Here is a 56,127-nt window from a genome sequence, read left to right on the forward strand (position 1 = left end):
CCCTTCGCCGCCGGTGAGCAGCGTACCGCCAAGCACCACCGCCGAAATCGCGAACAGCTCCCAGCCGACGCCTTCGTTCGGCTGTCCCGCGCCGAACTGCGCGGCGAGAATCACGCCGGCGAGTCCTGCGAGCAACCCGCTGACCGCGTAAGCAACCACCAGCGTGCGGTCCACGTTCAGGCCCATCAATCGCGCGGCTTCCTCGCTGCCGCCGATCGCGAGCGAATGCCGTCCGAAGCGCGTGCTGCGCAGCGCGAGCCAGCCGAGCACGGCAGCGGCGAGCGCGACGAGTCCGGGGATCGGCAGGCCGAACAGATCGCCCTGACCGAAGGCGCCGAAGTTCGTATCGCTGGAGATCGACACCGCGTCGTTCTTGCCGAGCAGCAGCGCGACGCCGTGTGCGCCGAGGCTCGTCGCGAGCGTCGTGATGAACGGCAGGATTTTCAGTCGCGTGATCACGACGCCGTTCAGCACGCCGACCGCCGCGCCTGCCGCCGCGCCCGCGAGCACCGCGACCCAGCCGCCCAGCGGGCTCGCCAGCGCGGCGACGACGCTCGACAGCGCCGCGACCGTGCCGACCGACAGATCGATGCCGCCGGTGATGATCACGAACGCCATGCCGATCGAGATCAGCGCGAACATCGAGTTGTAGCGCCAGAAAGACGTGATGTTGTACGCCGACGCGAAGTGGTCGTAACGCACGACGCCGAGCAGCACGAGGGCTGCAAGCGCGATCAGGATGGGCAGGTTCTTTTTCATCGGACGAGGTTCCGGAGCATCGAGGAGCGCCGCATCAGCGCGCGCGCCGTTGCACGTAGACGGCCGCGATAATGATCGCCGCCTTGACGACCAGCGCCGCCGCATCGGGGATGCCGTGCGCGAGCAGCGTGTAGCGCAGCAACTGGATGATCAGCGCGCCGATCAGCGTGCCGCCGATATACGCCTTGCCGCCCGTCAGCGCTGTGCCGCCGACGGCCACCGCAGCGATCGCGTCGAGTTCGATACCGAGCCCGACGACGTTCGCATCGGACGACGAATTCACCGAGATCGAGATCAGTCCCGCGAGACCCGACAGCGCTGCGCAGATCGTGTACGCGATCAGCTTCGTGCGCGCGGTCGGAATGCCGCACAGGTACGCGGCTTTCTCGTTGCCGCCGGTGACGAGCAGGTACTGGCCGAACAGCGTCTTGCGCACGATCCACGCGAACAGCGCGACGAGCGCGAACATCAGCAGCACCTGGAACGGTATGCCGGCGACCTTGCCGAGCGCGATCCACTGGAAGGCGGGATTGTTGAACGCCTGCAGGCTGCCGTCGGTGACGACCTGCGCGATGCCGCGTCCGGCGATGAACAGCACCAGCGTCGCGACGATCGGCTGCACGGCGAGCCGCGTGACGAGCAGTCCGTTGAACACGCCGCACAGCGCAGCGGCGAGCACCGGCAGCACGAACGCGAGCGCGATGCCGAGCGCGCCGTCGACATGCATGAAGAGCATCGGCGCAAGCGCGCCGGCAATCGCCATCGATGCGCCTACCGACAGATCGATGCCGCCCGTCGCGACCACCAGCGTCATACCGATGCCGACGATCACGATCGTGACCACCTGCGTCAGGTTCACGTTGAAGGTCTGCAGCGACCAGAAGTGCTGCGTGAACAGCAGATTGAACACGAGCATCGCGAGCAGCACGACGATCTCGCGCTGGATCGCGACACGCCGACGCTTTTTCACCGTCGTCGCCGGTGCGGGCGCGGGCGCGGGCGCGGCGGTGGTCAACGGCGCGGCTTCATTGCGCAACGAATCATGAGCCATGCCGGTTGCCCTCCTTCTGTGCGACCTGCGCCGTCGTGTCGACGGCGACCGCTGCTTCCGCGAGCGCCGAGTGGCCGTCGCTGCCCCACGCGATCGCATCCATGATCGCGGTTTCGCTCATTGCCGCGCCGTCGAGTTGCGCGACCGTGCGGCCGTCGCGGATCACGACCGCGCGATCGGCTACCGCAGTCAGCTCTTCGAGTTCCGATGCCGATAGCAGCACCGCGAGTCCTGCGTCGCGCAGTTCGCGCACGATCTTCGCGACGTCGGCTTTCGCGCCGACGTCGATGCCGCGTGTCGGTTCGTCGAGCAGCAGCAGCGTCGGCTCTGCGGCGAGCCAGCGCGCGAGCAGTACCTTCTGCTGGTTGCCGCCTGAGAGTTCGCGGATCGGTTGATCGGGGCTGCGCAGTTTGATGCCGAGCGACGCGACGAAGCGCTCGACGATCGCCTGCTGCTGTTTTCTGTCGACGATGCCGTGTTGCGCGAGCGTGCGCAGACACACGAGCGTGAGGTTGTCGCGCACCGACAGCTCGGGCACGATGCCGTCGCCCTTGCGGTCTTCGGTGAGGTACGCGAGGCCGCGCGCGATCGCATCCTGCGGCGATTTCAGCGCGACCGTCTTGCCGTCGATCGACACGCTGCCGCGCTCGAGCGGATCGGCGCCGAACATCAGACGCATCGTCTCCGTGCGCCCCGAGCCGAGCAGCCCTGCGAGGCCAACGGCTTCGCCGCGATGCACGGCGAGCGACACGTCGTTGACGAGCGGTCGCGAACCGATGCCCTGCACGGCGATCGCCTGCTTGCCGCGTTGCGCGAGATGCGTGTCGCGCGCGGTGGTATCGTCGTCGACGACCGCCGCGAGCGTGCGGCCGAGCATCGTCGTGACGAGCTGACGCTTGTCCATGTCGGCCATCGTGCTCTGAGCGACGGTCTGGCCGTCGCGCATCACCGTGACGCGATCGCACAGCGCATACAGTTCGTCGAGCCGGTGCGATACGAAGATCACTGCGCGGCCGTCGTCGCGCAGCTTGCGCACGACGGAAAACAGCAGCTCCACTTCGCGCTCATCGAGCGATGACGTCGACTCGTCCATGATGACCATCTTCGCGTCGGCCGACACGGCGCGCGCGAGCGCGACCATCTGCTGGATTGCAGTCGAATAGCTGCCTGCGGGTTTCTTTACGTCGATCTGCAAGCCGAATGATTCGAGCAGCGCGGCCGCGCGCTGCTGCACCGTGCGCCAGTCGATCAACCCGAAGCGGCGCGGCTCGCGGCCCAGAAAAATGTTTTCCGCGACGGAGCGGAACGGCACCAGATTGATCTCCTGATAGATCGTGCTGATGCCGGCTTCGCGCGCTTCCTTCGGGGTGCGGAAATCGATCTCGCGACCCTCGAAACGCACGCTGCCGCCGGCGCGCCGGTAGGCGCCCGTCAGGATCTTGATCATCGTGGATTTGCCGGCGCCGTTCTGGCCGATCAGCGCGTGCACTTCGCCTGCGGCGACGCTGAGTTGCGCGCTGTGCAGCGCGGGGACGCCGCCGAAGCTGATCTGGATGTCCTGCATGTCCAGCAACGGCGCGGGCGCCGTGTCTCGGGACTGCGGCGTCTGACTGACGGATGCCGTCACGAAGCCCTCCGGATGCAATCGATTCGTGCGGCCGTGCCGCTGGTTGATGTTACGCCGGGTACGCCGGACAAAGCGAAGCGGCGACCCGCGAGACGCCGTGCGCAACGCGGGTGCGCCGCTTCGAACCTTCCCGTCAGCGGAGTTCCTGGGCTCCACTTACGCACTGCCCGGGCGGCGTCTTCCGGCGCCGCCCGCCATCACTACTCTTTAACGCTCAGTGGCCGCTCAGTAGCCGTACTGCATGTTCTGCTGCACGTTGCTCTTGTCGTAGAAGCGGTCCGACACCTTGACCCACGTCGGAATCTTCTCGCCCTTCGCATAGCGTTGCGCGACGTCACACGCGAGCGGGCCGAAGAACGGACTCGACTGCACGCTCGCGCCCAGTTCGCCGGCCGCGATTGCATCCATGCCGCCCTTCGTGCCGTCGATCGTCACGATCTGGATGTCCTTGCCCGGCTGCTTGCCGGCGGCCTTGATCGCGGCGATCGCGCCGAGCGCCATTTCGTCGTTGTGCGCGTACACGGCGGTCACGTCCGGATGCGCCTGCAGCAGCGTCTCCATGACCTGACGTCCCTTGTCGCGTGCGAAGTCGCCGCTTTGCGACGCGATGATCGACATGCCCGGGTTCTTCGCGATCACTTCGTCGAAGCCCTTCTTGCGATCGTTCGCGGCGGAGGCGCCGGTCGTGCCTTCGAGTTCGATGATCTTCGCCTTGCCGCCCGTCGCCTTGACGAGCCAGTCGGCGGCGCGGTGGCCTTGATCGATGAAGTCCGAACCGATGAACGTGATGTAGTCGCGGCCCGCTTTCGCAACCGACTGATCGACGTCGCGGTCGACGAGAATCACCGGAATGCCGGCCTTCTTCGCCTGCAGCACGATCGGTGCGAGCGGCTTTTCTTCGCGCGGCGGGAAGACCAGCAGATCGACGTGCTGCGCGATCATGCTCTGGATGTCGGAGACCTGTTTCGCGTTCGAGCTGTTCGCGTCGGTCAACACGAGCTGCCAGCCGCACTTCGCGGCGACGTCCTTGAAGCTCTTCGTTTCGGCGAGCCGCCACGGGTTGTTGCTTTCGGTCTGTGCGAAGCCGACCTTCAGCGGCGTCTTGTTGGGCAGCTTGGGCAGCCCGTCGTCGGCGTGTGCTGCGACCGCGCCGAGACCGAATGTCAATGCGAATGTCAGAACCTGAAGCGACGCGGCCAGCGGACGAACCCGCGGCCGGCGCGATTGCCGATTGTGCGACGCCATGTCTTCCTCCAGTACCTGGTGGTGGATTGCTTATGCTTTTTTCGTGACCCTGTCGTCCCGCGAAGATCGCCGGACGTGCCGATTATTCCATCGGGAATTATTATTGGTCAATCACTAATAATATTAATTGCAGTGGTTTTTGCCTCGGTAATTACCCTCACCGACGCGCGTTCGACCAGCGGACCGTCGAGCTTCACCATCCGGTGCCGCACCGGCGCGCCGGCCGCGCGGTTGTGTTCTTCCTGCAGCAGCGTCTCGACGGCCCAGCGGCCCAGCTCGTAGTTCGGCAACACGACGGTCGACAGCGGCGGGTGCGTGTGGCGCGCGATTTCCTGGTCGTCGTAGCCGAGCACCGACACGTCTTCCGGCACGCGATGGCCGAGCTGCTTCAGCGCTTCGATCGCGCCGAGCGCCATCAGGTCGTTCGCGCAGAAGATCGCGGTGGGCGGATTCGCCTCGCGCATCAGCGACAGCGTGTGCTCGAAGCCGGCACCCGAACTCCAGTCGCCGTCGCGCACGAGTTCCTGTGCGAACGGCAGGTCGGCGGTGGCGAGCGCGGTGCGATAGCCCTTCAGGCGATCCTTCGCGGCGTCCTGCCACGGTTCGCCGTTGACGTAGCCGATCCGCCGATGACCCGAGCGCAGCAGATACTCGGTCGCCAGATGGCCGCCCGCGACCTCGGCCGGCACCACCGACGACTGGCCGCCGTCGCTCGTGTAGCAGTTCAGCAGCACGGTCGGCACGCGCAGCAGCGCGGCCGGCAACGTGACCTTGCGGGTGTAGACGGTGGCGTAGATCACGCCGAATACGTTCGGGCTCGACAGCGCGGCATCGAGCACCTGCTGCTCGATGTCCGCGTTGCCGTGCGTCGAGTAGACCGCGAGCATCTTGCCGCTCGCGTAGGCCGCATCGCGTGCGCCGTCGACGTTCACGACCGGATGCGGGCTGGTCGAGATTTCGTCGGCGAGATAGACGATCAGGTTGCGCTCGTCCTTCGACGGCGCGACCGCTTCGCGCGCCGACAACCGGTAGCCGAGGTCGTGCGCGGCCTTCAGCACCTTGTTGCGGGTGGCTTCGGAAAACTTCGCGCCCGTCGCGTTGTTCAGCACCAGCGAAACGGTGGATTGCGACACGCCGGTGAGCTTGGCGATATCGGTCATCGTGGGGCGGCGTTGCGTCGATTTCTTCATGGGCAGGCCGCATCGCGCGGCAGGAACGGAACACGCCGGAAGGTCCGGCTGCCGGGGCTCCGGCTGGTCTCGACGGTACCACTAATAATATCCGCGCAGCAACGCGCGCAAACCCGTTTGGGCAGGCCTCCGCGAAATCCGCGGGCACCGCTTCGCGATAAATTTATTACTAATAATATTGACCGACAAGCCTTGCTCGTGCGATTCTCGGTCGCGCCGGGCCGTCCTGGCTCTCTCACTGCCGTTCGCTACGACCATGCACGATCTTTCCCCGAGTTCACTGCCGTCCGATCTGTCTTCTGAGCGCCTCGACGCTGTGCCGTTCGTGGCCATGCCGGCCGCGCCTGCGGGTCTGACGTTGATCGAGCTGAGGAGCGGCGACACGAGGGTGACGGTCGCGCCGCAGATCGGCGGTGCGATCGCGGCGTACTGCGACGTAGCCGATTCCGCTAACGGCGAGCCGCTGCACTGGTTCCGTCCCGCGACGCAGGCTGCGCTTGCAGAACGCGATCCGCTGAAGATGGGCAGCTTCCCGCTGTTTCCGTATTGCAACCGCATTCGCGATGCGCGCTTTGTCTTCGAAGGCCACACGATCGATTTGTCCGGCGACGGCAACCGTTTCGCGCACGCACTGCACGGTCACGCGTGGCGACGCGAATGGCGCGTCGGCGAGCGCACGGCGAATGCCGTCGAACTGCATTTCGATCACGAGCCCGATGCGCATCTTCCCGGTGACTGGCCGTTTCGCTACGTCGCGCAGCAGCGGATCGAACTGATCGGCAACGCGCTGCACGTGACGATGCGTGCGCGCAATCTGTCGGATCGCGCGATGCCGTTCGGCATGGGACATCACCCGTACCATCCGCGCACGCCGCATACGCAGGTGCATGCGCAGGTGCGCGCGATGTGGCACGCGGACGGCGACGTGCTGCCGACGCATCTCGGCGCGCATCCGTCCGTCGATGCATTGAGCTGCGGCATGTCCGCCGATGCATTCGAGCTCGACAACAACTTCGCGGGCTGGTCGCGCGAGGCGACCGTGACGTGGACCGACGAGCGGCGCAGCGTGACGCTGCGCGCTGAAGCGCCGTTTAACCATCTGGTGGTGTTCGCGCCGGCCAACGATCCGCAACTGTGCGTCGAGCCGGTGACCAACACGACCGACTGCTTCAACGCCGGCATCGCGCCGGATCGTACCGGCGGGCAGGTGCTGGCGCCGGATGAAGAGGTGGTCGCGCGACTCGTGTGGACGCCGCAGCGGTTCTGAAATCCTCGTAGCCTTGTTCAGCCGACCTGCAACCGAGGCATAGGTAGTCGCGGCTCGCGTGGACGCCGCAGCAGGGCGAGACGCAGCGTCGTTCAGCCGACCTGCAACCGCGCCATATACGGAAGATGATCCGACAGCCACGCGGTTTCCTGCGTCGGCTGGATCCATTCGATCGGCTTCATGTCGCGCACGAACATCTTGTCGAGCGCGAGCGCCGGCGAAAAAGCGGGGAACGTGCGCGCCGGTTCGCCGAGCAGCGTCGCGACCTCGTGCAGCCCATGCTCGCCGAAGAGCGGCACCGAATCGTTACGCCAGTCGTTGAAGTCGCCGGCCAGCACGAGCGGACCGCTCGGCGCTTCTTTCGCGATCCAGTGCGCGATCCAGTTCATCTGCCGCAGCCGCGCCGAGCGCGTGAGCGCGAGATGCGCGCACAGCAGCGTCACCGAGTGACCCGCGAACGTCGCGCGCGCCACCAGCAGACCGCGCCGTTCGAAGCGATGCGCGGAGATGTCCCAACGTCCGCCGAGATCCAGCGGATGCGGCGACAGGATCGCATTGCCGTGCCGCCATGAAGGCTTGAAGACATTCGGCCCGAGCGCGATTTCGAGTTCGAGCGCGCGGGCGATTTCGGTCGCCTGGCAATGCCAGACGTCGTCGGCGGGGTCGCCGAGCGGCGCGCCGAAATTGCTCGACAACACCGGCGCCGGCATCCGCCGCGCCATCGCTTCCTGCAGGAAATATGCGTCGGCATGCGTCGACTGCACCCAGCGCTGCATCGCTTGCCAGGCCTGAAAGCCGAGCGGCGTGCGACCCTTGTGCAGGTTCCAGCTGACCGCGATGAAGTCTTTCGACTGCACGTCGGTGTGAATCAGTTCCTCGGGGTTTCGCATGCCGCGTCGTCCCTATTTTTTGTCGATGTCATGGGTTGGTCGCGAGGCTCGCACGCACCCGGTACACGAGCGTCGGATTCTGGTCGACGATCTTCCATGTGGTCCATTCGCCCGGCTTCAGTTGCAGCCCGGGATGACTCGCGCTGACAAGCCGCGGTTGCGGTGGCAGCTTGCAGCCCTGGGCGGTTTGCGGCGTGTCGTTTTCCTCGAGTGTTTCCTGTGCGTCGATCGCGAGCGTCACGGTGTTCGCGTCGGCCTGCGTCGGCGAAATGGTCAGCGTGCGCGACAGGTCGATGCTGCCCGCCGGTTGATCCTTGCAGCCGACGTTGCGCTGCACGACGTGATGATGCGTGTCCGTGCGCGCCTGGCCGACGGTCGTCGTGCCGTCGAAGGTGTCGATCTGCTGGCCATCGCGCATCACCTGCAACTGCCATTGCACGACAGGCTGTACCGAACGCGTGTCCTGCGCGTGCGCGAGCAGCGAGGTGCCGAGCAGCACGGCGACGAGACTGGTTTTCCACATGAGAACGATCTCCGGCGCAGCGTGCGGCGGTGGAATGGAACAGCCGCCCATCTTACGCCTGCTGACGATAACGGTTTCTGACACCCGATCGCCGGCCGGGTTCAGCAACACTACATTTCACTTGGTGACGGCAATCGGTTCATTCAAGGTCTTGCGCGTCTGTGCGGGGCGTTCCGGACAGGTCCGACGAAAGATGATTGATGTGTTAGCAGCAGACGTGCCGCGCTGCTCGCTTGCGTCGTATTCGCGCGTCGCTACACTGGATTGAAGCGGTGCGAGAAAACACAGAAGCGCCGCATCGACGGTTTCAGTCCGACGGGGTGTGCGATGACGACAGCCATGGTCAAGCAGGAAATCGCGGTGGCGTCGTTCAGCAAGGTCTACGAACTCGACAGGGTCGAGTCCGCGCTGAACGAACTCGGCGATGGGGCGAACGACGCGCTGCGAACGACGTACGAGAAGATGCTGAAAATCGGCAATCTGCGCTTCTGCGTGAAGCCGAACCGGATGCCGTCGATCGACGATCTGATTGACGTGCTGCCGAACTTCGAAGCGCCGCTCGACGATGTCCGCAAGCAGGTCGCGCTGTGCATCGAAACCGACGACCGTCTCGAGCTGATGCCGATCCTGCTGCTCGGCGATCCCGGCATCGGCAAGACGCACTTTGCGAAGCATCTCGCGAGGCTGCTCGGCACCGCGTATCACTACGTCGCGATGAGTTCGCTGACCGCGGGCTGGATTCTGTCCGGCGCGTCGTCGCAATGGAAGAACGCGAAGCCCGGCAAGGTGTTCGACGCGCTCGTGCACGGCAGCTACGCGAACCCGGTCATCGCAGTCGACGAGATCGACAAGGCCACCGGCGATTCGCAATACGATCCGCTCGGCGCGCTGTACGCGCTGCTCGAACACGACACCGCGCAGACTTTCATCGACGAGTTCGCCGAAGTGCCGATCAACGCCGGCCACGTGATCTGGATCGCCACCGCGAACGACGAGCGCTCGATTCCCGAGCCGATCCTGAACCGGATGAACGTCTACGAGATTGCGCCACCCGATCGCGAGGGCGCGCGTCGGATTGCGCAGTCGATCTACGACGAGATCCGTTCGGCGCACAGCTGGGGCGTTCGTTTTCCCACGCAGCTCGCCGATCGCACGCTCGATGCGCTGATGCAGGCATCGCCACGCGAAATGCGACGCGCGCTCCTGAACGGATTCGGCGCGGCGCGGATCGCGAACCACGAGGAGATGGAGCCTGACGACATTCGCCTCGACTACGGCGCACGTCGCAAGCCGATCGGGTTTTGATTCCTGAAAACGAAATGAATCGGTCGCGCGTTGTTTCGCATTTTGCAACTAAGAGTTGTAGCTAATCGGGCTGGAGAATCGATAGTAGGTGGATACACTGAGCCGTACCGAATGACGCTGCACACAACCAGCGGCATTCAGCTAAACGACTCATCAAACGACTAAAGGTGTCCACCATGAAAAAGACCTCGATTGCTGCTCTGTTGATCTCCGCTGTTGTTGCCGTGCCTGCTTTTGCGAGCGGCGTCGGTCCTGCGCCGTTCTATCGTCCGCAGGTTGAGACGAGCACGCAGACCAGCACGGTGACCCGTGCCGAGGTACGCGCCGACGTCGCACAGGCACGTGCCGCCGGTGAACTGAACGCGAATGCGAATGCACCCGCATGGCCGGTGCGGATGGCCGCGGTATCGACGAATGCGCCGAAGACCCGCAGCGAAGTGAAGGCGGAAGTCGCACAAGCCCGCGCGAACGGCGAGCTCAGCCTGAATCCGAATGCGCCTGCGTACCCGCGACAGTTCGCGACCGGTGGCTATACCGTGCCGCGCGCGCAGATCCACACGCAACTGAGCCAGGGATCGGTCGACGGCGCGAGCGTCGAAGACTGATCGACCTCGCGCCTGACGGTCAGGCGCCGATGTCATGAATGTGTCCGAAAGTGCCCGTAGTCGATCCGACTACGGGCACTTTGCTTTGAATCGGCGACGTACAATCGATGTGAACAGACATCGCGGATGACGGCCGCGCGTCGTTGCGGCGCACGGCGGCATCCCGTTCCCATCGGGCAGTTGAGCGAGACGAAGCGTGGCGCGGTGCGCCGGCGCGAGACACATGGATCAGATCGAATGTGTAGTGATCGGCGCGGGCGTGGTCGGCCTCGCCGTGGCCCGCGCGCTCGCCGCGCGCGGACGCGAAGTGATCGTGCTCGAAGCAGCCGAGGCGATCGGTGTCGGCACCAGTTCGCGTAACAGCGAGGTGATCCACGCGGGCCTCTACTATCCGCGCGGTTCGCTGAAGGCATCGCTGTGCGTGCGCGGCCGCGAACTCCTCTACGAATACTGCGCGGCACGCGGCGTTCCGCATCAGCGCTGCGGCAAGCTGCTCGTCGCGACGGCGGCGAACCAGATTCCTCAGCTCGAAAGCATCATGATGCGTGGCCGCGAAAACGGCGTGCTCGATCTCGTGCGGATCGGCGGCGCGGATGCGCAGGCGCTCGAACCCGCGCTCGAATGTGTCGCTGCGGTGTTCTCGCCACAGACGGGTATCGTCGACAGCCATCAACTGATGCTCGCGTTGCAGGGCGATGCGGAAAACGACGGCGCCGTGTGCGCGTTCCATGCGCCGGTCGAAGCGATCGAGGCGATCAACGGACGCTTTGTCGTGAAGGTCGGCGGCGCCGCACCGACAACACTCAACGCCGCATGTGTGATCAACAGCGCGGGGCTGCAGGCGAATGCAATCGCGCGTCGCATCCGCGGACTCGATGCGCGTCACGTGCCGCCGTTGTATCTCGCGCGCGGCAACTACTTCAGCGTGTCGGGTCGCGCACCGTTCAGCCGGCTGATCTATCCGATGCCGAACGAAGCAGGGCTCGGCGTGCATCTGACGATCGATCTCGGCGGCCAGGCGCGTTTCGGTCCGGACGTCGAATGGGTCGATGCGATCGGCTATGACGTCGATCCGCGCCGCGCAGATTCGTTCTATGCGGCGATCCGCGCGTACTGGCCGGCGTTGCCCGACGGCGCGCTGCAACCGGCGTACGCAGGCATTCGTCCGAAGCTGTCGGGCCCAGGCGAACCCGCCGCCGACTTCGTGATTCAAGGCCCCGCCGCGCACGGTGTACGCGGACTCGTGAACCTGTTCGGTATCGAATCGCCGGGCCTGACCGCGTCGCTTGCGATTGCCGCGCGCGTCTGCGAACTGGCCGGCGTTGCATAGCGCATATAACGAATCTCGCGCAGATCGCGTGCGTAGTGGCGATTTGCTTATGCCTGTCATTTGACTGCTCACGCGCGGGTACTTCGTTGCTATCCTGTGGGGACCGCCGTCGCTAGAACGGCGTCAGTTCCATAAAATGGAGTGAGTCCCCATGAAGTCATCCCGTCGTACGTTTTTGATTACGAGCCTTGGTGTTGCCGGCGTTGCTTCGACGCTCGCGCTGTCCCGCCAGGCTTTCGCCGATGCACCGAAGGTCACCGAAGCCGATCCGACCGCCCAGGCGCTCGGCTACAAACAGGACGCAACGAAGGTCGATAAGGCGAAGTACGCGAAGTACGCCGCCGGTCAGGATTGCGGCAACTGCAGCTTCTTCCAGGGCAAGGCCGGCGATGCATTTGGCGGCTGCCCGATGTTCGGCGGCAAGCAGGTGTCGAGCAAGGGCTGGTGCAGCGCGTATAACAAGAAGGCTTGAACCTCGCGCGGCCTCACGGTTCGCATGCACGACAACAAGCGCGTTGAACTGCATGCACGGTCTGAACCGTCGATGTGCCGCGACGAACCGGATCGACGATACATGTCCCGCATCTCGCAGCGGGTGCATTCGTCGATCCGCATCTGCATCCGCATCTAGATATGCGCGATCGCCTGAAAAAACCTCACGCCATCACATCCGCGCCGGCATCAACGGCGGACGACGATCGAACCACGGACGCGCCACCTCAAGTTGCGCGGCGAGCTGCAGCAGCGTCGCTTCGGCGCCGTCGCGTGCCGCGAACTGCACGCCGACCGGCAAGCCGCGCGCATTCCAGTAGAGCGGCACCGACATCGCCGGATGCCCGGTCAGATTGAACAGCTCCGTGCAACCCGCCCATGCGAACGCCTTGTTCGATGCCTCCGCCAGCAGACGCTTCATCAGCGGTTCGATCGGCATCGCGGTGACGGCGCGCATCTGGATGCGCTCCATCTGTGTCGGTTGCATCTCGCCGATCTTGATCGGCGCGCTCGCGAGCGTCGCACACAGGATCACGTCGTAGCGACTCAGCAGATCGGTGAGCTTCGCGGTGATCACGCGCTGCGCGTCGAGCGCGGCGGGCAATGCGCGTTCGCCGAACTTGCGGCCGATGTGCGCCATCGCCCACGTCGCGATTTCGAATTCCGAACGCTGCGGCTTGCGGCCCGATATGCGTTCGGCGTTCAGCACGAGGTCTTCCGCCATCACCGACCACAGCGTGAGGAACGCATCGCGTGCCGCTTCGAAATCGATGCCCGCCGATACCGGTTCGATGCGATGTCCGAGCGATGCAGCGAGTTGCGCGGCGTCGTCGAGTGCGTCACGCACGTCGGTGGACAGCGCGGGCGCGAGCATCGATTCGGTCACGTACGCAATGTGCAGAGGTTTGAACGGCGCGTTGAGCGCGGCAGTGAATGTGCCCGCCGAACCGGTCGGCAGATGTGCGTTGCCCGCAGTCAGATCGAGCAGCAGCGCACTGTCGCGCACGCTGCGCGATACCGCGTGATCGACGGCGAGTTCGCCCGGCGACGGACGCCCCGACGGCGGCTGTCGACTGCGCGACGGCTTCAGTCCAAACAACCCGCAGCATGATGCCGGGATGCGGATCGAGCCGCCGCCGTCGGCGGCATGCGCGAGCGGCACGATGCCCGCTGCAACTGCCGCAGCCGCGCCGCCGCTTGAACCACCGGGCGTGTGATCGAGACTCCACGGATTGCGGCACGGCCCGAACAGATCGGGCTCCGTGTACGGCATCTGGCCGATCTCCGGCGTGTTCGTCTTCGCAAAGATGTTGAGCCCGGCCGCTTTCGTCAGCGCAACGATCGGTGCGTCTTCGGTCGGCACGAAATGGCGATAGTGTCGACTGCCCATCGACATCCGCAACCCGGCCACCGCCGCGCCGAGATCCTTGATCAGATACGGCACGCCTGCGAGCGGGCCTTGCGCGGTGCCGTTGCTGCTGGCGCTGTCGTGTTGCGATGCACGTCGGCGTGCCGCGTCGTAGTCCTTCAACACGATCGCGTTGATCGCCGGATTCGCGGCTTCCGCACGCGCGATCGCGGTATCGAGCAGTTCGCGCGCGCTGACCTCGCGTTGGCGGATCAGCGCGGCGAGACCGGTGGCGTCGTGCGCGAGGTAGTCGGCCTGCACGTCGACGGCGCGCTTACAGGCGTTCGCCGAGGAACGTCAGCGTGCGGCCGTGCGCGAGCGCCGACGCATGCTGGTTGTACGACGCGCGGTCGCTGCAGTTGAAGCCGTGCTCGGCACCCGTGTACAGATGGAACTCCGCTTCGTCGCGGCCGGCGAAGCGCTCCTTCACTTCACCCACCGCCGACAGCGGAATGCCGTGATCGAGTTCGGCGTAGTGGAACTGCATCGGCACCTTGATCTTCGCGGCTTCGTCCGGATAGTTCTGGATGCCGCCGCCGTAGTACGCGACCGCTGCGTCGAGCGTACCTTGCGCCGCCGCGAGGTAGGCGAGCCGGCCGCCGAAGCAGTAGCCGATCGCCGCGACCTTGCCGGTCACTTCCGGCATCTTGCGCAGCGCCGCAGCGCTCGCGCCGATGTCGTCGACCGCGAGACCCACGTCGGTTTTCTGCATCAGCCCGATGCCCTTGTCGCGGTCCGCGCCCGCATACGTCAGTTCGACGCGCGGTGCCGTGCGCCAGAAAATGTCCGGAGCAAACGCGACGTAACCGTCGGCTGCATATTGATCCGCGACCGAGCGGATGTGGCTGTTCACGCCGAAGATTTCCTGAATGATGATGACCGCTGGTCCCTTGCCGCTTTGCGGCAGCGCGAGGTAGCCCTCGAAGCGGTCGTCGCCGGCCGGGATGTCGATCCATCGGGAAGTTGTGCTCACGTCGTTCTCCTCGCGCGAAATCTTGATGATGCGGTGCGTGCAGTGGCTGCACGAACGGGCGGTCAGTGTGCCATCAAAAGAATGCGCGTGCAGCGCGAACGCGCGGGTTCTCGTAAGCGGATTGAAACGATCTCGATTATTCATTTTTCGGCGCGGGACGGGTCCGGTAGAGTCGGTGGCATGGCTGCGGCATGCGCGGCCGCGACTGCAAGGAAGCCATCATGAATGCCCAGCGTTTTGTGTCGCCGTTCGCGGAGCGGTTCGATCTGCGTGTTCCCGTCGTGCAGGCGCCGATGGCCGGTGGCCCGACAACGCCTGCGATGGTCGCGGCCGTGTCGAATGCGGGCGCGCTCGGCACGCTCGCCGCGTCGCCGTTCGCACCCGACCGGATCGCGAGCGAAGTCGCGGCGGTCCGCGCGCTGACGCAGCGGCCGTTCGGCGTGAACCTGTTCGTACTCGATCCCGCGTCGCCCGACGAAGCCACCGTGCGCCGCGCGCTCGACGCAATCGATCCGCTGCGCGCCGATCTCGGTCTGCCGCCAGGCAAGCCGCTCGAACGCTACGCGCCGGACTTCCGCGCGCAGCTCGACATGCTGATCGAACTGCGCGTGCCGATCGCGAGCTTCACGTTCAACGTGCTGTCGAAAGAAGACGTTGCGCGACTGCATGCGGCGGGCTGCTATGTGATTGGCACCGCGACGCACGTCGCCGAAGGCATCGCGTGGCGCGATGCGGGCGCGGACGCGATCGCCGCGCAGGGTGCCGAAGCGGGTGCGCATCGCGGCACGTTCATCGGCTCGTTCGAAGACGCGCTCGTCGGAACGATGGCGCTCGTGCCGCAGCTCGTCGATGCGACCGGTTTGCCGGTGCTGGCGGCGGGCGGCATCATGGACGGTCGCGGCATCGTCGCGGCGCTCGCGCTCGGCGCGCAGGCCGCGCAGATGGGCACCGCGTTCCTGACCTGCGAAGAAAGTGCGATTCCGCCGACATGGAAAGCGCACCTGCGCGCGAGCGCGGACACGTCGACCGAAGTGACGCGTGCGATCACCGGCCGTCATGCTCGCGGCATACGCAATCCGATCATGCAGCGGCTGACCGAACAGCTGGATCGCGTCGCACCCTACCCGGTGCAGAACGCATTGACTCAGGAGTTGCGGCAGACCGCGGGCCGCGCCGGCAATGGCGACTATCTGTCGTTGTGGTCCGGGCAGGGCGCGCCGCTCGTCCGCGCGCGTCCCGAAGGACTGACGGCGGCCGCGCTCGTCGCACAGCTCGATGAAGAGTGGCGCGCGGCAGCCGCCGGCATCGCCGCATTCGACGAATGATTCAGTGAATCAGCGAGCAAATGCATGGACGAATGAGCGCCGTCGCACGGACGGCGCAATCGATCGTTCCTCTGCTCGCAATGCTTATTCGAACCATTAACGGAATTGAGCTGCTAATTCTTTAGATTCCCGCGTAAAAAGATGCACCGGGGTTTCCGCTTACCTGGCGGAAACCCGCATGAACAGGTGCTTTCCGGCTAGCGATGAAATGCTCTGGTAAGGGCTCTCCGAATAAACACCATTGGTAGTCTCACCAGTTTCCCAAAAAAATCCCACAATTTAATTTGATCGCCTACACTTGCGCGCAAGCACGGGTGGGTACCTGTCAAAAACAGGCTCTGCATGCGTGCTGGCCAAGTGCATGAACGATGCATCCGGCGTGATCGTCCACGGGACAGCAGCAGGGTGGAGCGGGGCACAGGCGATTACGTTGTTTTTGGGACCGAAACTGGAGACTTACATGAATACCAAGCTTCAAAAGCTGTTGCCGATCAGCGCCGCGGCTATGCTGTTCGCTACGTTGGCAACGACCGCGGCAGCGGACCAGGTCGTCAAGATCGGTCACGTCGCACCGCTGACCGGCGGTATTGCCCACCTGGGTAAAGATAACGAAAACGGCGCGCGTCTCGCGGTGGAAGAAATCAACGCGAAGGGCCTGACGATCGGCGGACAGAAAATCACGCTGCAGCTCGACGCACAGGATGACGCGGCTGACCCGCGTACGGCTACCCAGGTTGCGCAGAAGCTCGTCGACGACAAGGTCGTCGCCGTGGTCGGCCACCTGAACTCCGGCACGTCGATCCCCGCTTCGAAGATCTACAGCGATGCAGGCATCGTGCAGATCTCGCCGTCGGCAACGAACCCGGTTTACACGCAACAGGGCTTCAAGACGACGTACCGCGTCGTCGCGACCGATGCGCAGCAAGGTCCGGCTCTCGCGAACTACGCGTCGAAGGGTTTGAAGCTGAAGAGCGTCGCGATCGTCGACGACTCGACCGCTTACGGCCAGGGTCTCGCGAACGAATTCGAGAAGACCGCCAAGTCGCTCGGCATGAACGTGATGTCGCATGACGCGACGAACGACAAGGCTGTCGACTTCCGCGCGATTCTGACGAAGATCAAGGGCGAAAACCCGGACGCGATCATGTACGGCGGCATGGACGCCACCGGCGGCCCGTTCGCGAAGCAGGCGAAGCAGCTCGGCCTGCGCGCACGCGTGCTGGCAGGCGACGGCGTGTGTACCGACAAGCTGTCCGATCTGGCCGGCGACGCAACCGACAACATCGTCTGCTCGGAAGCCGGTATGGCGCTCGAGAAGATGGATGGCGGCAAGGCGTTCGAAGCGAAATACGAAAAGCGTTTCGGTCAACCGATCCAGATCTACGCTCCGTTCACGTATGACGCGGTGTACATCATCGTCGACGCGATGAAGCGCGCTAACTCGACCGATCCGGCGAAGATCCTGGCAGCGATGCCGGCGACGGACTACAAGGGCGTGATCGGCGAAACGACGTTCGATTCGCACGGCGACCTGAAGCACGGCGTGATCTCGCTGTACAACTACAAGGGCGGCAAGAAGACGCTGCTCGACGTCGTGAAGATGTAAATCGACGACGGTTGTCCGCGGCGGGTGCGAACCTGCCGCGCGACAGCGCAGCACACGAAAAAGGCACGCGGGCCGAACCCCGCGTGCCTTTTCTTTTAGCGGTCGTCGTGAGACGCTATCGTCAGAACAACAACCTGACTGGGAGATTGCGATGACACGTCCGATCGACGACGAGTGGCGTCGCTGGATTGCCGAAAACCTGATGCTCGAGATCCCGCCCGACGCGCTCGCGGGGGCGCTCGTGTCGAACGGCTTCGACACCGACGATGCAGCACGCGAAGTGCAGGCCGCACTCGCGAGTCCGTATCTGCAGGGCAGCACGCGGCTGCGCAACCGTTTGCGAAAACGCGAGTGGATGCTGTCGGTGTACGGCACGCTGAACCGGCTGCGCGCGAACGGCGCGACGGTCGAGCGCCGCGAACGGCTCACGCACGACGAATTCTTCGAGCAGTACTACTTCCAGAACCGGCCCGTGATCATCACCGGCATGTTCGATTCGTGGCCCGCGCGTCAGAAGTGGAGCTTCGATTATTTTCGCGAGCGCTGCGGCGACTGCGAAGTGGAAGTGCAGTTCGGCCGCGAGTCCGATGCGAACTACGAAGTCAATCAGCCGAAGCTGAAGCGCACGATGCGCTTTCGCGATTACGTCGATCTGATCGAGCGCAGCGGCAAGACCAACGATTTCTACATGACGGCGAACAACACGTCGCATAACCGCGAGTCGCTGAAGGCGCTATGGTCCGACGTCGAGCCGATCCGCGCGTACCTCGATGCGGAGTCGCCGGACACCGGCTTTTTCTGGTTCGGACCGGCCGGCACGAAGACGCCGTTTCACCACGATCTGACGAACAACTTCATGGCGCAGGTGATCGGCCGCAAGCTGATCCGGCTCGTGCCGCTCCACGACACCACGCACATGTACAACGACCTGCATTGCTATTCGCAGGTGGACGGCAGTGCGCCGGATGTCGATCGCTTCCCGGCGCTGCGCAACGCGCAGGTGATCGAATGCACGCTCGCGCCGGGCGAGCTGCTGTTTCTGCCGATCGGCTGGTGGCACTACGTCGAAGGGCTCGAAGCGTCCGTCACGATGACGTTCACGAACTTCCTCGAACGTAATGACTTCGGCAGCACGTACGACACGTATCACGAGCTGTGAGTTGAGCGCTCGACGCGTCGGCACGCACGTGTCCGGCGCACGATAAAAAACGGCGGACCGGAAATTTTCCGGCCCGCCGTTTTACTCCCTGGCGCTTTCGCGCTGTCGTTTATTTCTTCGCTTGTCCCGTCAGCGAACCGAGGCCGCCGAGCAGGCCGCCTGACTGGCCGGTGCCCGAGCCTGCAGCGCCGGTCAATCCGCCGGTCAGCGACGTGACGAGCCCGGTGACCGGAGCCAGCAGATTGGCGAGGCCGCCGGCCGCACCTGATCCGCCGGTGCCTCCGGTGCCGCCGCTACCCGATCCTCCGCTGCCGCCCGTCGCACCACCGAGCGCACCGGTTACCGTGCCGAGCAAGCCGGTGATCGGCGCGAGCGGATTGCCCGCGCCTGTTCCACCGGTGCCTCCCGTTCCGCCGGCTGCGCCGCCGATACCGTTGAGCGCGCCGGTCAGCGTGCCGGTGACGTTGGTCAGCAGGCTGGTGACAGGAGCGAGCGGTCCGGTCGTTCCGCCGAGTCCGCTGGTGAGCGAACTGGTCAGCGACGTGACGAGCCCGGTGACCGGCGCGAGCGGGCCGCCAGCGCCGGAACCTGTACCGCCGCCGAGTCCACCACCCAGGCCGCCGCCGAGTCCGCCGAGCACGCCGGTCAGCGTGCCGGGCAGCGACGTGAGCAGGCCGGTGATCGGCGCGAGCGGATTGCCCGAGCCGGTGCCGCCCGAGGTCAGCAGACCACCGGCCGAGGTCACGGTGTCGCCGAGCTTGGTGACCACGTTGCCCAGGTTCTGGCCGATCGGGTTGTCGGTGGCGCCGCTGATCTTCATGCCGGCGGCGTCGAGTCCGTGTCCGATCGTCGAGAGCAGGCCGTCGAGCGGCTTGCCGAGACCCGTCGCGTCGCCGATCGTCTGAGTGGTCTGCGAGACCGTCGACGTGATCGGCGTGATCACCGTGCTGACCGTCTGCGTGACCTGCTGGATCGGTCCGTTGGTGAGCTGGTTGCCAAGCTGCGTGCCGATGCCGCTGACCGCATTGCCCACACCGGAGACCAGACCACCGAGCGGCGCGGTCAGCGGATTCAGCGGAGAGAGCGGCCCGGTACCCAGGCTGCTGACGAGCTGGCCGACATTATTGACGGACTGCCCTGCGTCAAAGACGAGGTTGCCCGAGCTGGCCAGCGTGACGCCGAGCGGGTCCTTCACGGCGCTGTTGCCGAGCTGACCGAGACCGTTCTGCAGACCCGTCCCGAGTGCCGTCACACCGTTGCCGAGATTCGACACGGTGTTGCCGAGCGCAGCAGTGGTCGCCGGGTTCGCGCCGGGGATCGCCGTCATGCCGATCTGACCACCGATTGCAGAGACGGTCTGTCCGGTGGCGGTTACTACGTTGCCGCCGTTCTGGACGACTACGCCGATGGGGTTGGCGCTTGTGGGCGTCGGCGTCGGCGTCGGAGTAGGCGTCGGCGTCGGGGTGGGCGTCGGCGTCGGGGTAGGCGTCGGGGTAGGCGTCGGCGTCGGGGTAGGCGTCGGGGTGGGCGTCGGCGTCGGGGTGGGCGTCGGCGTCGGGGTGGGCGTCGGCGTCGGGGTGGGCGTCGGCGTCGGGGTGGGCGTCGGCGTCGGGGTGGGCGTCGGCGTCGGGGTAGGCGTCGGCGTCGGGGTAGGCGTCGGCGTCGGGGTGGGCGTCGGCGTCGGGGTAGGCGTCGGCGTCGGGGTGGGCGTCGGCGTCGGGGTAGGCGTCGGCGTCGGGGTGGGTGTCGGCGTCGGGGTGGGTGTCGGCGTCGGGGTAGGCGTCGGCGTCGGCGTCGGAGTCGGCGTCGGCGTCGGTGTCGGCGTCGGAGTCGGGGTAGGCGTCGGTGTCGGCGTCGGCGTCGGGGTMGGCGTCGGCGTCGGGGTAGGCGTCGGCGTCGGCGTCGGAGTCGGTGTCGGTGTCGGTGTCGGAGTCGGAGTCGGAGTCGGAGTCGGAGTCGGAGTCGGAGTCGGAGTCGGAGTCGGCGTCGGAGTAGGCGTCGGTGTCGGCGTCCCGCCGCCGCCCGCGCCCGTTCCACCGCCACCACCTGCGCCAATGCCTCCGCCACCGGAGCCGCTGCCGCTCGGAAGGGTTGGCTTGGGTCCGTTAACGGTTGTCCCGCAGCCCGTCAGTGCGATCAGCGATGAGATGCACATCGCGATCGTCGTTTTTTTGAATTGGTGGTTCATGCTGGTTTCCCCTCGGAAAAAGACTTATGACGAGGAAACTGCAAGCCCTATGCCAATTCGTTCGCTAGCCGAAGCAATCGTGCGAAGCCCGCCGTTTCAAGGGCGAGACGCGGACGCGTTGTATCGAGCGTTCATGTTGCCGTCGATGTGTCGGGGAACAGGCCCCTTGCGTGCGTGTCGCGTAACGTAACGCGTTGCGCGCGAAGCGCAGTGCGGCTCTCGCGAGTTGCCGCAGGTGTGAGCGCCGAAGCATTTCCTCCGACGCTCATAAAAAAACGGCGGACCGGAAACCGGTCCGCCGCTACCCCCTGGCGCGTTTGCGCTGTCGTTTATTTCTTCTGTCCAGTGAGCGAGCCGAGGCCGCCGAGCAGACCGCCGGATTGTCCGGTGCCCGAGCCCGCAGCTCCGGTCAACCCGCCGGTCAGCGAGTTGACGAGCCCGGTCACCGGCGCAAGCAGACCGGAGAGGCCGCCGGCCGCACCCGATCCACCGCTACCGCCCGTGCCGCTGCTACCCGATCCACTGCCGGTTGCTCCACCGAGCGCGCCGGTCACCGAACCGAGCAGGCCCGTGACAGGTGCGAGCGGTCCGCTGGTGCCGCCGAGTCCGCTGGTGAGCGTCGTCGTCAGTGAAGTGACGAGTCCGGTGACGGGCGCGAGCGGGTTACCCGAGCCGGAGCCCGAACCACCTACTCCACCGAGCGCACCGGTGAGCGTGCCGGGCAGCGACGTCAGCAGACCGGTGATCGGTGCGAGCGGATTGCCCGACGAACCGGAACCGCCGAGACCACCAGTCAGTCCGCCGAGTATCCCGCCGAGCGGATTGCTGCTGCCCGAGCCGCCAGCGGTGAGCAGACCGCCTGCCGACGTGACCGTATCGCCGAGCTTGGTCACTACGTTGCCCAGGTTCTGGCCGATCGGATTGCTGGTCGCGCCGCTGATCTTGCTGCCGGCAGAGTCGAGTCCGTGTCCGATCGTCGACAGCAGTCCGTTGAGCGGTGCGCCCAGGCCGGTTGCATCGCCGACGGTCTGAGTGGTCTGCGAGACGACTGACGTGATCGGCGTAATGGCCGTGCTGACCGCCTGCGTGACTTGCTGGATCGGTCCGTTGGTGAGCTGGTTGCCGAGCTGCGTGCCGATACCGCTGACCGTGTTGCCCACACCCGAGACCAGTCCGCCGAGCGGCGTGGTCAACGGGGCGAGCGGCGCGGTCGGGCCAGTGCCGAGACTGGTGACGAGCTGACCGACATTGTTGACGGCCTGACCCGCGTCGTAGACGAGGTTGCCCGAACTGGCCAGCGTGATACCGAGCGGATCCTTCACGTTCGCGTTGCCAAGCTGACCGAGGCCGCCTTGCAGACCCGTCCCGAGCGCGGTGACGCCGTTGCCGAGATTCGACACGGTGTTGCCGAGCGCAGCGGTCGTCGCAGGGTTGGCGCCAGGGATCGGCGTCGTGCCGATCTGGCTGCCGATCGCCGAGACGGTCTGTCCGGTCGCGGTCACGACGTTGCCGCCGTTTTGCACGACTACGCCGAGCGGGTTGGCGCTGGTGGGCGTCGGTGTCGGAGTAGGCGTCGGAGTGGGTGTCGGCGTCGGAGTGGGCGTCGGCGTCGGAGTGGGCGTCGGCGTCGGAGTGGGCGTCGGTGTCGGAGTGGGCGTCGGAGTAGGCGTCGGTGTCGGAGTAGGCGTCGGCGTCGGAGTAGGCGTCGGAGTAGGCGTCGGCGTCGGAGTGGGCGTCGGAGTGGGCGTCGGAGTAGGCGTCGGTGTGGGCGTCGGTGTGGGCGTACCGCCGCCACCGCCCGAACCCGACCCAGCGCCGGCACCACCACCCAGGCTACCCGACGGCCGGTTGACCGTTGATCCGCAACCCGTCAATGCGATCAGTGACGAAATGCACATCGCGATCGCTGTCATTTTAAATTGGCGTTTCATTTTGAATCTCCCCGTAAGAAACTGGTGGGAGATCATCTGCAAGCCTTATGCCAATCGTTTCAGGTCGCCTGGTTCGGCCGGAAAGCCCCGTCCGGCAAGGCGGAGCGGGATCGTGTCAAACGTGAGATGGGCCGAATGCCGTCGATGTGTCGGGGAACAGCTCGCCGCGCGCGAGCTGCGTAACGTAACGCAGCGCGTTTACTTCGACGGTGTAGGGCCGAGCGAGAAGTACCGCGATCCGACCATCGGAAAGCGGGATCGCCGAGCCGGTCACACTCAGATTTTCAGGCGACGCAGCACCCTCGGACCCGCCACGGCAATCAACGCCGCGCACAGCGCGACGACCGACAGCCCGATCGTCAGATTGGTCGCCTGCGCGACGCCGCCGATGATCACCGGCCCGAGCAGCATCCCGAAATAGGCGAGTCCCGCGACGTGCGCGAGCCCCTCCGCTGCGTGAATACCTTTGACGCGCGCGGCAGCCGCGAACAGCACCGGCATCATGTTCGCGAGGCCGATGCCCATCATCGTGAAGCCGGCGAGCGCGACGACGGGATTCGGCAGCACCAGCGCGGCGATCATCCCGGCGCACGCGAGCGACGCGCTCGCCATGATCAGCTGCGGCGCGCCGAAGCGCGCACGGATTGCGTCGCCGCCGAAGCGCGCCGCCGCCATGCCGCCCGAGAACGCGGCATAGGCCGCGCTCGCGACAGCCGGCGTCGCCACGACGACGTCGCGCATGTAGACCGTCGCCCAGTCGTACATGGCGCCTTCGGCGATCAGCGCGATCAACGCGAAGATGCCGAGTGCCCACAGCGCGGGCGAGCGCCAGCGGTTCGCCCGCGGCGTGTGCGCGTCCGGATGCTCGGCGTGCGGCACGTGCGGCAGCACCGAAGGACACGACGCGAACAGCACGAGCGCGCTGACCGCGGACGCCAGCGCGAGATGAACCGCAGGCGCCATCCCACGCGACAGCAGCGCGCCGCCGATCGCCGCGCCCGCCATCCCGCCGACACTGAACATCCCGTGCAGCGACGACATGATCGGACGTCCCAACGCGATCTCGACGGCGCTGGCCTCGGCGTTCATCGCGACGTCGAGCGTCGCCATGCCGGCGCCGAAGATCATGAGCACGATGAGCAGCAGCCAGTACGACGGGACGATCAGGATCAGCGCGCCGCAAACGGACATCGTCAGTCCGCCTGCAAGGCACGCTCGACGGCTGCCGACGCGCGCGATCCACGATCCGTTCGTCGCCATCGCCGTAATCGATCCGACGGCTACCGCGAGCAGCGCGAACGACAGTAACGCTGCATTGAGGTGGAAGCGATCGCGCACGGTCGGCACGTGAACGCCCCACGACGCGTACATCATCCCGGCGATGAAGAAGAGCGCCATCGTTGCGGTGCGGGCGCGATTGCGGGTAGCGACGGGCAGACTGCGGTGGGCGGCGGGGAGTGCCGCCAGATCGGGGGAATGCTCGGACACGGAGATCTCGTCGAGGAAAGCGGCCGGCGCGCGAACACCATTCGAAGAAAGCGCGCTGAAAGTAAACGTCAGATTCTATCTGGCCGACCGGTCTTATGCCGAGCCAGGCTGAACTAATATCTACCGATAATCCACTGATACGTTTGCCCCAACGAGGAAAGCCGTTTGAAGATTCCCGCACACGCACCGCTGCATCTGCTCCATCAGGTTGCTGTCGGTACGCTCGCCACGCACTGCCGCGATCCGCAGGGGTTTCCATACCCGTCCGTGCTGCCGTTCGCACCCGATGAACGGCACCGGCCGATGCTGCTCGTCAGTGGGCTCGCCGAGCACACGCGCAACCTGCATGCGGATTCGCGCGCAGGTTTTCTCGTCGCGCACGCACCGGATGGCGACGTGCTCAACGGGCCGCGCGTGACGCTGATCGGAACGTTCGAGCGGATCGAGCCGGAGCCGGCCGTCGTGCGGCGTTATCTGCGTTACCACCCGGACGCCGAACGCTATCTCGCGCTCGGCGATTTCGCGTTCTGGACGATGCAGGTCGACCGGCTGCGCTATATAGGCGGTTTCGGTGCGATGGGCTGGCTCGACGCCGACGATCTCGATCCGCTCGAACCGCTCGCGCCCGACGACGAAGCCGCGCTCGTCGAACGCTTCGACGATCATCCGCGCCGCCCGGCGACGCTGGAACTTGCCGGCGTCGATCGCTACGGCGCCGACCTGAAAATCGCCGGCGCGCGCACGCGATTCATGTTCGATGCGCCGAAAACCGATCCGCAGGCGTTGCTCGCCGCGATCGAGGATTGCATCGAGCGACACATTGACTGATATCGATCGCCGTTAAGACGCGTTGTTTATTTCGTCGGACATGAAGCAATTTCCGATTTTGTTGCAGCGGGCTCTCCAAAGTTCTCATGCGATGAAAAGTTCGGTCGTAAACGGACTTTTTATTTTCATGATTTGAGAGTTAATCCGGCATTTATCTGAAATATGCAATGCCCTTTCAGGTGAACATAAATTTGAGAGAAATGAAAAGTTTCTCGTCGAAACACGCGGGAACTATTCGTCTGAAACAAACGTTAATTATTTTCTGTTATCGATCTTTTCCCGGCTTTGGATTTTGTGTTAATCTCGCGTTCAAATTCCGAGGCACGATCCTTCAAACGGCAAACCTGCTTAAGACTGGTAGCCATTTATCCAAACCACAAAGGAAACTATGTCTTCCTACAAAGACCTTCTCGCGCAGCGAGAAAAGCTGGAAAAGCAGATCGAAGAAGCGAAGGCACGTGAATACGCCGAAGTGCTGAACGAGATCAAGCAGAAAATGTCCGACTACGGTATTACGCTCGCCGAACTCGGCGGCGGCCGTGGCAAGGGTGCCAAGGCAGGCCGGCCGCGCGCAGGCGTTGCGCCGAAATATCGCGATCCTGATAGCGGCAGCACATGGTCCGGCCGCGGCAAACCGCCGCGCTGGATCGCCGGTCTCGACCGTGAAAAATTTCTGATTCAGAAATAAACGCTTCCGGTGCTTGCGCCGGGAGATAGTAATAAAAGCCGCGTTATCCGCAAGGAGCGCGGTTTTTTATCGACTGGAGAATGGTTGAGTATCGGGAAAATCCGGATTCGCCGATCGGAATACGAATGCTTCACGTTCCCGTAACCGGCTGATTTAAAAGAATTTTCCTCGATAATTGAGAGTTTTCAACGAGGGAAAGGGTAGAATCGGAACGTCCGGTTTCACCTTCTTCATATGTCCTCGACCGTAGCCGCTCAATCCGGCGAGAAACAGCGGGTTGCGCGAAAAACCACTTTCGTCAGTATCGTGCTCAATGCTGTGTTGAGCGCGTTGCAGATCGTCGTCGGTATATTTGCCCACTCTCAGGCGCTCATTGCGGATGGCGTGCATTCGCTGTCCGATCTCGTATCCGATTTTGTCGTGCTGCTTGCCAACCGGCATAGCGGTGCCGAGCCCGACGCCGATCACAATTATGGTCACAGCCGGTATGAGACCGTCGCGTCGTTGTTTCTCGGCGCGCTGCTGATTGCCGTCGGCGTCGGGATGCTGTGGCGCGCGGGCACCCGGCTCGCCGATCTCGATTCGATTCCGGCAGTTCATCTGAGCGCACTGGCCGTTGCCGTGCTCGTGCTGGTTTCGAAGGAAAGCCTGTTTCGCTACATGCTGCGCGAGGCGCAGCGGGTGCGTTCCGCGATGCTGATCGCGAACGCGTGGCATGCGCGTTCGGATGCGGCGTCGTCGCTGGTCGTGGCGCTTGGCATCGTCGGCAGCCTGGCTGGCGTGCGGCTGCTCGATCCGATCGCGGCGGCGATCGTCGGGTTTATGGTCGCGCGGATGGGGTGGGTGTTCGGTTGGGACGCGTTGCAGGATCTGTCCGACCGCGCGCTCGACGAAACCGCATCCGCCGATATCCGCGCGCTGCTGGTCGCGACGCCCGGCGTGCGCGGCGTGCACGAACTACGCACACGCAAGACCGGCGATTTCGCGCTGGTCGACGCGCACATCCTCGTCGATCCGCTGATTTCGGTTTCGGAGGGGCACTACATCGCTGAGTCGGCGCGGGCGCGGCTGCTTGCCGATGCGCGCGTGCTCGACGCGCTGATCCACGTCGACCCGGAAAACGATGCGCTCGCGCGACCGCCCATCGGCCTGCCGTCGCGCGACGTGGTGATCGTCGAGGTCGACAGCGCGCTCGCCGGTAGTGGCATCGTTGCCGACGACGTCAATCTTCACTATCTAAGTACCGGCCTCGACGTCGAGCTGACTTTGCGGCCTGCGATTGAAGACGGGCACGACGAAGCGTGGCTTGCGCGTGTCGATCTCGAGGATTTACGGCGCCGGCTCGGCGCACGTCGTCTGAACGTGCTGCGCCCGGTACCGCAGCGAATGATGCCCGCGAGCGTGGAGCGCAACGTCACCTGATCAGGTAGTTACAGCGGCAACTGCGTATCGAACTTGATTTCGCGCAGCACGACGCTCGTACGGACCTGCGCGACGGCGGGAATCTTAAAGATGCGTTCGTGCAGGAACGAGTCGTACGCCTTGATGTCCGGCGCGACGATCTTGAGGATGTAGTCGGACTCGCCGGTCGTGCTGTAGCACTCGGTGACTTCGGGACAGGTGGCGATTTCGCGTTCGAACTGTTCGACGCCGCCTTCGGTGTGCCGTGTGAGATGGATGTGCGCGAGCGCGCAGACGTGCAGGCCGAGCTTCTCGCGATCGAGCAACGCCGTGTAGCGCTGGATCACGCCGGACTGCTCCATGTCCTTGATCCGCCGCCAGCAGGGTGTGCTCGACAGCCCGACCTGATCGGAGATTTCCTGGACCGAACGGCGGGCGTCAAGCTGCAAAAGACGCAGGATCTTTTGAGAGAACGTATCGAGTGTCAACTGCGCCTCCGTTGCGTCGCCGTATCCCTAATGGTAGAGGCCGCAAAAACGAAACGCAATGTATACCGTCCCTTACGAGGGAGATTACCTAATTTGCTCCGCTGTCGGCGGCTTTTTGTGCTGAGCCGTCCCCATCAGTTCCGGTCGCATCGGGCGCTGCGTCATTGGCGGCAATAGTGCCCGCAGCCTGCGACGCGCGCAGCTCGGCGAGCATGTTGCAGAAGAGCGCGCCTTGCTCGATCGCGTCGTCGAGCGCGACGTGGGTGTGCGGGTGATCGTCGAACCAGTGCTTCGGCAGACGCGGCTTGATGCACTTGCGATAAGGCAGCCCGGTCATCGCGAAGGCGAGCGTCTTGATGTCGAGCGCCGACCACGAGAACGGACAGCGTCCGACGAAACGCATCATGTACCAGAACATGAACGTGAAATCGAAACCCGCCGGCATCGCGACGAACACCGGCTTGCCGGGCAACGCCTCGACCCAGTCGACGTAGGCGATCAGCGCGGCCTCGGGCTGCTGCAGGTCGAGCCGGCACGCGGCCCATGCTTCGGGCTGGGTCTTCCACCACGCGGCCTGCACCGGATGCGGCGCCGCGCCTTCGAGCAACTCCAGATTCGCCGAGAACGTGGCGACGAGGCGCTTGTCCTCGGTGTACGCGGCCGACGCGAAACTCAGCATCGAATGCGGGCCGGGGATCGGACCATCCGCTTCGACATCGGTGCTGACGTAGATCTCCGAGCTCATGCGCTGACTCCGTCCGCGACATACGGGTTGCTGCGGCGTTCTACACCGAACGTCGACGTCGGGCCGTGACCGGGCACGAACGTCACGTCGTCGCCGAGCGGCCAGAGTTTTTCGCGGATCGAACGGATCAGGTCGCCGTGATTGCCGCGCGGAAAATCGGTGCGCCCGATCGAGCCGGCGAACAGCACGTCGCCGACCAGTGCCAGCCGATGCTCGCGACTGAAAAACACGATGTGTCCGGGCGTGTGACCGGGGCAGTGATAGACCTCGAGCAGCGTGTCGCCGAACTGCGCGGTGTCGCCGTCGTCGAGCCAGCGGTCCGGTGCGAATGCCTCGGCAGCAGGAAAGCCGAAGCGCGTGCTCTGTGCCGGCAACTGGTCGAGCCAGAAGCGCTCGTCCGGATGCGGGCCTTCGATCGGCACGCCGTAATGCGCGGCGAGCGTTTTCGCGCCCGCGCAGTGATCGATGTGACCGTGCGTCAGCAACACCTTTTCGACTTCGACCGATTGCCGCGCGACCTCGTTCTGGATGCGATCGAGATCGCCGCCTGGATCGACGACGGCTGCGCGGCCGGTCGCCTCGCAAACGAGCAACGAGCAGTTCTGCTGGAACGGAGTGACCGGGATCAATGTGACTTTCATCGGGGCGGGCGCGGCTGCAAAAACTGCGATTGTACCGGCCGTATCGCGCGGCCGCCGGTTGGCCGAAAGGTCGATGGCCAATGCTCATTTCTTCAGCAATAGCAAGAATTCATCAACCGGATCAGGCGTTTGGGAGCCGGGGAATGTGTTTTGGGTATAATGGCGACCATTGTGCGCGGAAGCCGCGCCATCAACCAGGTGATCGCCACCGGTCCGAAAGGGCGCGGCGGGCACCGTCAAGCAAGTGCCGTCGGTTAGTCGACGGCAAACTCAGCATCGATCCGTTCGATGCACACGTCTTGTCCAGCCAGGCGCCACGCGCCTGCTACGGCCTCGCTGCCGTGACGCTGGATGGGGCCTACGCCGCCGTTCCTGCGTACCGGTTGTTTCGGTGCCCAAGAACGTGTTTGCCACGTTCGATGGCGGCATGTGGGGTCTGGTCAGGCTGCCGGGGACAGGTTGCGCCAGACGTGAAAACTAACCGTGCGGTAGCGGCTGAATGTGCCGCATCCGGGCTTCGACGCGCTGCGCTTTGCACAGCCGTTGGTTTCGCCTTGCCGCCGGAGTCGCATGCAACACGCAGCTATCGCGTGATGCGGCTCGACAATGTGATGCACGTCTTATGAAAACTCGGTTGTCCCGACGTATCGGGAGTCTTTTTGCCTTTTTTGTGCTGAGCGGTTGCGCGATGCCTCCAGGCCCCGCCGATCAGGCCGCCAACCCGGCGCTCAGCACGAAGAGCGCCCGCTCGACGGCCGCGCCGGTCGCTTACGGCGGCGCGTTCGCGGTGCCGACGCCCGACGTCTCCGCAAACGACAAGTCCGACAAATCGCTGTCCGATGCCGAACCGCTGACGGATGGCCCGAACGTGGCCGACTTCCGTCAGACCGGTCGCGCGTCGTGGTACGGCGGCCGCTTCCATGGCCGGCGCACCGCGAACGGCGAGCGCTACGACATGCACGCGCTGACCGCTGCGCACCGCACGCTGCCGATGGGCTCGTACGTGCGCGTGACCAATCCGGCGACGTCGCGCTCGGTGGTCGTGCGGATCAACGATCGCGGACCGTACGCACGCGGCCGCATAATCGATTTGTCCTTGGCGGCTGCGCGCGAACTCGATCTGCAGCATGCCGGCACGGCGCGCGTGAAGATTGAAGGATTGAGTCAGCAGGAAGCGCGAGCTGCGCGTAATGAGACGCTCGCGGCGAATTCCGAGAAGTAAGCGGTGGCGGGTTCCGTCCCGCGCTGTGTCTTGAAATACCTCTGAAGGGCCGCTTTTGCGGCCCTTCAGTTTTTTCCGAGCGCGAGCGCGCGTGCGTACAGTACGTTGCGCGACGCGCCGGTGATCGATGCAGCCACCCGCACGGCGCTGCTCACCGACAACTCCTCCAGCAGCACACCCAGCAGCGCGTCGTGACTGTGTTCGTCGTCGGCCGCTTGCGATCCCTTCCCTTCCACGATCACGACGAATTCGCCGCGCTGCCGGTTCGGATCTTCTGCGAGCCACGTTGGCCCTTCGGCCAGGGTGCAGCAGTGCAGCGTCTCATGTAATTTCGTCAGCTCGCGGGCGATCAACAGACGTCGTTCGCCGCCGAATGCTTCAGCGAGCGCAGTGACGGTTTCGACGATTCGATGCGGCGCTTCGTAGAACACCATCGCATACGGATGCGTGGCGAGCGCTTGAAGGGCGGTCGCGCGCTGCTTCGTCTTCGGCGGCAGGAAGCCGAGAAAAGAAAATTGCTCTGCCCAGTCGCCGGCTGCACTCAGCGCGGTGGCGAGCGCGCTCGCGCCTGGCAACGGCACGACCGGAAAACCGGCCTCGCGCACAGCGTCGACGAGCTTGGCACCGGGATCGGAAATACCGGGCGTCCCCGCGTCGGACACATAAGCGACGCGCTCGCCGGCCTGCAGATACTCGACGATGCGTTGCGCGGCCGCGCGCTCGTTGTGCTGATGCACGGCGACGAGCGGCTTCGAGATGCCGTAGCGCGCGAGCAGTTGACCGGTGTTGCGCGTGTCCTCTGCGGCGATGCGGTCCGCGAGTCCGAGCACGTGCAGCGCGCGCAACGTGATGTCGGCGACGTTGCCGATCGGCGTCGCGACGACGTAGAGCGCGGACGCGGGGTACTGCTGGCCTTGTGCGAGTTCGGAAAGGGGAGTCATGGGACGGAACACGCAGACAGATAAAGCAAGGCCGCCATTGTGCCACGCGGGCGCAGGCGCTCCGGACGATGCAACGTCACCGGACAGACAAGCGACACGATCCGTCGGCGCCGCATTCGAAGCACGAGCGCTCACGTTTCTTCAGCAGCAGCGACTACGCTTCGTGGCACGCAACGTGACGTGTCGCGGCGGCGAGATCGACCTCGTGATGCGCGACCGCGACGGCACGCTCGTGTTCGTCGAAGTGCGCGCGCGTACGCGGCGCGGTTACGGCGGCGCTGCTGCGAGCGTCGGCTGGCACAAGCGACAGCGGCTGCTGCGTGCGGCCGAGCATGTTCTTGCCGGCGGCATCGCGGGTTGCGGTGACTCCACGCCGGCCTGCCGGTTCGACGTCGTCGCGTTCGAAAGCGGACGACTCGTCTGGCTGCGCGACGCATTTCGCGCCGACGACCGCTAAAGCTCCGGATACCGCGCGCGAGTACGCTAAACTTGCGGACGCACAGGGGCCGATGCGTTTCATCGCGCCCGCCGGTACAAAGACGACGCTGACCCAGCGTCGTCCCTGAGCACCCTGTCCCAAGACACAGGCCGCGCGCGAGGCGGCCGCTCACGCAGTAGACGATAGAGAGTCGATGTCAGTCGAACGCATTCAACAGCACTTCCGCGACAGCGCGGCTGTGCAACTCGAAGCCCTGGAAACGCTGTCGATGCCGATCGCCGCGGCCATCGACACGATGTTCGCCGCGCTTGCCAACGGCAATCGCATTCTCGCGTGCGGCAACGGCGCGTCGGCTGCCGGCGCGCAGTACTTTGCCGCGCTGCTCGTCGGTGGATTCGAGCGCGAACGGCCGGCGTTGCCGGCCATCGCGCTCTCCGCCGATGCCATCGTGCTGACCGCGATCGCCAACGCCGAAGCGTTCGAGCAGATCTTCGCGAAACAGGTACGCGCGCTCGGTCAGCTGGGCGACGTGCTGCTCGCGATCGACGCATCGGGTGACGCCGCAAACGTCCGCGCCGCAATCGACGATGCGCACGAACGCGAGATGACCGTCGTCGCGCTGACTGCCGGCGACGGCGGTTCGATCGGCGAAGCGCTGATAGATACCGACGTCCACCTGTGCGTACCGACGGCACGCGCCGCGCGCATCCAGGAAATCCATTTGCTGACCATTCACTGCCTGTGCGACGGCATCGATGCCATGTTGCTCGGCGAAGATTGACCCGGAATTGACCCAGAAGGAGAGCTAGTTGATGAGCGCATACCGCGTCAGAAAAACGCTTGTACGGACCACGCTCGTGGTGAGCCTCGCGGCCGGACTGGCCGCGACGTTACAGGGCTGTGTGCTGGCTGTCGCCGGCGCGGCGGGCGGCGGCGCGCTGATGGCGACCGACCGGCGCACGCTCGGCGCGCAGACCGAAGACCGCGAGATCCAGGTGAAGGCGCTGGCGCAGCTCAGCAACAACCTGCCCGACGCGGCGCACACCAACGTCACCGTGTTCAACCGGCGCGTGCTGATCACCGGCGAAGTACCGGACGATGCGTCGAAGCAGAAAGCCGAGACGATGATCCGCGGACTGAACAACGTCAACTCGATCGCCAACGAACTCGCGGTGCAGCCGGCCAGCTCGTTCTCATCGCGGACCAACGACACGTATCTCGAAGGCCGCGTGAAGACCGCGCTGATCGGCGAGAAGAATCTGTCCGCGAACAACTTCAAGGTGGTGTGCGAGCGCGGCATCATCTATCTGCTGGGCCTCGTGACCGTCGACGAAGGGAATCGCGGCGCCGATGCGGCGAGCCGCGTGCCGGGTGTCGTGCAGGTCGTGAAGGTGTTCCAGTACATCCAGTCGCCGGAAGCGGCGGCCGCTGCGGTGGCGGCATCGACGGTCTCGGCGCCGGATGCGGCATCCGTACCGGCCGTGAGCGAACCGACGACCAGCGCGATACCGGATTCAACGGTGAGCGCGCGTCCGCTCGATCAGCAATCCCCCGCGCCGGTGACGAGTTCGGGCGCCGTGCATCCTGGCAATCCGGCCGCGCCGAAGCAATGAGCGTGGCGGTTTTGAGGCGCGCGGTTTTTGTATTGAGCGTCGCGTTGCTGGCTGGTTCTTCGGTTGCTCGTGCGGCCGATGTACCGGCCGGGCAACTCGTCGCGAGTCGCAATGCGTGCATGGGTTGTCATGCGGTGGATCGCAAGCTCGTCGGCCCTGCGTTTCAGCAGATCGCCGCGAAATATCGGGGCGATCTGCAGGCTCAGGGCAAGCTCGAGCGCAAGGTCAAGGACGGTGGATCGGGCGTGTGGGGTGTGATCCCGATGCCCTCCCATCCTTCGATGAGCGAGGCGGATATCCGGGTTGTCGTCGGCTGGGTATTGGCGGGCGCGCCGGCGAAGTGATCGGCCCCCGGGGCTTGGCAAAACGGAAATACGTTGTGCTAGAATCGCAGCTTCGTTGGGGCGGTAGCTCAGCTGGGAGAGCGTCGCGTTCGCAATGCGAAGGTCGTGAGTTCGATCCTCATCCGCTCCACCAACGAATATTAGAAGTTCTGCCGTATTCGAAAACCCCGCTGGCCGTCAGGCTAGCGGGGTTTTTTCTTTGCGGTTCCATGCCGAGGGAATGTCCGAACCTCTGCGTTGCTTCGATCGCGAAATCTCCACGCTCTCAACAGCGCGAACGAGGAGACAACCCCACTGCATTCGCCTCGACAAAAAAGCACAACAGCCGGTGATATGCTCCGCAGCAAGCATCCGGAATTGAACAGCCGTTCCCTGCAACCTTGAAAGTCAGCCCTCCCGCCATGCTCGCAAAGTACATCGTTGTTGCCGGCCTGATCGCGCTTTCCATTTCCCCCTGCGGGGCAGCAGAAACCGAGCCGATCGATAACGCTCTGCAGACCTGCCTTGCGCAAAAGGAAAATGAAACCACTGCAGGGATGGTCGAATGTTATGGCAAGGCCTACGCAGCCTGGGACAAAGAGCTGAACCGTACCTACGATCAATTGTCCCGATCGCTCGACCCGGCATCGCGTGACCGGCTTCGCGCGGCACAGCGTCAATGGGTGGCTTTCCGCGACGCCGATACGGCCTTTCAGCGTCAGGAATTCATCATCGGTAACGGGAAGTACGGCACGCTGACTCGCGTCACGCTCATTGCCGATAACGTCGACATGGTTCGCAAACGGGTGATGACACTTCGAACCTATGCGAACCCCGACTGACGGTAGCGATCTCGAGCTTGGGGTGGCCCGCGATAACGAGCGTTCCCGTGCCGCGAAGAAGTAAAATCCCCATCACCTACGAGCCGGAGCGACGTCCAACATTTCCAGGACGTTCGATTCCAGCCTTGGACTGGACCAGCTAAACCACAAACCGGGAGGTATTCATGTTAAAGCGCTTCGTAGCACTCGCCCTTCTGATGGGCGCCGCAGTTTCCCTGCTTGGCTGCAACACCGTAGCCGGCGCGGGTCAGGACATTTCCAACTCGGCGCGGACCGTTCAAAAGGCGCTGTAATGAACGAGGGAGAGCGCGCATCGTCGGCAGCTGCTCTGAAAGAAACCGAACCGCACCGCACCGCACAGCGCATTCGATAGACCAAAGAACCGCTCGATGAAAACGCGCCTCTCCCTCCTCCTGCTACTCGCCGTCGCCTCCACCCAGACATGGAGCGCCGAGCCTGCATCCGCAAACAGCCCTTACTCAAAAGACTACGCAGCCTGCGTTAAAAAAGCCGGCCCCCCGGGCTTCTACGACCAATCCGCTACCGCCCGCTGCGACGAAGCCGAGGTCAAATTCCAGAAAGCCCGAATCAACACCGCCTACAACAAGATCCTGAAGATGTGGGCCAACGACCCCGCATCGATCGACAAGCTGAACAAGGCGCAAAAAGACTGGGTGCAATGGCGGGACAACACGTACGCGTTGCTGCAGGAGAACGGCGGCTCGAACGGCCAGGTGGTCTACATCGTCAGCTCCGGCTTTCTGCTGAAGTCACTGGCCGATCAGGCGAATCTGCTGGAAGGCATTCTCACCGCGAACGGCGGAAACTGAACCCGCCCACGCGACAACGCCAGCAAAAGCCTCACTCCTCAAACATCGAATTCCCATTCGCCGACTTCTCGGGAATCGGCTGAATCACGTCCCAATGCTCGACGATTTTCGAGTCCTCGAGCTTGAAGATATCGACGATCGCAAGACCACGCGACGCGCCCGGTTCGCGCACCGCATGCACGTGCAGGATCACATAGTCGCCATCGGTGAATACCTTGGTGATCTCGCTATGCGAGTTCGGGTACTTCTCCTTCAGATATTCGATGACCTTCCGAAAGCCTTCAGGCCCATCGGCAGCCAATGGATTGTGCTGCGTATACCGTGGCCCGACATACTTCAGCGCGGCATCCGCATCTTTCTGATTCAAGCCTTTTTCGTAGAACGCCAGCACGACTTCCTTGTTACGGGCTTCTTTCGCGGTATCGTGCGCAAAGGCCGCTGGAGCATTCGAAACCATCAGCACCAGCGCAAGAAAAGCAGGGATGAATTTCATCGGGCGGTCCTCACTGTGTAGGGCAACGGGGCGACAGAGCAACGTCTGGATTCGGGGAACTGAACAGCGCCTCCGATCATACTGGACGCGCATCCTCGATGCCTCGCACAGAAAACAACCGCCGTACTCAAATCCCCCTACCGCAGTGTTCGAAGCGCTGCCCGAACCTCGCCGGCAAAAAGCGCAGGCTCTTCGCACGCAGCAAAATGTCCACCCTTATTGCGCGGGCGCGTGTTCACGGAGCCGGTCGACAACGAACCGGCGTCGGACATCGATCAAGCCGCGTTAAACCGCCGTGATCACAACGTCGATATTTCCGCGCGTGGCCTTCGAATACGGACAAATCTGATGCGCCGCATCCGCGACGGCCTGCGCGACTTCGGTGTCGATGCCCGGCAGGCTGACGTTCAGTCGAGCCTGCAAAAAGAAGCCGTCGTCGTTCGTGACGAGATCGATTTCCGCATCGACGGAGACGTCACGCGGCAGCTCGATCTTCATCTTCTGCGCGGCTCGACGCATTGCACCGATAAAGCATGCGGACCATCCTGCGGCGAGCAACTGTTCGGGATTGGTGCCGGGCAGCGAGCTGCCAGGGGCGGACAGCTGCACGTCGAGGCGGTCATCCGAACTGCGCGACGTGCCGTCGCGGCCGCCGGTCGTGTGGGTCTTGGCGGTGTAGAGCACTTTGTCTGTCTGGTTCATGGTCGGTATCGAATCGGTTAGTGATGGGCGAAGGGCGAAGGCTCGGTGTCGCGCACGACGCGCACGACACGAGCGCCGGACTCCGACGTCATATCGCGGGTGCCACCGTACGACTGCGCCGCGACGTCCGCGCGAGCCATCAACTCGGCCTGTTCTGCGCGGAACGTCTGCACGCTTTGGCCGCGTTGCGATACGGGCGCGCCGGCCAGTGGGTTGTAGTACGGAGCGGGACCATAGCCGCTTGCGAAAGCAGGTGCTGCAACAGCAGCACTCGCAGCGACGAGCGCGGCAACGAAGAGACGCTTGATCATGATGAAACCTCTATAAGTAGTGAGTGAGCAGAACGCGATCTATCTCGATCGAACGAAGCAGATTCAACCGCCGCGATACAGATCCTTGACCGCAGCCAACTCGCCGTCATGCTGTGCACGCACCAGCTCCGCGCGAACCTGCGCACGCGTCTTCGGTGCGGTCTGGATCGCGCTCCAGTCCTGCGTCTGTTGCGTGGTGTAGTGAGCGGCGTTCGCATCGACAGCGTTCGCTGCATGAGCGGGGGCCGTTGCGGCGAAAGCGGCAAAACTCAGAGCCAGTGCAGTCATCGTTACTTTCATGTCGTTCTCCTTGAACGGTTTAACAGAGAGAGAAAATCCGCCCGGAGATCTGAAGGCTTGTTGCGTGAGCCAGATTCCGTCGTTGATGCATTAAAGCGAGCGGAGGTATCTGGCTTGTTTCAGGAGAGCGGCTTATTGCAATGCTGTGTATCCGTTCGAACGGCGTACACATTGAGAAACAAATCGAGTGAGTCGTCGTGCATGAACGGACACGGCGGCGATCGGTGAGATCAGGATGAGCGCGGGAGATAGCTGCGTATACGAAGCAAAGCGCGAAGCGAAGCGCAAACCGAAGCGCATCGAGAGGCCACGTTTTATCGCCTCTTTGTATCGCACTGTATCTACAACGTTGAGCGTTACATAACGTTGCACCGACGGACTTTATCGACATAAACCAGATACGTCCTCTGGTTCTAATGCTTCCACGCCAGCCGAACTGGCTTCACTGACCGAAAGCGCAAACGGGCGTTTGCGCAGGAAGACATTCATTACCTTGAGGTGTACATCATGAAACTCATTCAATCGCTCGTCGTTGCTGCTGTCGTTGCACTCCCGGCTCTTTCGTTCGCACAGTCGAGCCATCCTGTTACCCGTGCAGAAGTTCGTGCGGAACTCGTCGCGTTGCAGAAGGCCGGTTACAACCCGTCGACCGATCAAACGCAGTACCCGCAGAACATCCTCGCCGCCGAAGCGCGTCTGAATGCGCAGAACGCACAGGGCGATGTGACTGCGTCGTCGTATGGTCCGTCGATGGCAGGTTCGTCGGCATCGGGCTCTTCGCATGTGATGCACCTGTCGCAGGCGCAGTCCGAGTCGGACGTGATCGGTCTCGGTCCGATCTACGCGAAGCCGTAATTTCCAGCTGTAGTCGTACCAGTAGCAACAGGCGCGAGGTTCGCGGGCCTTCATTCTTCCGGCCACACCTCGCGTCGTTTCGACTCAACCACAACGCGCACACGTTCAGCGCATTGCCGGTTTCCTCTACCCGTTTGCTCACGGCACAAAAGCCGGATGCGTTTCTGTTTTCTCGAAAGCGCGCGGGTCTTTCAACAAACACACACGATCATCAGGAGAGTCAATCATGCATGACCCGATCAATACTCGACGTCGGCGCCTCCTCGGCACGACCGTCGCTGGTCTCAGCTTGCTTGAGCTGGGACTCAGCGGACTCGCGAATGCGCAGACTATCGGCCAGGATTCGACACCGCGCGCGGTTTCGTTCGGCAGTCTGAAGCAGGTCGATATCGGCACGCTGAGCATGGGCTACGCGGAAGCCGGTCCGCAGAATGGACCCGTCGTGATCCTGCTGCACGGCTGGCCCTACGACATTTACAGCTTCGTCGAAGTGACGCCGCTGCTCGCTGCGGCGGGTTATCGCGTGATCGTGCCGTACCTGCGCGGTTTTGGCACGACGCGCTTTCTGTCGGCGGATACGCCGCGCAACGGTCAGCAATCGGTGCTCGCCGTCGACATCATCGCGCTGATGGACGCGCTGAAAATCGACAAGGCGATTTTCGGGGGCTTCGACTGGGGCGCACGCACGGTCAACATCATCGCGGCGCTGTGGCCGGAACGCTGCAAGGCGATGGTGTCGGTGAGCGGTTATCTGATCGGCAACCAGGACGCGGGCCGCACGCCGCTGCCGCCGAAAGCGGAACTGTCGTGGTGGTATCAGTTTTACTTCGCCACGGAGCGCGGTCGGGCGGGCTACGAAGCAAATCGCAACGCGTTCAACAAACTGATCTGGCATGCGGCATCGCCGAAATGGAATTTCGACGATGCGACGTTCGCGCGCACCGCTGCATCGTTCGACAATCCCGATCACGTCGCAGTGGTGATTCACAACTACCGCTGGCGACTCGGCATCGCACAGGGCGAGCCGCAATACGACGACCTCGAAAAGCGTCTCGCGATGGCGCCGACCATTTCCGTTCCGACGATCACGATGGAAGGCGACGCGAACGGCGCGCCGCATCCCGAGCCCGCTGCCTACGCGAAGAAGTTCACGGGCCGCTATGCGCACCGGAACATCGGCGGCGGCATCGGCCACAACCTGCCGCAGGAAGCACCGAAGGCATTCGCCGATGCGGTCATCGACGTCGCGCGGTTTTAACCGGTACACGAGAACAGGAGTCACCCATGCGAACCATCCGTGCTGCACACGTCGCGCTTCTGCTTTCCGTTGTCGCGCATCACGCGTCGGCGGAGACACCGAAGTCCGCGCCTTCGCCGATCTATGGCGTCACGATTCCCGACGGTTACAGGAAGTGGGAGATGATTGCGCCGTCGATAGAAGCGGCGCCACTCGACGAGCTGCGCGTCATACTCGGCAACCCGAAGGCGATCAAGGCAATCGAGAGTTCGACGCTGCCGTATCCCGACGGAACGATCCTCGTGAAGCTCGCGTACAAGCGCAAGCAGTCGCCCGATTTCGAGCCGGCGACCGTGCCCGGGCAACCGACGACGGTGCAGGTGATGGTGAAGGACTCGCGACGTTATGCGTCGACGGGCGGCTGGGGTTTTGGCCGCTTCGTCAACGGACAGCCGGTCGACGAGGCCCAGCATCAGACGTGTTTCGCGTGTCACGCAGCGCGCGTGAAGGATCGCGATTACGTGTTCACGCGTTTCGCGCCTTGATGAAAATTTACCTGAAATGAAGCAATGAAAATCGAGGCGCGAAAGCGCCTCGATTCTTTGCGCGGACCTCAAGCCTCAAACAAAAAGCCCGGTCTCCGACAGCCCCCGCTCACGCGACGCCATCGAAAACCGGGCCACCCTCGTCGCCACAACCACACGACGAACAACTCACCCCTTCTGCGCCAGCAACGTCCGAATCGCCGCTTCCGTCTTGTCGTAATCGCCCTCACCAAAATGCGTATAGACGACGTGCCCGCTCTTGTCGATCAGATAAAACGCAGGCCAGTACTGATTCGAATACGCGTTCCACGTCGCGTAGTCGTTATCCTGCGCGACCGGATAGGTGATGCCGAACCGCTTGATCGCCGTCTTTACGTTGTCGGTGTTGCGCTCGAACGGATACTCCGGCGTATGCACACCGATCACTGTGAGCCCCTGGTCCTTGTACTTCGCGTTCCACGCTTTCACGTACGGCAGCGTGTTGATGCAGTTGATGCAGGTGTAGGTCCAGAAATCCACCAGCACGACTTTGCCGCGCAGTTTCTGCAGAGTCAGCGGGTCGCCATTCAGCCACTGGTTGATGCCGGTGAATTCGGGCGCAAGCTGATTGCTTTGAAGCGCACTCGCGGGCGCGGCGGTACCGGTTGTCGCCATCGCGGCGAACCCGGCGGCGACGGCCACGGCAAGCGTCGCACCGACGGCCACGGTTTTCAGTCGATTGAACATGTCAGAGTCCTTTTAAAGTAGGGAGAAAAGCGGAGATTCGCGCGTAGATCAGTACGTCGTACTGGAGATAGATCGCGAGCGCGGTGAGTACGACGAGCAGACCGAACACGCGTTGCATCAGCGGCGCATAGCGCGCGACGACGCGCACGCGTTGCGTCACGTAATGGCCGCCGTAGATGATCGCGAGCATCGGCACGGCCGCACCGATCGCATACAGCGTGAGCAGCAGCGCCGACCATCCGAGGTCCTGCGCCTTCACGACGAGCACGAGGATCGACGCGAGCACAGGGCCCGCGCACGGCGTCCACACCGCGCCCAGCGACATGCCAAGCACGAAGCCGCTCGAATTCTCGTTACTGCTTTTCGCCGGGTTCTTTGCGCGCGGCATCAGCGCGTGGCCGATGCGCAGCAGCGGCTCATGCAGTCGCGACACGAGCCAGTCGTACGAGCCCGGCCACAGACGCAGCAGACCCGACAGCGCCAGCAACGCGAGCCCCGTATTGCGCAACGCCTGCTGCGCGACGTGGACCGTGCTCGACACGGCACCGAGCAGCATCGCGAACGACGCGAAGGTCAGGATGAAGCCGGCGACGATGTACAGCGGCCGCGCACGGCTAGGTCGCTCGACGGACGTGCCGAGCAGGATCGGCATCACCGGCAGGATGCACGGCGATGCGATGGTCAGCAGGCCGGCCAGCAGCGCGAGCGGGGTTTCGACGAGGTTGTGCATGACGGACGTTCCAGTGGCGGGTATGGCCGTATTGGAACGTCCGCGGGTATCTGGCTTGTGTCGGCCGGACGGGGCGGGTGAAACGTTATGTGTCTGTCAGCGGGACAGATACATTGGGACACAAAACGCCGTGGTTTTACGAGCGGCGCAGCGTCTTCCGTTTGCGTGACTCGCGTGTCGGCGGCGCGGAGAAGATCGGCATGCGCCGCTGAATCCAGCGGAGCAGTTCGAGTGGCCCCGGCGCGAGCGGTCTGCCGGTCTTCACGAGCACGCGTGCCTGCGCGTTCTCGAACAGCGGATGCGCGATCGGGATCGTCGTCAGTTCGCCGGCTGCGACTTCGCGATAAGCGGCGAATTCGCCGATCAACGTGATGAAGTTTTCCACCGTCACCATGCGCTTGAGCGCGCTGAGCGAACTCGTCGTCAGCGTGGGGCGGATCGTCACGTTCTCGGCCAGCTCCAGCATCTTCACGACGTGGCCGATGCCGAACGTCGCGGGCATGATCGCGAGCGGGTACGCACGCAGATCGTCGATGCTCGCGGGCCCTTTCTTGCGTGCGAGCGGATGATCGCGCCGCGCGAGCAACACGACCGGTTGACGCGAACTCGCCCGATACTCGATCCGCGGATGCGGCGGCGGGTTATACGCGAGCCCGATATGTGCGCGGCTTTCGGCGACGTCGTCGAGGATCGCGTCCACGGCCAGCGTGTTCAGTTCGATCTCAAGCCCAGGGTACTGCGCGCAGAACGGCGCGAGCACGTCGTCGACGAGCGTATCGACGTAGCCCTCGCTGACCGCGAGCTGGATGTGTCCTTTCTGCAGGCCTTTTAACGCATGTAGCTGGTCTTCGAGCTTTTCCTGCTGCGATCGATAGCCCTGCCAGAACTCGAGCAGATGCGCGGCGGCTTCGGTCGGCTTCACGCCGCGCGCCTGGCGTTCGAACAGTGTCGTGCCGAGTTCGTCTTCGAGCAGCCTGATCTGCCGCGTGATGACCGACGGGGACGTGTTGATGTTGTCGGCCGCGCCGCGAATCGTGCCGTGCGCGAGCACCTCGTGAAAGTACCGCAGACGCTGTTGGTTGATCTCCCGCATCGCTTCGCTCCTTTGCTCCTGTCCAGAATCCATGTTGTCTGTCAGGCAACGATATGTGAACTTAGTTGCTATTGCTAGAGCGGTGTTGCCCTGCGACGATGAATTCGACCTTGGAAAAAGGCGAATGAATAACGCCGGAGCAAGGCGCTAAAGCACCTTGCTCCGGCATGGGACCAGAGTAAGCGCTGAAGCGCCAACTCTGGTCGACAGGAGACAAAACATGTCCGCAATCCACCCCTCAATCCCACACGACGAATCCGCCGCGCTCTACAGCAAACTCGACTGGCGGCTGTTGCCGTTTCTCGTCGCCTGCTACATGTTCGCGTACCTCGACCGCGTCAACGTCGGGTTCGCGAAGCTTCAGATGCAAACCGCCCTCGGCTTTTCCGACGCGGCGTATGGCGTGGGCGCGGGCATCTTCTTCATCGGCTACGTGCTGTTCGAACTGCCGAGCAACCTGATGCTGCCGCGCGTCGGTGCGCGGATGACGTTCAGCCGCATCCTCGTGCTGTGGGGCATCACGTCGGCGTGCATGCTGTTCGTGCGTAACGTGCCGGGCTTCTACGCGATGCGCTTCCTGCTCGGCGTCTTCGAAGCCGGCTTCGCGCCTGGGATGATCTACTACCTGTCGTGCTGGTACGGACCCGCGCGGATGGCGCGTGCGATTGCGCTCGTGTTCGTCGCGGGGCCGCTCGGCGGGATTGTCGGCGGGCCTGTGTCGGCGTGGCTGATGACGCGTCTTTCCGGCACGGCGGGTCTTGCGGGCTGGCAGTGGATGTTTCTCGTCGAAGGGTTGCCGTGCATCGTGCTCGGCCTGCTGACGCCGTTCATCCTGTCGAATCGCCCCGCCGACGCACACTGGTTGAACGACCACGAAAAATCGCTGCTGGCGCGCGAAGCGGCACCGAGTGTGCACCGCGCCGATTCGTTTCGCGAGGTGCTGAGAAGTCCGCGTGTCTACGTGCTCGCGTTCGCCTACTTCAGCATCATCTTTCCGATCTACGCGATCAGTTTCTGGCTGCCGACACTGCTCAGAGAGCAAGGCGTCACCGACACGATCCGGCTCGGCTGGTACACGGCGATTCCCTATGTGGCGGCAGCCGTCTGCATGTATCTGGCGGGCCGTCGATCCGACCGGCTCGGCGAACGACGCTACCACTGCGCGATCCCCGCGCTTGCCGCGGCGGCCTTCCTGATCGCGACCGTGTTCGCCGACGGCAACCTGACGCTCACACTCGTCGCGCTGACGCTGGTCACCGCGTGCCTGTGGATGGCCTACACGGTGTTCTGGGCGATTCCGTCGCAACTTGTGCAGGGCACCGCTGCGGCAGGCGGCATCGCATTGATCAATACGGTGGGACTGTCCGGCGGATTCTGGGGACCGGCCGCCGTCGGCTGGATCAAGACGTGGACAGGCAGCACGCATGGCGGCCTGCTCGTGATGGCGCTGACCGCTGCGATTGCAGCCGTGCTGATTCTGAAGAGCAAGCTGGCGTTCGAGAACGCATGAAGGTCATCGACCGCATCAAACCATTTTTTCCGCAGAAGAGAACGCAATGAAGCCCTTGAAAATCCTGATCGCCGGTTTCCAGCATGAGACCAACACGTTCGCGCCGACTAAGGCGTCCTATACGAGCTTCATTCAAGGCGAAGGTTTTCCGCCGCTGGTGCGCGGTGCCGACGTGATGACGCTGCGCGACGTCAACGTGCCGATCGGCGGATTCATCAACGCGATGGAAGCGAACGGCCACGAACTGATCCCGGTGATCTGGGCCGGCGCGAGCGCGTCGGCACACGTGACGACCGATGCATTCGAAAAAATCGGCGGCGAGATTCTTGCTGCGATCGCGGCGGGTGGCTTCGATGCAATCTATCTCGACCTGCACGGCGCGATGGTCACCGAGCAGCACGACGACGGCGAAGGTGAACTGCTCGAACGCGTGCGGCGGATCGTCGGCAAGGACATGCCGGTCGTCGTGTCGCTGGATCTGCATGCGAACGTCACCGCACGTATGTTCACGCACGCGAGCGCGCTCGTCGCGTACCGCACGTATCCGCACGTCGATATGGCCGAGACGGGCACGCGTGCTGCACGGTTGCTCGAAGACCTGATCCGCGAGCAGCGTCCGTTGCACTGCGCGATGCGTCGCGTGCCGTTTCTGATTCCGGTGAACGGGATGTGCACGCTCGTCGAACCGGCGCGCGGCATGTACCGGTTGCTCGCCGAACTCGAAGCGCAACAGGACGTGTCGGTGTCGTTTGCGCCGGGTTTTCCAGCCGCCGATTTCCCCGAATGCGGTCCTACGATCTGGGCGTATTCGTTCGATCGCAGGCATGCCGAGCACGCGGCCGATGCGCTGTTCTCGAAGATCGTCGATAACGAAGCAGACTGGGACGTGCCGTTTCTCACACCCGACGAAGCTGCGACACAGGCAGTCGAATCGAGCCGTCTCGCGAGCAAACCCGTCATCGTCGCGGACACGCAGGACAACCCGGGCGTCGGCGGCGATTCGAATACGATGGGGATGGTGCGTGCGTTGCTGCGCGCGCATGCGACCGATGCGGCGGTAGGCATGATCTGGGACGCCGCAGCGGCGACAGCCGCGCATCGCGCAGGTATCGGCGCGCTGATCTCGGTGCCGTTGGGCGGCCGCTCAGGCGTGCAGGGCGACGCGCCGCTCGAAGCCGTGTTCGAGGTCGAGCATCTGTCCGACGGACGCTTCCGCTTCGACGGTCCGATGCTCAACGGCATGCAGGGCGGGCTGGGGCTGGTCGCGTGTCTGCGGATCGAGGGCGTCAGGATCGCGGTCAGCTCGGTGAAGATGCAGATGTTCGACCGCAACCTGTTCCGCGTCGCGGGGATCGAGCCCGAGCGGATGAAGATTCTCGTCGTGAAGAGTTCGGTGCATTTCCGCGCGGACTTCGACGCGATCGCGGAAACGATCCTCGTCGCGAAGGCACCGGGGCCGATGGCAGCCGATCCGGTCGATCTGCCGTGGGAACACCTGAACCCCGACATGCGCGTGCGACCGATGGGTCAGACATTCGGCGCGCTTCATCTCGCCGACATCTGAAGCGACGAAGCGACGAAGCAGCAAAACAATGCAGCACAAAACAAAACCGGGCAGGCCCGCAATACGCGAACCTGCCCGGCCATGAACCAGCAAACGGACTGGTTAAGCAGCGACCGCCGCACGTTTCGGCGTCACCGCCGACACGACAAACGTCACGACGATATTCGCCACGAGCGCGATCAGCCCGATATACATCGGATAGGTCGCGTCGCCGAGATGCAGCGCATACACCGGCTTCAACCCTTGCACGATCGCGAGGCCCGTGCCGATCACGATGCCGACCAGCCAGCCGAGGAACAGCCCCGGCGTGTTGAGGCGTCGCGTGTACAGCGAGAACACGATTGCCGGGAAGATCTGCAGGATCCACACGCCGCCGAGCAGTTGCAGGTCGATCGCGTACTGCGTCGGCAGCACGACGATGAACACCAGCGCGCCGAACTTCACGACCAGCGAAACGATCTTCGCGGTCGAGGCTTCCGCAGCCGGCGTCATGTTCGACGACACCAGCGGACGCCACAGGTTACGCGTGAAGAGGTTCGCAGCACCGATCGACATGATCGCCGCCGGCACCAGTGCGCTGATCGCGATCGCGGCAGCCGCGAAGCCGACGAACCACGACGGGAACAGCGTGCCGAACAGCGCCGGCACGACGTCCGATGCGGACTTCACGTGGATGCCGGCAGCAATCGCCATGTAGCCGAGCAGCGCGATCAGGCCGAGCAGCAGCGTGTACGCAGGCAGGAAGATCGCGTTCTTGCGCACCGTCTGCGCCGACGCCGACGACAGCACCGCCGTCATCGTGTGCGGATACATGAACGCCGCGAGCGCAGAACCGAGTGCAAGCGATGCATACGCGGTGAACTGCGTCGGCTTCAGCAGGATGCCGGTTGCGCCGCCCTTTGCCTGGAAGAAGTGATCGGCTGCGTCGAACACGTGACCGTAACCGCCGAGCTTGACCGGAATCAGCCACACGGCTGCGATCACGACGATGTAAATCATGATGTCCTTCACGAACGCGATCATCGCCGGTGCGCGCAGGCCGCTCGTGTACGTGTACAGCGCGAGGATCACGAACGCGACGATCAGCGGCAGTTCGCCGCTCACGCCGAGCCCCTTGATCACCACCTGCATACCGACCAGCTGCAACGCAATGTACGGCATCGTCGCGATGATGCCGGTCAGCGCGACCGCTGCAGGGAACCACTTGCCGCCGTATTCGCCCTGCACATAGTCGGCGGCGGTGATGTGGTCTTTCGCGTGCGCGACCTTCCACAGCTTCGGCATCACTGCGAACACGAACGGGTAGACGATGATCGTGTAGGGCAGCGCGAAGAAGCCGTACGCGCCGACCGAATACACCAGCGCGGGCACGGCGATCACCGTGTACGCGGTATAGAAGTCGCCGCCGACGAGGAACCACGAAATCACGGTGCCGAACTGGCGTCCGCCGAGGCCCCACTCGCTCAGTTGGGTCAGGTCACCGCGCTTCCAGCGTGCCGCGAAGAAGCCGACGACGGTGACGAGAACGAAGAACACGATGAAGACGGTCATCGCGACCGGGTCGATAGGATTCAGATCGCTCATTTAAGGCCCCGATAGACGATGTAGATCAGCAGCGACGTGAGCGGCACCCAGAGGAACTGATACCAGTAGAAGAACGGAAAGCCCGCGAACGAAGGACGCGAGTCGTTGTAGAACGGCAGCCAGAGCAGCGCGACGTACGGGATGAGCAGGATGAGCCATAGCCAGGAGCGGCCGGGCTGGTCGGTGGATTCCACAGTTGTCTCCTATGTGGTTTATTGAAAGTGCGTTCAGGTCGTGCGGTGGCTTTTTGCGGCTCGCCGGGGTACTTTTCACAGGCGATACGCGGCGTGCCGGTGCATTGCAACAGAAAACGGATCGGGATGCAGCGGAGCCCACCGGAACGCATCGGAACGAACGGGCGCGGTGCAAAAGCAGCCGCGAAAGAACCGTGTTTCCAGCGTCCTGTGATTCACTGCCGATGCGATCCGGGCGGGCCGTGGTGTGCGGGCAGTATCGAACCGGCTCCGGGATCGGATGCAGCACTGCACACCGCGCTGGAAGCGCCCGCGCCTGGGGGCGTAGTATTCGCTTTCGCCGCCCCGGCGACAAGCGCACGATTACGTAAGCCAGCTACGTATTCCTACGTAGCCACTCTGTCGATCTTTCTACGATGAACCTCAAGGCGAAGATGTTTCTGCTCGCGATCGTCCCGTTTCTGGTGGCGATCGTCGGCATCGAAATTGGCGTGCGCGAACAGGCCAAAGTGCTGGCCGACATGCAGCACTCGACGATGCAGACCGCGTACATATCGAGCAAGGAACTCGAACTGAAGCATTACGTCGATCTCGCGACCAGCGCGATCGCGCCGCTCTACGACGCGTCGACCGACAACGCACGCGACGATGCGACGCTGCGTCTGCGCGCGCTCGACGTGCTGAAAAAAATGGACTTCGGTCCGGACGGCTATTTCTTCGTCTACGACATGCACGGCCGCTCGCTGATGCATCCGCGCGAAGCCGATCTCGAAGGCAAGGACCTGTGGGCGATGCGCGATCCCGAGGGCGCGCTGCCGATCCAGGAGCTGACCGCCGCAGCGGCACGCGGCGGCGGCTACGTGCGCTACATGTGGCATCGCCCGTCGACGGGACGGCTCGAACCGAAGCTCGGCTACGTGGTGCCGCTGAATCGCTGGGGATGGATGGTCGGCACCGGCATCTATCTCGGCGATGTGAACACGACGCTCGCGCAGATCGATCAACGCGCGTCGGCGAATATCGACCGTACGGTGATGTGGATCGGCGCGATCGCGCTCGCGGGGCTCGGCGTGATCGCGGTGTGCGCGCTGGTGCTGAACGTCAGCGAGTACCGCAGCGCCGACGCGAAACTGAAGCGGCTTGCGCAGCAGGTCGTCGAGTCGCAGGAGAACGAACGGGCACGGCTGTCGCGCGAACTGCACGACGGTATCGGGCAGATGATGGTGTCGGTGAAACTGCTGCTCGAATCGGCGATCGCGCATCTCGAACGCAGCGACGTGCGGATTCCGGCCGCACAAACCGCACTGTCGACGAGTCTTACGCGGCTCGGCGACACGCTGCGCGAAGTACGCCGCATCTCGCATGCGCTGCGGCCTGCGATGCTCGACGACCTCGGCCTCGCCGCCGCGCTCGAACAGCTCACGCGCGAACTCAGCGGCGAGGCCGGCATCGAGATCGCGTTCTCGCAGACCGGCCACGCGAACGCCGCGCCGATGACGGACGCGGTCAACATCGTGCTGTTCCGCATCGCGCAGGAAGCGCTGACGAACGTCGTGCGCCATTCGCTCGCGACGCGCGCGACGCTGTCGCTCGACGTGTCGGCCGATGCGGTCACGCTGTCGATGGCCGACAACGGCCGCGGCTTCGACGTCACCGATGCATTCGCCGGCCCGCGCGGCGGCGTGGGGCTGCGCAACATGCGCGAGCGACTCGAGCGGCTGGCCGGCACGCTGTCGCTGATGTCGCAGGCGGGCCACACGATTCTCACCGCGCGCGTGCCGCTTGCGAACGGCGCACCTCGCCTCACGGCCTGAAGGAACCCGACATGAACGACGCTTCACTTGCCGCAGCGCGCCTGATGCTGGTCGACGATCATCCGCTCGTGCGCGACGGTCTGCGCGCGCGGCTCGACGCGGTGCCGAATTTCACGGTCGTCGGCGAGGCGGGCAATGCCGACGAAGCGCTCACGCTTGCCGCGCTGCACGAACCCGATCTCGTGCTGATGGACGTCGGCATGAAAGGGATGAACGGCATCGAGCTGGCGGCGGTTTTTCATGAGCGCTTTCCCGCGATCCGCGTGCTGATGCTGTCGATGCACGATAACGTCGAGTACGTCACGCAGGCGGTGCGCGCGGGCGCGAGCGGCTATGTGCTGAAGGATTCGCCAGCCACCGAGATCGTGCTCGCAATCGACGCGGTGCTTCGCGGCGAGCTGTTCTTCAGCGCAGGGCTCGGCGCGCGGATGATCCAGGCGTCCGCGATGCAGACACCTGTCGAACGACTGACGCCCCGCGAGCGCGAGATTCTCGATGCGCTCGCCGATGGTCTGTCGAGCAAACAGATCGCACAACGTAACGGGCTGTCGGTGCGTACGGTGGAGACGCATCGGTTGAATCTGAAACGTAAGCTTGATATCGAAGGGCAGGCGGAGTTGATCAAGTTTGCGGTGGAGTCGCGGCGGAGAAGCTAGGCACTGCCTGCGATCCGGCGATGGGGCCGACACACCCGGCACTGCTGACTATATGTAGCCTGAATGAATAAGCGCATCGGTATTCGCACGACGCGACGTGACTTCGCACACCTTAAGTGGACGGTGCAACGCACTGCTTAAATACGGTCTGAGGAGTACACGCACGGCACGGTTCTGCTGACAGTGCGGCGTTCGCAGGGAGTGCGAGCGTCCGTCACGCGGACGGTCCGTATTCATTCGATGGCGCACGGGGGATCCGTATCGCCTTCGACATATATCAGGAGATACACCATGTCTGGCAACGGAATCGGCTCGACGCCGACCAATAACCTTTCGCACACGCAGTTTTCGACTTCTAACGCCGAGGTCGACACGCCGGCTACGCCGCGCCGTAGCAGCTCATCGCGCAGCCAGCATCCGTCGGCAAACATGCCTTCTCCGCGCGCTTCGCAGGATGGCACGGAGATGAGCGTTATTTCGCGTCCGCCCGCTGCGGTGACGCGGTCGCGGACCTCGCTAGGGGGGCGGTCGGCGCCGGGTGCGTCGTCGAACGAGGTTGATCGTATTACGGACGACGTGGAACAGGCGCTGGATGAGATCGTCAACCAACCATTGCCGCAGCACGTGAATTCGCCAGCAAGCCTCTGGCAGCACATCACCGGACGGCTGCAAGGTGCGGTCGGCGGCGCGGTCACCGCCGGTGTTACGTTCGGTGCATTCCGTGGCGTCGGCCCGATCGCCGAGCACACGACGAGTTCGGAGTATGGTCAGCAGGTAGCTACACAAATGAAGTCCGTTTTGATCGGTGCTGCTGCCGCTGGCGTGGGCAATACACTTGCAACGATGGTCCTGACACCGGCCGCAGTTGCACTCATGTCGAAATTGCTCGGGACCAGCACGGCGCTTACACCCCGATCGGCCGAGCAGATGGTGCCGCCGGGCTCCCCGGACCGCGCCGAACAGATCGCGGGTATCAAGACAGCTCAAGCCCGATTCGGTGTCGACTCACTGGCCAACATCCTTTCCGGTGGCGCGTCATTCTCTACTGCCCATGGCGTGCGCGGCGGGCTGACGGCCAACGCTGGATTGACGCCGATTGCCGGCTATGGTGCGGCTGCGGCGGCATCGTCTGCGGCAGGCGGTTTTACAGCGGTGGTGACGCAGACTCTACAGGCCAAGAGCCGGATCAAGGTGCGGGGCCCGGGTGATCAGGAATCGATCGAGGATCTCTTCGAGCATGTGTCAAAACCTCCTGTTGCCATTGGCACCGCAGTCAGCGGCGCGACGCAAGGTTTTCTCGGTGGTAGGCAGGGTATGCAGGCGGCCAGGCATCTGGTTTCGCAAGTTGGGCAACGCGCGGCGATCGTCGGCGCTTCGACCGTGGCGTACGGCCTGACGCAGGCAGCGATTCCGGCGGCCCGGCACACGCTCACCGAGCACGGTGTCTCTCCCGAACTGGCCAACAGCGTCGCCACCGGTGGGATAAATGCAGCCGGATTCGCGATGGTCGTGATCGCCTATTTCACGCTGCTCGGTAAAATCGCTGGAACGATCCCGCAGCGGAATCCGCAGCAGCCGGGGGGCGCCCCGCGCTCGTAATGTTTCGACAGGCAGTATCGATGGTTCATCCTGACTGGGTCTGAGAGGCGAGGCATCCTTTCGGGCTCGGCTGGATGACCGTCGATATGAATGTCCGGCTCCATTCCATGAGTGACGTTCGATGCACTGCGCGACCGGGTTCGACCCGTCGTGCATCGATCGATCGTCACGTGCCACGCCGTGTTCTCGCGGCTGGCCTACTTCCCTGACTGTCCGCACGCAACTTCGCTTGCTGCACTTCGACACCGATGTTCGAGGTGCGTTGCGGTGTTCCTGCGCGTCGCGAACACGTCGTCGATGTATTCCCACATCTGATTTTCTGATCCTTTAAAGGCGGGCGAAATTCATTGCCTGACCGGGCGGGATTCCGTCGTCATTCAGTTCTGCAAATGTTGCTGCGCCTTGAGTGGCCTTGGTGCGATACGTGACTCCGTTTGTCGTCCTGCGGAATGTATTCGCAGATCAATTCTGGACAACCAAGCTTTTTTATTTTCTCTCCGACGGACTTCAGGTTGCTTCGCCTTTTGTGATCATTCTTCGTTGTACTGTCATTTCGGACATCCGCTTGTCTCTATTCTGTACTTAAGCAAATCGCAATCACCCTTGTTCAAACAAGATATCTCGGACTGCGTTGCTTCTGTCTGAAGAGACGGACTAGACCCAGTTCGTGTTTTCGTTATCGCTTATCAACCTGAGGAAGAAATCATGTTTCCACGAGTCACAGCAAACGCCGCAAAAGCAGCTGCACAAGCGACGACGGCTGCACCCAAGAAAAAACTGAGTACGGGAGGCGGGATGCCCGGCAGCTCGAGCGCCATGACCTCGTTCGAAGGCATTTCAGGCCGCCGCCCCATTAGTACGGCCGTAACCGACACGAAGTTTGGTAAGGACGGTAAGGTAACGGATCCCGGCCATATCCAGTTCCAGACGTCGGAGGAAGAGCGGCAGGAGATGCCGGGATTGGCGCCAGCTATCGGGCACTCCCCGAACTTCGGCCAGGGCCGGCGGCAAAGTGTGCCTGTTAACAGTACGCTTCGGGACGGTAGCCCATTCAATGTCACTGGCGTAAGAGGGGAAGCAAAACCCTCAGGATCCGACAAGGTGATTCCGAACCCTGATCGCTTGTACGATCACGGGAAGGCTTCGCCGGAGCAACTCAGAACGCTGCGTGACATGCAGGAGCAGCCTATTTTCCCGAAGTACGAGACGAGTGGTAGCGACGGCACGAACTGCGTTTCCGGTCACGCGGAAGTGGCAAATCGGCTCGGCATGAATGTCCCGACGCCATACAAGCACACGCTGCCGCAAGAGTTGGGGGAAGACATGAAGAACAAGAAAGCGGGTGGCGACTCTTCGAGCGGAACCCGATAAGCCAGGTACACGCGATTCGACAGGCTTCGATTCCAGACCATATCGATAGAAGCGTCGTGCAGTGTCTTGATTGAACCGCTCCCCAACGGGCCTCGCGCATTCCCCATGCGCGAGGCCCGTTGCCTTTTCTTCACTGCCATGCTTCCCTTGCAAACGTTCGACATCGCAACGGAGCAACCAGCATGAGCATTCCCATCGGCATCAACCGCGACAACGCGCGACAACTCCGCGAGCGCGAACGCGCACGTTTCGTCGAGCGCATGCCAGCGTCGCGGCAACTGTCGGAGCGCGCAGCGCAGCATCTACTGTTCGGCGTGCCGCTGCACTGGATGAACGACTGGCCCACGCCGTTCTCGCTGTACGTGAGCGACGCGCGGGGTGCGCACTTTCGCGACGTCGACGGCCACGTGTACGCGGATTTCTGTCTCGGCGATACCGGCGCGATGTTCGGTCATTCGCCTGAGCCGGTCGCACGCGCGCTCGCCGCGCAGGCGGCGAAGGGGCTCACGGCGATGCTGCCGTCCGAAGACGCCGCGTGGGTCGGCGAAGAACTCGCGCGGCGCTTCGGTCTGCGGTACTGGCAGTTCGCGATGACCGCGAGCGACGCGAACCGCTTCGCCATACGCTGGGCGCGCGCGGCGACGGGGCGCAAACAGATCGTCGTGTTCAATGGCTGTTATCACGGCACCGTGGACGACGTGTTCGTCGATCTCAAAGACGGCCGCGCGACGCAACGCGACAGCCTGATCGGTCAGGTGCACGATCTGCGGCAGTACACGCGCGTCGTCGAATTCAACGATCTCGCCGCGCTGGAACGCGCGCTTGCCGACGGGCAGGTGGCTTGCGTACTCGCCGAGCCCGCGATGACCAACATCGGCATGGTGCTGCCCGCCGACGGTTACTGGCGCGACGCGCAGGCGCTGCTGCGCCGCTACGGCACGCTGCTCGCAATGGACGAAACCCACACGATCAGCAGCGGACTGCGCGGCTATTGCGCGGCTCACGGCATCGAGCCGGATATGCTGGTGCTCGGCAAGCCGGTCGGCGGCGGGATGCCGTGTGCGGTGTACGGCTTCAGTGCCGAATTCGCCGCGCGTGCGCAGCAGGCGAAGCACGCGGCGCCGCCCGGACACTCGGGCATCGGTACGACGCTGACGGCCAATCTGCTCGCCGCCGCCGCGATTCGCGCGACGCTCGCCGACGTGATGACCGATGCCGCTTATGACACGATGTTCCGCACGGCCGAGCGTCTGCAGATGAAACTCGAAGCGACGATCGCGCGCCACGGCCTGCCGTGGTGCGTGACGCGCATCGGCGCGCGCACCGAGTTCCAGTTCTCGCCGGTGCCGCCGCAAAACGGCACGGTCGCGGGTCGGCAGCTCGACGACGAACTCGAGCAGATCATCCATCTCTATCTGCTGAATCGCGGCGTGCTGATCACGCCGTTCCACAACATGATGCTGGTGTGCCCGCAGACGTCGGATGCCAACGTCGACCGGCTCGTCGATGCGTTCGACTAGTGTCTCGCCGAGATTGCATAAAGTGAACGTGAACAGCTTCGGACCCGCAAAGCCGGCTCAACTCCCCAACTGCCCCTTCAACCACCGATAAAACAGCTGGATCGTCGCCTCACGCGGATGCCCCTCACGCCACGTAAAGAAGTAATCGAGCGAGGCGGGAATCCGCACGTGCCCCAGCTGCACGAGCTCACCGCGTTCGATGAACGCGCGCGCAAGCTGCAGCCGCGCGGTCGCCACACCCTGACCCGCGACGGTCGCCTGCAGCAACAAACCCGCATCGTCGAAGATCGGCCCACGGTCCGGCTCTTCCGCAGACAGACCGGCCGCGTCGAAGAAGTCGCGCCACGAGCGCCGCGAGAAATGCAGCAGCGGCATCGTCGGCAGATCTTCGATGCGGAAGTCCGGATAGCGCGCGAGCAGTGCGGGACTGCAGACCGCGACGACCATGTCGTCGAGCAGCTTGCGGCTCAGGAACCCCGGCTCGTCGACGCGCCGATGCCAGATGCCAACGTCGACCGAATACGGATCGGGCGGCACGACGCTCGCGTGCATGTGCAGCGACAGATCGATCTGCGGATGCGTTTCGTAGAAATCGCCGAGCCGTGGAATCAGCCACACCGACAGAAAATCGGACATCGCGCTTAGCTCGAGCCGCGTGACCCCCGCGCCGCCGAGGCCGCGACGCGTCGCATCGAGTGCGTCGCGCAGGTCGTCGAGGCTGTGCCGCACGCGGTCCGCGAGTTGCGCGCCCGCCGCCGTGGGGATCATCCGCGCACCGGCCCGGCGGAACAGCTCGACGCCGAGCTGTTCTTCCAGCCCTCGCAGATGATGGCTGACGGCGCTGTGCGTCAAATGCAGTTCTTCGGCGGCGCGGCTGAAACTACGTCGGCGCGCTGCCGCTTCAAGCGCGCGCAAGGCCTGCAAGGGAGGAAGTGAGGTCGCCATGACGTCAAATTCTACTCACAATCGACGTTGAAATCTCTCGCTGGCTCCGCACGCCCGTCTCGCGAATAATCGAGCCTGTCCAATATTTCCCAGATTCCTGGAGAAGGCTGTCCGCATCATGACCTCGACCAGACTGCGCGTATTCGTCGTGTTCTCGCTCGGGTACTTCGTGTCGTACCTGTATCGCGGCGTGAACCTCGGCTTCGCGCCGCACCTGACGCACGAACTCGGCTTCTCGGCCGCCGACCTCGGCACGCTGACTAGCCTCTATTTTCTCGGCTTCGCCGGCGCGCAGATTCCCGCCGGCGTGCTGCTCGATCACTACGGCGCGCGCCGCGTCACCGCGTGCGTGATGCTGATCGCCGCCGTCGGCATCCTGCTGTTCGGCCTCGGCCACGATCTGCCGACGATGATGCTCGGCCGTCTGTTGATCGGCATCGGCGTATCGGTGTGTCTCGGCGGCGCGTTCAAGGCGACCGCGCAGCATTTCCCGACCGCGCAGCTGACGCTCGTCAACGGTCTCGTGATGGCGGTCGGCGGGCTGGGCGGGGTGGTCGTCGGTACGCCGTTGTCGTGGCTGCTGTCGGTGGTGGGCTGGCGTTCGGTCTGTCTCGGGCTCGCGGTGTTCACGGTGCTCGTCGCGGCGAACCTGTTCGCGTTCGCGCCCGAAGCGCGCGACACGCATCGTCAGGCCGGCGTATTCGAGCAGTTCAAGGGCACGTGGCACATCCTGAGTAGTCGCGCGTTCTGGAAGCTCGCGACGTTCTCCGGTCTTACACAAAGCGTGTTCTACGCGATGCAGTCGCTGTGGGTCGGCGCGTTCCTGCGCGACGTCGTGATGCAGGACACGCCCGGCGATACGGCCGCGCATGCGGCGCGCGCGGCGTCGCTGGTGTCAGTGCTGGGGGCGGCGTTCATCGTCGGCAACATCGGCTTCGGTGCGCTCGCGCGCACGCTCGAGCGGCGCGGCATGACGGTGCAGATGTCGTCCGGTCTGACGATGATCGCGTTCGTG

General features: G+C 63.9%; 54 protein-coding genes, 1 tRNA gene and 2 pseudogenes (2 of these 57 cut by a window edge). 31 read left to right on the plus strand and 26 right to left on the minus strand.

Annotated features, from left to right (window positions below; genetic code table 11):
• From E1748_RS24460 to E1748_RS24480, 5 genes are all read right to left on the minus strand, one after another.
• Positions 1 to 759, minus strand: partial view of an ABC transporter permease gene (locus E1748_RS24460; protein ID WP_133649853.1) — the 5' portion only. The gene continues 198 nt to the left of window position 1, outside the view; the window shows 759 of its 957 coding nt (coding positions 1-759); the start codon lies at positions 757 to 759; the stop codon falls past the left edge of the window.
• Between the two features lie 34 nt (positions 760 to 793).
• Complete coding sequence (locus tag E1748_RS24465) at positions 794 to 1,810, minus strand: ABC transporter permease (protein WP_133649854.1); 1,017 nt, start codon at positions 1,808 to 1,810, stop codon at positions 794 to 796.
• The gene (locus tag E1748_RS24470; protein WP_133650508.1) at positions 1,800 to 3,374 is read right to left on the minus strand and encodes a sugar ABC transporter ATP-binding protein; all 1,575 of its coding nucleotides are present in this window, start codon (positions 3,372 to 3,374) and stop codon (positions 1,800 to 1,802) included. Before E1748_RS24470 ends, E1748_RS24465 begins: the two co-directional genes overlap by 11 nt.
• Positions 3,375 to 3,662: 288 nt before the next feature.
• On the minus strand, positions 3,663 to 4,682 hold the full coding sequence (locus E1748_RS24475; RefSeq protein WP_133649855.1) for an ABC transporter substrate-binding protein: 1,020 nt from the start codon (positions 4,680 to 4,682) through the stop codon (positions 3,663 to 3,665).
• A 107-nt stretch (positions 4,683 to 4,789) separates the two neighbouring features.
• On the minus strand, positions 4,790 to 5,842 hold the full coding sequence (locus E1748_RS24480; RefSeq protein WP_133649856.1) for a LacI family DNA-binding transcriptional regulator: 1,053 nt from the start codon (positions 5,840 to 5,842) through the stop codon (positions 4,790 to 4,792).
• A 361-nt stretch (positions 5,843 to 6,203) separates the two neighbouring features.
• Here E1748_RS24480 and E1748_RS24485 point away from each other — a divergent pair, with 361 nt between their 5' ends.
• Positions 6,204 to 7,139: an aldose 1-epimerase gene (locus E1748_RS24485; protein WP_240766834.1), complete on the plus strand. Its 936-nt coding sequence runs from the start codon at positions 6,204 to 6,206 to the stop codon at positions 7,137 to 7,139.
• Positions 7,140 to 7,231: 92 nt separating this feature from the next.
• Here the strand turns inward: E1748_RS24485 and E1748_RS24490 are convergent, their stop codons facing one another.
• The gene (locus E1748_RS24490) at positions 7,232 to 8,029 is read right to left on the minus strand and encodes an endonuclease/exonuclease/phosphatase family protein (RefSeq protein WP_133649858.1); all 798 of its coding nucleotides are present in this window, start codon (positions 8,027 to 8,029) and stop codon (positions 7,232 to 7,234) included.
• Between the two features lie 28 nt (positions 8,030 to 8,057).
• Positions 8,058 to 8,552: a hypothetical protein gene (locus tag E1748_RS24495; protein ID WP_133649859.1), complete on the minus strand. Its 495-nt coding sequence runs from the start codon at positions 8,550 to 8,552 to the stop codon at positions 8,058 to 8,060.
• A gap of 327 nt (positions 8,553 to 8,879) precedes the next feature.
• On the opposite strand from E1748_RS24495, the gene E1748_RS24500 reads away from it, so the two are divergent.
• The 4 genes from E1748_RS24500 to E1748_RS24515 all read left to right on the plus strand — a co-directional run bounded on the left by E1748_RS24500 (position 8,880) and on the right by E1748_RS24515 (position 12,264).
• Positions 8,880 to 9,857 carry an AAA family ATPase gene (locus tag E1748_RS24500; protein WP_133649860.1) on the plus strand — a complete coding sequence of 326 codons (978 nt, stop codon included), beginning with the start codon at positions 8,880 to 8,882 and terminating at the stop codon, positions 9,855 to 9,857.
• Positions 9,858 to 10,033: 176 nt separating this feature from the next.
• The gene (locus E1748_RS24505) at positions 10,034 to 10,462 is read left to right on the plus strand and encodes a DUF4148 domain-containing protein (RefSeq protein WP_133649861.1); all 429 of its coding nucleotides are present in this window, start codon (positions 10,034 to 10,036) and stop codon (positions 10,460 to 10,462) included.
• A gap of 223 nt (positions 10,463 to 10,685) precedes the next feature.
• Positions 10,686 to 11,792: an NAD(P)/FAD-dependent oxidoreductase gene (locus tag E1748_RS24510; protein WP_133649862.1), complete on the plus strand. Its 1,107-nt coding sequence runs from the start codon at positions 10,686 to 10,688 to the stop codon at positions 11,790 to 11,792.
• Positions 11,793 to 11,943: 151 nt separating this feature from the next.
• Positions 11,944 to 12,264, plus strand: a complete 321-nt coding sequence (locus tag E1748_RS24515; protein WP_133649863.1) for a high-potential iron-sulfur protein — start codon at positions 11,944 to 11,946, stop codon at positions 12,262 to 12,264.
• A 192-nt stretch (positions 12,265 to 12,456) separates the two neighbouring features.
• On the opposite strand, the gene E1748_RS24520 is transcribed toward E1748_RS24515, so the two are convergent.
• The gene (locus E1748_RS24520) at positions 12,457 to 13,953 is read right to left on the minus strand and encodes an amidase (protein ID WP_133649864.1); all 1,497 of its coding nucleotides are present in this window, start codon (positions 13,951 to 13,953) and stop codon (positions 12,457 to 12,459) included.
• Positions 13,954 to 13,966: 13 nt separating this feature from the next.
• Positions 13,967 to 14,665 carry a dienelactone hydrolase family protein gene (locus E1748_RS24525; protein WP_133649865.1) on the minus strand — a complete coding sequence of 233 codons (699 nt, stop codon included), beginning with the start codon at positions 14,663 to 14,665 and terminating at the stop codon, positions 13,967 to 13,969.
• 221 nt (positions 14,666 to 14,886) lie between these two features.
• Here E1748_RS24525 and E1748_RS24530 point away from each other — a divergent pair, with 221 nt between their 5' ends.
• The 3 genes from E1748_RS24530 (at position 14,887) to E1748_RS24540 (ending at position 18,755) form a co-directional block, all read left to right on the plus strand.
• A complete protein-coding gene (locus E1748_RS24530; protein WP_133649866.1) occupies positions 14,887 to 15,990 on the plus strand; it encodes an NAD(P)H-dependent flavin oxidoreductase in 1,104 nt (367 codons plus the stop codon).
• Between the two features lie 460 nt (positions 15,991 to 16,450).
• A complete protein-coding gene (locus tag E1748_RS24535) occupies positions 16,451 to 17,596 on the plus strand; it encodes a branched-chain amino acid ABC transporter substrate-binding protein (RefSeq protein ID WP_133649867.1) in 1,146 nt (381 codons plus the stop codon).
• Positions 17,597 to 17,747: 151 nt separating this feature from the next.
• On the plus strand, positions 17,748 to 18,755 hold the full coding sequence (locus tag E1748_RS24540) for a cupin-like domain-containing protein (RefSeq protein ID WP_133649868.1): 1,008 nt from the start codon (positions 17,748 to 17,750) through the stop codon (positions 18,753 to 18,755).
• A gap of 340 nt (positions 18,756 to 19,095) precedes the next feature.
• On the opposite strand, the pseudogene E1748_RS31655 reads toward E1748_RS24540, so the two are convergent.
• Positions 19,096 to 20,268: pseudogene (locus E1748_RS31655) on the minus strand (collagen-like triple helix repeat-containing protein); the annotation flags it as partial.
• On the opposite strand from E1748_RS31655, the gene E1748_RS32110 reads away from it, so the two are divergent.
• Positions 20,162 to 21,133 carry a hypothetical protein gene (locus E1748_RS32110; RefSeq protein WP_166653622.1) on the plus strand — a complete coding sequence of 324 codons (972 nt, stop codon included), beginning with the start codon at positions 20,162 to 20,164 and terminating at the stop codon, positions 21,131 to 21,133. The pseudogene E1748_RS31655 and the gene E1748_RS32110 sit on opposite strands and share 107 nt — an antisense overlap.
• Before the next feature lie 139 nt (positions 21,134 to 21,272).
• On the opposite strand, the pseudogene E1748_RS24550 reads toward E1748_RS32110, so the two are convergent.
• A pseudogene (locus E1748_RS24550) lies at positions 21,273 to 22,577 on the minus strand (collagen-like triple helix repeat-containing protein); the annotation flags it as partial.
• A 573-nt stretch (positions 22,578 to 23,150) separates the two neighbouring features.
• Entirely contained in the window at positions 23,151 to 24,362 is a 1,212-nt protein-coding gene (locus E1748_RS24555; protein ID WP_133649870.1) for an MFS transporter, read from the minus strand.
• A gap of 165 nt (positions 24,363 to 24,527) precedes the next feature.
• Here E1748_RS24555 and E1748_RS24560 point away from each other — a divergent pair, with 165 nt between their 5' ends.
• From E1748_RS24560 to E1748_RS24570, 3 genes are all read left to right on the plus strand, one after another.
• Positions 24,528 to 25,190 carry a HugZ family pyridoxamine 5'-phosphate oxidase gene (locus tag E1748_RS24560; protein WP_133649871.1) on the plus strand — a complete coding sequence of 221 codons (663 nt, stop codon included), beginning with the start codon at positions 24,528 to 24,530 and terminating at the stop codon, positions 25,188 to 25,190.
• 388 nt (positions 25,191 to 25,578) lie between these two features.
• Positions 25,579 to 25,878 carry an H-NS histone family protein gene (locus E1748_RS24565; protein ID WP_133649872.1) on the plus strand — a complete coding sequence of 100 codons (300 nt, stop codon included), beginning with the start codon at positions 25,579 to 25,581 and terminating at the stop codon, positions 25,876 to 25,878.
• A 234-nt stretch (positions 25,879 to 26,112) separates the two neighbouring features.
• Positions 26,113 to 27,300 carry a cation diffusion facilitator family transporter gene (locus E1748_RS24570; RefSeq protein WP_133649873.1) on the plus strand — a complete coding sequence of 396 codons (1,188 nt, stop codon included), beginning with the start codon at positions 26,113 to 26,115 and terminating at the stop codon, positions 27,298 to 27,300.
• A gap of 8 nt (positions 27,301 to 27,308) precedes the next feature.
• On the opposite strand, the gene E1748_RS24575 is transcribed toward E1748_RS24570, so the two are convergent.
• The 3 genes from E1748_RS24575 to E1748_RS24585 all read right to left on the minus strand — a co-directional run bounded on the left by E1748_RS24575 (position 27,309) and on the right by E1748_RS24585 (position 29,153).
• On the minus strand, positions 27,309 to 27,767 hold the full coding sequence (locus tag E1748_RS24575) for an Lrp/AsnC family transcriptional regulator (RefSeq protein ID WP_012431468.1): 459 nt from the start codon (positions 27,765 to 27,767) through the stop codon (positions 27,309 to 27,311).
• A gap of 88 nt (positions 27,768 to 27,855) precedes the next feature.
• Positions 27,856 to 28,512, minus strand: a complete 657-nt coding sequence (locus tag E1748_RS24580; protein WP_133649874.1) for a 3'-5' exonuclease family protein — start codon at positions 28,510 to 28,512, stop codon at positions 27,856 to 27,858.
• Positions 28,509 to 29,153 carry an MBL fold metallo-hydrolase gene (locus E1748_RS24585; RefSeq protein WP_133649875.1) on the minus strand — a complete coding sequence of 215 codons (645 nt, stop codon included), beginning with the start codon at positions 29,151 to 29,153 and terminating at the stop codon, positions 28,509 to 28,511. The genes E1748_RS24580 and E1748_RS24585 overlap by 4 nt, the downstream gene beginning before the upstream one ends.
• A gap of 622 nt (positions 29,154 to 29,775) precedes the next feature.
• Here E1748_RS24585 and E1748_RS24595 point away from each other — a divergent pair.
• Complete coding sequence (locus tag E1748_RS24595) at positions 29,776 to 30,375, plus strand: septal ring lytic transglycosylase RlpA family protein (RefSeq protein ID WP_133649877.1); 600 nt, start codon at positions 29,776 to 29,778, stop codon at positions 30,373 to 30,375.
• Positions 30,376 to 30,440: 65 nt separating this feature from the next.
• Here E1748_RS24595 and rsmI read toward each other — a convergent pair whose 3' ends face one another.
• Positions 30,441 to 31,316: a 16S rRNA (cytidine(1402)-2'-O)-methyltransferase gene (gene rsmI / locus E1748_RS24600; RefSeq protein ID WP_133649878.1), complete on the minus strand. Its 876-nt coding sequence runs from the start codon at positions 31,314 to 31,316 to the stop codon at positions 30,441 to 30,443.
• On the opposite strand from rsmI, the gene E1748_RS24605 reads away from it, so the two are divergent.
• The 7 genes from E1748_RS24605 to E1748_RS24640 all read left to right on the plus strand — a co-directional run bounded on the left by E1748_RS24605 (position 31,315) and on the right by E1748_RS24640 (position 35,363).
• The gene (locus E1748_RS24605) at positions 31,315 to 31,773 is read left to right on the plus strand and encodes a YraN family protein (protein WP_133649879.1); all 459 of its coding nucleotides are present in this window, start codon (positions 31,315 to 31,317) and stop codon (positions 31,771 to 31,773) included. The genes rsmI and E1748_RS24605 overlap by 2 nt on opposite strands.
• Positions 31,774 to 31,948: 175 nt before the next feature.
• Positions 31,949 to 32,536, plus strand: coding sequence for an SIS domain-containing protein (locus tag E1748_RS24610; protein ID WP_133649880.1), 588 nt, complete (start codon positions 31,949 to 31,951; stop codon positions 32,534 to 32,536).
• Between the two features lie 31 nt (positions 32,537 to 32,567).
• On the plus strand, positions 32,568 to 33,368 hold the full coding sequence (locus tag E1748_RS24615) for a BON domain-containing protein (RefSeq protein WP_133649881.1): 801 nt from the start codon (positions 32,568 to 32,570) through the stop codon (positions 33,366 to 33,368).
• Positions 33,365 to 33,712: a c-type cytochrome gene (locus E1748_RS24620; protein WP_133649882.1), complete on the plus strand. Its 348-nt coding sequence runs from the start codon at positions 33,365 to 33,367 to the stop codon at positions 33,710 to 33,712. The genes E1748_RS24615 and E1748_RS24620 overlap by 4 nt, the downstream gene beginning before the upstream one ends.
• Positions 33,713 to 33,769: 57 nt before the next feature.
• A tRNA-Ala gene (locus E1748_RS24625) sits at positions 33,770 to 33,845 on the plus strand.
• Positions 33,846 to 34,113: 268 nt separating this feature from the next.
• Entirely contained in the window at positions 34,114 to 34,533 is a 420-nt protein-coding gene (locus tag E1748_RS24630) for a lysozyme inhibitor LprI family protein (RefSeq protein ID WP_133649883.1), read from the plus strand.
• Positions 34,534 to 34,922: 389 nt separating this feature from the next.
• Positions 34,923 to 35,363, plus strand: coding sequence for a lysozyme inhibitor LprI family protein (locus E1748_RS24640; RefSeq protein ID WP_133649885.1), 441 nt, complete (start codon positions 34,923 to 34,925; stop codon positions 35,361 to 35,363).
• A gap of 31 nt (positions 35,364 to 35,394) precedes the next feature.
• Here the strand turns inward: E1748_RS24640 and E1748_RS24645 are convergent, their stop codons facing one another.
• The 4 genes from E1748_RS24645 to E1748_RS24660 all read right to left on the minus strand — a co-directional run bounded on the left by E1748_RS24645 (position 35,395) and on the right by E1748_RS24660 (position 37,169).
• Complete coding sequence (locus E1748_RS24645) at positions 35,395 to 35,820, minus strand: nuclear transport factor 2 family protein (RefSeq protein WP_240766835.1); 426 nt, start codon at positions 35,818 to 35,820, stop codon at positions 35,395 to 35,397.
• Between the two features lie 321 nt (positions 35,821 to 36,141).
• Positions 36,142 to 36,558, minus strand: coding sequence for an organic hydroperoxide resistance protein (locus tag E1748_RS24650; protein WP_133649887.1), 417 nt, complete (start codon positions 36,556 to 36,558; stop codon positions 36,142 to 36,144).
• Between the two features lie 17 nt (positions 36,559 to 36,575).
• Positions 36,576 to 36,869: a hypothetical protein gene (locus tag E1748_RS24655; RefSeq protein WP_133649888.1), complete on the minus strand. Its 294-nt coding sequence runs from the start codon at positions 36,867 to 36,869 to the stop codon at positions 36,576 to 36,578.
• Positions 36,870 to 36,932: 63 nt separating this feature from the next.
• Entirely contained in the window at positions 36,933 to 37,169 is a 237-nt protein-coding gene (locus tag E1748_RS24660) for a DUF4148 domain-containing protein (RefSeq protein WP_133649889.1), read from the minus strand.
• 507 nt (positions 37,170 to 37,676) lie between these two features.
• On the opposite strand from E1748_RS24660, the gene E1748_RS24665 reads away from it, so the two are divergent.
• From E1748_RS24665 to E1748_RS24675, 3 genes are all read left to right on the plus strand, one after another.
• Positions 37,677 to 38,024, plus strand: a complete 348-nt coding sequence (locus tag E1748_RS24665; protein WP_133649890.1) for a DUF4148 domain-containing protein — start codon at positions 37,677 to 37,679, stop codon at positions 38,022 to 38,024.
• Between the two features lie 226 nt (positions 38,025 to 38,250).
• Positions 38,251 to 39,282 carry an alpha/beta fold hydrolase gene (locus E1748_RS24670; protein WP_133649891.1) on the plus strand — a complete coding sequence of 344 codons (1,032 nt, stop codon included), beginning with the start codon at positions 38,251 to 38,253 and terminating at the stop codon, positions 39,280 to 39,282.
• 26 nt (positions 39,283 to 39,308) lie between these two features.
• Entirely contained in the window at positions 39,309 to 39,806 is a 498-nt protein-coding gene (locus tag E1748_RS24675) for a cytochrome P460 family protein (protein ID WP_133649892.1), read from the plus strand.
• A gap of 168 nt (positions 39,807 to 39,974) precedes the next feature.
• Here the strand turns inward: E1748_RS24675 and E1748_RS24680 are convergent, their stop codons facing one another.
• The 3 genes from E1748_RS24680 to E1748_RS24690 form a co-directional block, all read right to left on the minus strand.
• Positions 39,975 to 40,532 (minus strand): thioredoxin family protein, encoded by a 558-nt coding sequence (locus E1748_RS24680; RefSeq protein ID WP_133649893.1) that lies wholly within the window; start codon positions 40,530 to 40,532, stop codon positions 39,975 to 39,977.
• Position 40,533: 1 nt separating this feature from the next.
• Positions 40,534 to 41,262 carry a cytochrome c biogenesis CcdA family protein gene (locus E1748_RS24685; RefSeq protein ID WP_133649894.1) on the minus strand — a complete coding sequence of 243 codons (729 nt, stop codon included), beginning with the start codon at positions 41,260 to 41,262 and terminating at the stop codon, positions 40,534 to 40,536.
• Between the two features lie 136 nt (positions 41,263 to 41,398).
• Complete coding sequence (locus E1748_RS24690) at positions 41,399 to 42,355, minus strand: LysR family transcriptional regulator (protein ID WP_133649895.1); 957 nt, start codon at positions 42,353 to 42,355, stop codon at positions 41,399 to 41,401.
• Between the two features lie 220 nt (positions 42,356 to 42,575).
• Between E1748_RS24690 and E1748_RS24695 the strand changes: the two genes are divergently transcribed.
• Positions 42,576 to 43,865, plus strand: a complete 1,290-nt coding sequence (locus E1748_RS24695; RefSeq protein WP_133649896.1) for an MFS transporter — start codon at positions 42,576 to 42,578, stop codon at positions 43,863 to 43,865.
• 55 nt (positions 43,866 to 43,920) lie between these two features.
• The gene (locus E1748_RS24700) at positions 43,921 to 45,429 is read left to right on the plus strand and encodes a M81 family metallopeptidase (protein WP_133650509.1); all 1,509 of its coding nucleotides are present in this window, start codon (positions 43,921 to 43,923) and stop codon (positions 45,427 to 45,429) included.
• 102 nt (positions 45,430 to 45,531) lie between these two features.
• Here the strand turns inward: E1748_RS24700 and mctP are convergent, their stop codons facing one another.
• Complete coding sequence (gene mctP, locus E1748_RS24705) at positions 45,532 to 47,013, minus strand: monocarboxylate uptake permease MctP (protein ID WP_133649897.1); 1,482 nt, start codon at positions 47,011 to 47,013, stop codon at positions 45,532 to 45,534.
• Positions 47,010 to 47,207 (minus strand): DUF3311 domain-containing protein, encoded by a 198-nt coding sequence (locus E1748_RS24710; RefSeq protein ID WP_133649898.1) that lies wholly within the window; start codon positions 47,205 to 47,207, stop codon positions 47,010 to 47,012. The genes mctP and E1748_RS24710 overlap by 4 nt, the downstream gene beginning before the upstream one ends.
• A 416-nt stretch (positions 47,208 to 47,623) precedes the next feature.
• Here E1748_RS24710 and E1748_RS24715 point away from each other — a divergent pair, with 416 nt between their 5' ends.
• The 5 genes from E1748_RS24715 to E1748_RS24735 all read left to right on the plus strand — a co-directional run bounded on the left by E1748_RS24715 (position 47,624) and on the right by E1748_RS24735 (position 54,167).
• Positions 47,624 to 49,021, plus strand: coding sequence for a cache domain-containing protein (locus E1748_RS24715; RefSeq protein WP_133649899.1), 1,398 nt, complete (start codon positions 47,624 to 47,626; stop codon positions 49,019 to 49,021).
• 11 nt (positions 49,022 to 49,032) lie between these two features.
• Complete coding sequence (locus E1748_RS24720; protein WP_133649900.1) at positions 49,033 to 49,677, plus strand: response regulator; 645 nt, start codon at positions 49,033 to 49,035, stop codon at positions 49,675 to 49,677.
• 291 nt (positions 49,678 to 49,968) lie between these two features.
• Positions 49,969 to 51,276, plus strand: a complete 1,308-nt coding sequence (locus E1748_RS24725; protein ID WP_133649901.1) for a hypothetical protein — start codon at positions 49,969 to 49,971, stop codon at positions 51,274 to 51,276.
• 705 nt (positions 51,277 to 51,981) lie between these two features.
• The gene (locus E1748_RS24730) at positions 51,982 to 52,647 is read left to right on the plus strand and encodes a type III effector (RefSeq protein ID WP_133649902.1); all 666 of its coding nucleotides are present in this window, start codon (positions 51,982 to 51,984) and stop codon (positions 52,645 to 52,647) included.
• A gap of 182 nt (positions 52,648 to 52,829) precedes the next feature.
• Positions 52,830 to 54,167 (plus strand): aspartate aminotransferase family protein, encoded by a 1,338-nt coding sequence (locus tag E1748_RS24735; RefSeq protein ID WP_133649903.1) that lies wholly within the window; start codon positions 52,830 to 52,832, stop codon positions 54,165 to 54,167.
• A gap of 57 nt (positions 54,168 to 54,224) precedes the next feature.
• Here E1748_RS24735 and E1748_RS24740 read toward each other — a convergent pair whose 3' ends face one another.
• Positions 54,225 to 55,112: a LysR substrate-binding domain-containing protein gene (locus E1748_RS24740; protein ID WP_133649904.1), complete on the minus strand. Its 888-nt coding sequence runs from the start codon at positions 55,110 to 55,112 to the stop codon at positions 54,225 to 54,227.
• A gap of 118 nt (positions 55,113 to 55,230) precedes the next feature.
• Between E1748_RS24740 and E1748_RS24745 the strand changes: the two genes are divergently transcribed.
• Positions 55,231 to 56,127: the 5' portion of an MFS transporter gene (locus E1748_RS24745; protein WP_133649905.1), read on the plus strand. It continues 366 nt past the right edge of the window; 897 of the gene's 1,263 nt are visible here — the first part of the coding sequence; it begins with the start codon at positions 55,231 to 55,233; its stop codon lies beyond the right edge, outside the window.

Source organism: Paraburkholderia flava, assembly GCF_004359985.1.
GTDB lineage: Bacteria > Pseudomonadota > Gammaproteobacteria > Burkholderiales > Burkholderiaceae > Paraburkholderia > Paraburkholderia flava.

Coding starts and splice junctions, on each gene's coding strand:
- E1748_RS24465 (WP_133649854.1), bottom strand. CDS start 1,810: ATGGCTCATGATTCGTTGCGCAATGAAGCCGCGCCGTTGACCACCGCC.
- E1748_RS24470 (WP_133650508.1), bottom strand. CDS start 3,374: ATGCAGGACATCCAGATCAGCTTCGGCGGCGTCCCCGCGCTGCACAGC.
- E1748_RS24475 (WP_133649855.1), bottom strand. CDS start 4,682: ATGGCGTCGCACAATCGGCAATCGCGCCGGCCGCGGGTTCGTCCGCTG.
- E1748_RS24480 (WP_133649856.1), bottom strand. CDS start 5,842: ATGACCGATATCGCCAAGCTCACCGGCGTGTCGCAATCCACCGTTTCG.
- E1748_RS24485 (WP_240766834.1), top strand. CDS start 6,204: ATGCCGGCCGCGCCTGCGGGTCTGACGTTGATCGAGCTGAGGAGCGGC.
- E1748_RS24490 (WP_133649858.1), bottom strand. CDS start 8,029: ATGCGAAACCCCGAGGAACTGATTCACACCGACGTGCAGTCGAAAGAC.
- E1748_RS24495 (WP_133649859.1), bottom strand. CDS start 8,552: ATGTGGAAAACCAGTCTCGTCGCCGTGCTGCTCGGCACCTCGCTGCTC.
- E1748_RS24500 (WP_133649860.1), top strand. CDS start 8,880: ATGACGACAGCCATGGTCAAGCAGGAAATCGCGGTGGCGTCGTTCAGC.
- E1748_RS24505 (WP_133649861.1), top strand. CDS start 10,034: ATGAAAAAGACCTCGATTGCTGCTCTGTTGATCTCCGCTGTTGTTGCC.
- E1748_RS24510 (WP_133649862.1), top strand. CDS start 10,686: ATGGATCAGATCGAATGTGTAGTGATCGGCGCGGGCGTGGTCGGCCTC.
- E1748_RS24515 (WP_133649863.1), top strand. CDS start 11,944: ATGAAGTCATCCCGTCGTACGTTTTTGATTACGAGCCTTGGTGTTGCC.
- E1748_RS24530 (WP_133649866.1), top strand. CDS start 14,887: ATGAATGCCCAGCGTTTTGTGTCGCCGTTCGCGGAGCGGTTCGATCTG.
- E1748_RS24535 (WP_133649867.1), top strand. CDS start 16,451: ATGAATACCAAGCTTCAAAAGCTGTTGCCGATCAGCGCCGCGGCTATG.
- E1748_RS24540 (WP_133649868.1), top strand. CDS start 17,748: ATGACACGTCCGATCGACGACGAGTGGCGTCGCTGGATTGCCGAAAAC.
- E1748_RS24565 (WP_133649872.1), top strand. CDS start 25,579: ATGTCTTCCTACAAAGACCTTCTCGCGCAGCGAGAAAAGCTGGAAAAG.
- E1748_RS24570 (WP_133649873.1), top strand. CDS start 26,113: ATGTCCTCGACCGTAGCCGCTCAATCCGGCGAGAAACAGCGGGTTGCG.
- E1748_RS24580 (WP_133649874.1), bottom strand. CDS start 28,512: ATGAGCTCGGAGATCTACGTCAGCACCGATGTCGAAGCGGATGGTCCG.
- E1748_RS24585 (WP_133649875.1), bottom strand. CDS start 29,153: ATGAAAGTCACATTGATCCCGGTCACTCCGTTCCAGCAGAACTGCTCG.
- E1748_RS24595 (WP_133649877.1), top strand. CDS start 29,776: ATGAAAACTCGGTTGTCCCGACGTATCGGGAGTCTTTTTGCCTTTTTT.
- E1748_RS24605 (WP_133649879.1), top strand. CDS start 31,315: ATGGGACGGAACACGCAGACAGATAAAGCAAGGCCGCCATTGTGCCAC.
- rsmI (WP_133649878.1), bottom strand. CDS start 31,316: ATGACTCCCCTTTCCGAACTCGCACAAGGCCAGCAGTACCCCGCGTCC.
- E1748_RS24610 (WP_133649880.1), top strand. CDS start 31,949: ATGTCAGTCGAACGCATTCAACAGCACTTCCGCGACAGCGCGGCTGTG.
- E1748_RS24615 (WP_133649881.1), top strand. CDS start 32,568: ATGAGCGCATACCGCGTCAGAAAAACGCTTGTACGGACCACGCTCGTG.
- E1748_RS24620 (WP_133649882.1), top strand. CDS start 33,365: ATGAGCGTGGCGGTTTTGAGGCGCGCGGTTTTTGTATTGAGCGTCGCG.
- E1748_RS24630 (WP_133649883.1), top strand. CDS start 34,114: ATGCTCGCAAAGTACATCGTTGTTGCCGGCCTGATCGCGCTTTCCATT.
- E1748_RS24640 (WP_133649885.1), top strand. CDS start 34,923: ATGAAAACGCGCCTCTCCCTCCTCCTGCTACTCGCCGTCGCCTCCACC.
- E1748_RS24645 (WP_240766835.1), bottom strand. CDS start 35,820: ATGGTTTCGAATGCTCCAGCGGCCTTTGCGCACGATACCGCGAAAGAA.
- E1748_RS24650 (WP_133649887.1), bottom strand. CDS start 36,558: ATGAACCAGACAGACAAAGTGCTCTACACCGCCAAGACCCACACGACC.
- E1748_RS24655 (WP_133649888.1), bottom strand. CDS start 36,869: ATGATCAAGCGTCTCTTCGTTGCCGCGCTCGTCGCTGCGAGTGCTGCT.
- E1748_RS24660 (WP_133649889.1), bottom strand. CDS start 37,169: ATGAAAGTAACGATGACTGCACTGGCTCTGAGTTTTGCCGCTTTCGCC.
- E1748_RS24665 (WP_133649890.1), top strand. CDS start 37,677: ATGAAACTCATTCAATCGCTCGTCGTTGCTGCTGTCGTTGCACTCCCG.
- E1748_RS24670 (WP_133649891.1), top strand. CDS start 38,251: ATGCATGACCCGATCAATACTCGACGTCGGCGCCTCCTCGGCACGACC.
- E1748_RS24675 (WP_133649892.1), top strand. CDS start 39,309: ATGCGAACCATCCGTGCTGCACACGTCGCGCTTCTGCTTTCCGTTGTC.
- E1748_RS24680 (WP_133649893.1), bottom strand. CDS start 40,532: ATGTTCAATCGACTGAAAACCGTGGCCGTCGGTGCGACGCTTGCCGTG.
- E1748_RS24685 (WP_133649894.1), bottom strand. CDS start 41,262: ATGCACAACCTCGTCGAAACCCCGCTCGCGCTGCTGGCCGGCCTGCTG.
- E1748_RS24690 (WP_133649895.1), bottom strand. CDS start 42,355: ATGCGGGAGATCAACCAACAGCGTCTGCGGTACTTTCACGAGGTGCTC.
- E1748_RS24695 (WP_133649896.1), top strand. CDS start 42,576: ATGTCCGCAATCCACCCCTCAATCCCACACGACGAATCCGCCGCGCTC.
- mctP (WP_133649897.1), bottom strand. CDS start 47,013: ATGAGCGATCTGAATCCTATCGACCCGGTCGCGATGACCGTCTTCATC.
- E1748_RS24715 (WP_133649899.1), top strand. CDS start 47,624: ATGAACCTCAAGGCGAAGATGTTTCTGCTCGCGATCGTCCCGTTTCTG.
- E1748_RS24720 (WP_133649900.1), top strand. CDS start 49,033: ATGAACGACGCTTCACTTGCCGCAGCGCGCCTGATGCTGGTCGACGAT.
- E1748_RS24725 (WP_133649901.1), top strand. CDS start 49,969: ATGTCTGGCAACGGAATCGGCTCGACGCCGACCAATAACCTTTCGCAC.
- E1748_RS24730 (WP_133649902.1), top strand. CDS start 51,982: ATGTTTCCACGAGTCACAGCAAACGCCGCAAAAGCAGCTGCACAAGCG.
- E1748_RS24735 (WP_133649903.1), top strand. CDS start 52,830: ATGAGCATTCCCATCGGCATCAACCGCGACAACGCGCGACAACTCCGC.
- E1748_RS24740 (WP_133649904.1), bottom strand. CDS start 55,112: ATGGCGACCTCACTTCCTCCCTTGCAGGCCTTGCGCGCGCTTGAAGCG.